Source organism: Sutterella sp. KLE1602, from assembly GCF_001578585.1.
Taxonomy (GTDB): domain Bacteria; phylum Pseudomonadota; class Gammaproteobacteria; order Burkholderiales; family Burkholderiaceae_F; genus Sutterella; species Sutterella wadsworthensis_A.
The window spans coordinates 1-41066 of record NZ_KQ968518.1 but is presented as its reverse complement, the minus strand read 5'-3'; the positions used below and the strand labels follow the sequence as shown (position 1 = coordinate 41066).

Genomic DNA, 41066 nt, shown 5'->3' with positions numbered 1-41066 from the left:
TGCCGATGTTCACACTTATCGGTTCGTTGAATTCAGATTTTTAAAGAACTGCCTTCGCGAAAAGCGAAGGATTTGAATTATGCAGAAGTCTTCGGCCGTTGTCAAGACCATCCTTCAAAAAAAACGCAGACGTATCCAACGCCTTCTTGAGAAAGCTCAGACGAAATGAGGTGGAGTGCTCATGTCTGGCTCGGCTGACATGTCTGCCCTACCCTACAATCAAGCGTAGACATTCGCATTAGACTTGCGCCTCAGGCTTTTGCAAAAGACTCACGCATCACACCTACGTCCCAAGCTCCAGCATTTGTAGAACCCATGACCGCATCCGCCATTCGCTCCGCCACAGGCTGTGCGACGCCCCTCACTAGGCTTCGCCGCGCCCTTCCGCCCGTGCTTCTTCCAATCCTCGCACTGGGCACGTTCGCCAGCATTGATGCGCTTCAGACGCAGATGCGCCTTCCCGAGCACGCCCTCTTCATGAGTACGGGAGACACCGTTGAACTGACAGGCGTCATTCGCGCACCACTCCCGTCCGCACCTCCCGCCCGGCGCCTGACTATCAGCCCCGACTCCGTGCCCGTCACACTCTCCGGCGTCACGACCAGTCAAAGAACGCTCTCAGACGACACCGTCTGGCGTGCCAAACTGACTCTTGGCGAGGTACCTGCACACCTTGCCTTCAAGGCAGGCATCAGTTTTCCTGACCTCCATCATGAGGCCTCCCAATCCTGGCAGATTGAAGCCTGGCCAGATCGCACATCGATGCAGGAGGCCAGTCCCTCTCTGCTCGTCTCCAAACTAGGCATTGATCCCCTGCCTGCGGCCTTCGCCTGCCTGATCTCTGCGCTCCTGCTGGCATTGCTCTACCCCGCACTCTACTTCATCGACAGGAGAACACTCGCCCGGAGCGGCTGTCTTCGCGTCTTTCACGCCCGCACGTCAGGGCCCGACACACTCCTCTACTGCGTTCAGCCTGTAAGAGATCCACCCGTTCGAGGCACTGCCTACCGGGTGCTTTCCGCCACCGGGCAGCTGCTCGGCATGGCGGTCCTAGCTGACTCAGGCCGACGACACTGCGTATTCAGACTGCATGCGACCCGAGCCCGCGCAGGCTGCATTGTCGCCGTGAAATGACAGGGATGAAAATCTCGCCCCATGAATTTAGGGCAACAAAAAGGCCTCGGTTCCTTCGAACCGAGGCCTTCATATTGGTTGCGGGGGGAGGATTTGAACCTCCGACCTTCGGGTTATGAGCCCGACGAGCTACCGGGCTGCTCCACCCCGCGGCAATTCTGTCGAAACGGACTGTTCCGTTGAGGATTTGAATATTACAGACTATTTTTTCGTTTGTCAAGAGTTCGGCAAAAATATTTTTTGACTGGGCTATGATGACAGCCTGACCTTCATCACGAACGCAAGTCCATGACAACAGATTCCGCCCAGGACGACATCCCCATCATCAGCGGCGACGCCGTCGGCTTCGACATGAGGCCCCGCATTCCCGAAGACGAGGAGCGCTTCACATTCTCCACCGTATGCCGCAGCAACGGCCTTTCTTCCCGTCTCATCATATCAGGTTACACGCAGGGTTCCTTCCCCTGGCCTGACGCAAAGGATGCGGACGCGGGACTCTATCCCTGGGGGCGACTCTTTCCGTGCACCATTCTTAAGACAGGACGCGTCAACCTCACTCATTCCATGAGAAGGCGCGTCCGTGACGCCGTCCATCGACACTATTCGGGACTTGAGCTTGAAATTCTCCTCGACTACGACTTTGACGAGGTGATTGAGGCCATTGCCGAATATCACAGGAAGCGCTCGAACGGCACCTGGATGACTCGGGACATGATTGACATGTGGAAGGCCCTCCACAGACAAAGGATCGCCCACTGCGTATCCGTCCACATCGACGGAGAGCTCGCAGGCGGCCTCTACTTCACATCCGTCGGACGGATGCTCTACGGCGAAAGCATGTTCTCCCTTCGTCCAGACGCATCCAAGCTTGCTCTCGCCGCACTGGCAGCCTTTGCAGGCATGGCGCACCTGCCCGTCATCGACTGCCAGATGCCCACCGAACACGTCATCCGCATGGGAGCCGCCGTCGTTGAAGGCAGGGCCTTTCTCAAACTCAACGAGTTTCTTGCGAGGCAATCCCATTTCCCCTGGAGTCGCTCGGAAAGCCTCAGCCTGCTTCCTTTTCTTGAGTCCGTCTATTCCGAATACGCCGAACGCACGCCGAACGATCTGACCATCGTCCATGAACAGCGCTTCGCACACGCGGGTGGAATGCTTTTCCATACGCTCGCCATCGACGGCACGTGCAACTACTATGAGGACGGTCGCAGATCCACGATGGAAGTCATTCCACTTGCTTCCACCGATCCCCGCGTCACGCCCATGTACAACCGTCTGATCGAGGCCGGCTTTCGACGCGACAGCACTTACCTGTACAGACTTGCCTGCAACGAATGCCGTCGGTGCATCCCGACTCGCATCGACGTTCACGCCTTCAGGCCTGACGACACAATGCGCCGCACGATGAAGCGCAATGCATCACTCGTCATGCGCGAGCTCAAGCTGGCCCCCATGACGGAGGAACAGTACGAACTCTACAAGCGCTACCAGGACTCGCGCCATCGCCGCAGCGTCATGGCGGACATGGACCGCAGCACGGTAAGCACGGTGCTCTTCTCCACGTGCTCGGACACCCGCCTCCTTGAGTTTCGGACTTCCCCTGATGCCCCTCGCCCCAACGAGCTTAAGATGGTTTGTATAATAGATTGTTTAGACAACGCACTCAGTGCCGTCTATACGTTCTTCGACCCCGATGTTCCCAAGCTGAGTCTCGGGACTTTCGGCATCCTCTCCGAAATCGAATATGCCCGTCGAAACGGCCTCAGTTACGTGTATCTGGGGTACTGGCTTCCCGGCTATCCAGGCATGGACTACAAGACGCGCTTCCAGCCAATGGACATATTCTGGGAGAACGGCTGGATGCCGGAACGAAAATTTACAGCCGACCCCAAGCTTCTCGACCCAACGTCCCTTTAGATCATCATGCTTTACTCGCTTTGCCGCCGCGTGCTGTTTTCGATGCAGCCGGAAACCGCTCACAACGTCACCATGGCCAACCTCGACTGGGCCACGCATCTCGGACTTCACAAGCTCCTGACGCACATGCCTGACGAGGATCCGGTTGAAGTGATGGGCCTGCGCTTCCCCAACACGATCGGTCTTGCCGCCGGCATGGACAAGGACGGCATCCGCGTGAACGCCTTCGGCGCCCTCGGCTTCGGCCACGTCGAAATCGGCACGATCACGCCGCTCGCCCAGCCCGGCAATCCGAAGCCCCGCTGCTTCCGCGTCATCCCGGCCAAGGGCATCATCAACCGCATGGGCTTCAACAACGAAGGCTGCGACAAGGTGATCGAAAACCTCCGCAGCGCCGACGCCTTCCGTCTGCGCGGCGGCATTCTCGGCATCAACATCGGCAAGAACGCCGTCACGCCGATCGAAAATGCGCTTTCCGACTATGAAAAGTGCCTCGACAAGGTCTACGACCACGCCGACTACATCGCCGTCAACATCTCCTCGCCCAACACGAAGAATCTTCGCCAGCTTCAGGGCGCCGACAAGTTCGACCATCTTGTTTCCGGCATCGTAACCCGCCGCCAGCAACTCAAGGACGCCCGCAACGGCAAGCACGTGCCCATCGCTGTCAAGCTTGCCCCCGATCTTGAAAACGAAGAGATCCTGCGTTGCGTCGACACGCTCATCGAGCGCGGCATCGACGCCGTGATCGCCACCAACACGACCATCACGCGCGACCGCATTCAGGGCATGCCCAACTGCACGGAAACGGGCGGCCTTTCCGGCGCTCCGCTCCGCGAACGCTCCACTGAAGTCGTCCGCCTCATCGCCGATCACGTTCAGGGTGCTCTTCCGATCATCGCCTCCGGCGGCGTCATGACGCCTCAGGATGCCGTTGAAAAGATGGAAGCGGGCGCCAAGCTCCTCCAGCTTTACACCGGCTTCATCTATTCCGGTCCGGCCCTCATCGCCGAATGTTCCGAAGCGGTCGCCCGTTGGCGAGCCGCTCAGAAGGCCTAATCAACAAGGTCTTCCTTGAGAACAAATGGGCGCTACGGCCTCGGACCGCAGCGCCCTTTTCTTTTTCCCTTCAATGACAGGATTTGCCATGCCCCGCGTTTTTGCCGCGCTTCTGCTGCCTCACGACGTGTGCGACGCTCTTGCCCGCGACGCCAAGGCTTTCGCCAGAATCGATCCTCTGGCCCGCTTCACCCGAAGCACCAACCTTCACCTGACGCTTGCCTTTGTGGGCGAGATTTCGACGATCGACGCCCGTAGACTCTCCGCCGCCCTCCGTCCGCTCTGTGCGCTTACGCCGCGCGACATCACGATCGGACGCATCGGTACGTTCGATCGACAGCGCATTCTCTACGCGGGCCTCTCCCCCGCCGAGAGCCTCGATCCCGTCGTCAACGAAGTCAGGAGTACCATCACCCGACTCGGCCTTCCGCTCGACGACAAGCCCTTCAGAGCCCACATCACGCTTGCCCGCGACTGGCGCCGCAGCCATCCGCCCATGACGCTTCCCGCCCGCACAGTCCCGCTCTCAGGCCCCGTTCTGATGGAAACCGTCAAGGATCCACGCACGGGCATGATCCGCTACCGTCAGGTCCTCTGAGAAACAGCCATCGAAGGGAGACTTTCCGCATTGCGGAAAGTCTCCCTTCTTTTTTAGTACAATGACGCCCTCATTCATCAACCCCGTACCACAGTCTCCCATGACAGACCATCCCATTCGCCCCGCCTTCTGGAACGTGCCCCTTTGGGGCGAAATCGGCGTCTATGTGCTCGGCTTCACCGCCGTCGCGCTCCTCATCGCAGGCATCCTACGCAATCGCCGCCTGTGGCTTCGAGGCGCAGAGGATCCACACCCCGTCAAGGATAGAAGAGCCCGTCTTTTCTCCGTCATCGCCGACGTCTTCACTCAGAAGAAGATCCGCGAGACGAGCGCAGGGCGCCTACACGCAGTGCTTGCCTGGGGCTTCTTCCTGCTCTTTTGCGGCACGGCGCTCGCCACGCTCGACTGGGACGTAGGCCACTACGTCTTTGATGCTCAGTTCCTTCAGGGAGGCTTCTACCTCGCCTACAAGTTCGTGCTCGACTGCGCAGGCATCGCCGTTCTGATCGCACTCGCGCTCGGAGCCGCCCGCCGCTGGTCCAAGGAGTCGGGCCTGCCCGGTGACGCACGATTTGTCTGCGCCTATCTCTCGCTCGCATTCATCGTGCTCACAGGCTTCCTTGTTGAAGGCATCCGTCTGGCGGCCACCCTGCCCGCCTGGTCCGTGTATTCGCCCATCGGGCATCTCGTTGCCAAGATGCTCCTCGCCTGCGGTCTGTCGGAGGCGGAACTACGTCTGCTTCACACCTGGATCTGGACGATTCACGGCATCTCATCCCTTGCCTTCATTGCAGCCGTTCCGCTTACTTATTACGCGCACGTCTACCGCACACCTGCAGGGCTCTTCACCCGTGAGGAAAAGCCCGCAGGCCTCCTTCGCAAGATCGACGACATTGAGGAGCAGGAAACGTTCGGCGTCTCCAGCTTCAGTCAGTTCACGACCCGCGAGCGAACGGCCTTCGACGCCTGCACGGAATGCGGCCGTTGCACGGCCGCCTGTCCTGCGGTCCGCGCAGGAACGCCGCTTGATCCTCGAGCCCTGATCGTTTCACTGCGTGACCGCATGCACATGGAGGAGAAGACCGAAGAAGCAGCCGCGCTTCCGTCTCTCGAGGAAACCGTCTCCCGCGACGCCCTCTGGTCCTGCACAACCTGCGGCGCCTGCTCACGCGCCTGCCCTGCCGGCATCAGTCTCCCCGAAATCATCGTCAACATGCGCCGCCATCTGGCGCTCGAAGCAGGCGACTTCCCTGAAGGCGTCGCCAATGCGCTCGAAAACACCGCCTCCGTCGGCAATCCCTGGGGACTTGATCCCTACGAACGCCTCGATTGGGCCAAGGATCTTGATGTTCCGGTCGCAGAAAGCGGTGTTCACTACGACGTCCTCTACTGGGTTGGCTGCGCCGCCAGCTACGACCGCCGCGCTCGCAAGATCGCACGCAGCATGGTGAGGATTCTCAAGGCCACAGGGGTCAACTTCGCCGTCATGGCCGAAGAGCGCTGCCACGGCGAGTTCGCCCGCAGACTCGGCGAGGAATACCTCTACCAGACCGCTGCTCAGGAAAACATCGGAAACTTCGCCCAATATGACTTCGACCGCATCCTGACGGCCTGCCCCCACTGCTTCAATACGCTCAAGAATGAATATCCGTCCTTCGAGGACTTCCGCTGGCCCGTGGTCAGTCACGCTGTTTTCATTGACGAACTCATGAAGGCAGGCAGTCTTCCGTACGTCAAGTCCGAAGGGCTCAGTGCGGTCTACCACGATCCCTGCTACCTCGCGCGCATCAACGGCATCGTCGCAGAGCCCCGCAGCGTGCTCAACTCCGTCTGTACCGTCCTCAAGTCCCCCGCCGAATCCGGCGAGCGCACGCTCTGCTGCGGTGCGGGCGGTGGGCAGATGTGGATCGACAGGCACGGCTCCAACTCCGTCAACGTCATCCGCCTGAAGGACCTCCGCGCCTCGGGAGCAGACACCATCGCCGTATCCTGCCCGCACTGTCTCACGATGCTCGAGAGCGCCCGAGCCGTTACCCGGGATGCTGAGTCGGTCAGCATCTCCGACATCGCCGAACTCGTCGCCGCCGCGCTTCCTGAAGAGGACGCCTCCAAATGACGGAGAGCTCCGAATCCAGACACGGCATTCAGGTGCTTGACCGAGCGAACCGTCTGCTTGCCAGACTGGAGGCCTCGTCCGAACCGCTCGCCCTGACAACGCTCGCCCGGGAAACGGGACTTTCAGCCTCGACGGCCCACCGAATTCTGGGGTCTCTCTCGGCCATGGGATTCGTCAAGCAGAATCCCGCCGGACAGTGGAGTCTTGGACTCAGGCTGTTGGAACTCGGCAACCTTGTCTACGAGCGCTTCACGGTGCGCCAGCGCGCTCTTCCGTTCATGCAGCAGCTTCACGCCGCAACAGGCATGACGGTGAATCTGGCCATTCGCGACAACGACAGGCTGCTCTACATCGAACATGTGCTTGCGCCTGAATACAAGGCCAACCAACTTCGCCGCATCGGGTCTTGGGCACCTCTGCACATCACGTCAGGCGGCAAGCTCTTTCTGGCACGCATGTCACCTGACGAAGTTCGCGGCTACACGGAAAGAACAGGCCTGAAGGCAGGGACGCAGAACTCCATTCAGTCCCTCGACCACCTGCTCGTGACCCTTGCGCACGCCCGTGAAACCGGCTGGGCTTATGACCGCGAGGAGTACGAGTCAAACGTGCACTGCGTTGCCGCACCGATCTTCGGTGCCGGCGGCAGGCTGATCGCCACGATCTCGCTCGCCGCCCATCGTTCCAACGAGTTCACCCCCGAGCGGATCGCCAAGCTCTGCGGCATCGCCCAGTCGATATCCTCCGCCATGGGCGCAGGGATCGGAGAGCGCACCAAGGGAAAGGGGTACGGTGACGGCTAACCCCAATGCAATGAAAAGCCCGCCTGTCAGGGGAAGCCTGACGGCGGGCAAATTCGTTTCAGCCAAGATGAAGGCTGTCAGAACACCTCGTAGGGATGCAACGAATCGAACTGCTCGTTGATGCGATCCTCATTTTCCACAAAGGTTCGCATGGTCTGCATGTCGGCCGCACGCTGCGCGCTGTTCGGACTGTCAAGGAGCACCATGACGACGCGTCGATCGGCAAACTCACTCTGCACGACCATGCAGCGGCCGGCCGCCGTCGTAAAGCCCGTCTTCTGCACGCCGATGTTCCAGTCGGGATTGCCGATCAGGCGATTGGTCGTCACAAGCTTCAGTTGCCGGCGCCCCGCAGGAACGCTCGCGAACTGCAACGTAGACGACTCGCGAATCACCTCATGCTTGTGCGCCTCTGCGACAAGCTTCGCAAGATCACGCGCCGTGGAGTGATTTCGATTGTCCAACCCCGACGGATCCGCAAAAACGGAATCCGTCATGCCGAGACGTTCCGCCGTTTCATTCATCTTCATGACAAAGGCCTTGCGCCCGCCCGGATAGGTGCGCGCAAGCGCAGTCGCGGCCCTGTTGTCGCTCGACATCAGGGCGGCCTTGAGAACGGCTCCGCGCGTCATGCGCATGCCGCTCCTCAGCTTTGAGCGGGCGCGGCTTCGCACATAGTCCTCTCGGGAGATGCGGAGCCTTTCATTCATCTGCAGGCCGCTCTCCGCAATGACGAGCGCCGTCATGAGCTTCGTGACCGATGCGATCGGCAGCTCAACGCCGGCATTCTTGCTGAAGAGCTCCTCGCCTGTATCCTGATCGACGGCAAGCGCCACGCTGCTGCCAAGACTCAGCAGGTCGGGCGTCTGCCTGAGACCGGCGAGCGTCGCCTGAGAGGGTGCCGTCACGCGCCTGCGCGCCTGTCTGCGCGGCTTCTTGCTCGACTTCTTGACCGCATGTTTGGCCCTGCCCAGCGTCTTGCGGCTGTTCGTACGCTTGACGGAGGTGGTCTTCTTGACGGTCTTTCTGACCGACGTCTTCTTTACACCCGCCTTCACTGCCTTCTGAGTCGTCGCCGCCTGCACGGGCGTCACAACAACCGACGGGCCTGCCGCCACGAATGCGCCTAGCCCAAGTGCCAACACGATTTTCTTCAAGCTGAATTTCACGACCACCGCCCACGACCTACAGAAGGTCCGTCAAATCCCAAACAAGCCGCTGCGCCGGATGCGCCGGCGCAGTACATTTTGTTAATTTTAAAAGTTACTGTCGGATTGCGGAACCGACGGCATCAAGAAACCCGACACCGTACGCGAGAGAAAATCGTTAGCACTTGTTTCTGCAAGACGTCGTCAAGTGTCATAGTCTCGTGATCGACATCCACACGCGCTCGAGACGCTTGACACTCACTGGCATCGGCGTTCGCAGCTGCTGGGCGAAAAGCGAGACGCGGAGCTCCTGCAACATCCATCCGAATTCATCAAGACGAGAGTCGGGCTGTCCGCGACGCGCCGCACGAGCCCTCATGAGCGGTACGGAAAGCCTCTCGATGTCCGCACGGCGGGATTCGTCGCGTACGGGATCGTCACGATAGCGGTCAAGCCTGTAGTGCACCGCCCTCAGATAGCGGGGATAGTGCGCGAGCTGAGAAAGCGGCACCGTCGTCAGAAAATCCTTTCTGAACAGATCGTTGAGCTGAGCCTCAATGTCATCCGTCAGAGCCTTCTCGCCGCTCAGACGGCGAAGCTTCAGGGGAATGCCTGCGGCCTCCGTCACAATCTCGGTGAGAAGACGCGAGATTTCACCGGCCACCAGCGTGAGGCGCCCCTTCACGTCCTCGCGTCGCTCCCTGAAGCTTGCCTCATCGTGAGGCCAGGGTTCGGCAAGCGCCGTTGCCTCGAGCGCGCAGTCGACGACGGAAGTCGACAGCGTGTCCGCGCTCTCGAAGAGTCTGGACAGTCCTGGCACCGTCTGAGCCTGCATCTGCACGCGGCCAAGATCTCGAAGCGTTCTTTCAACGAACTTCACCTGCTCGCGAAGAGCGAGCCTGAAGAGACGCAGAAGCCCCTTTCTGTGCTCTCGACGGGCCTCCAGCGGATCATCGTAGACCTCGATTGCACAGTCGGTTCCGCGATCCGTAAGCGCAGGATGACCGATCAGGGTCTGCCCCCTGCGGGAAATCTCCATGAGCTCAGGAAGCTCGCCGAAGGTCCAGTCGGTGATGCCGTCCTCAAGATCCTTTGCTACAGCCGCATCCTCCTGAGCGACGTGGCGAAAAGTCTCCTGTGCCGCCTCGCCGAACTCGGCGCGCAACTGTGCAAGATTGCGCCCCATGCCGATCTGGCGACCATGCTCGTCCAACACCTTGAAGTTCATGATGAGATGCGGCGGCAGCTGCTCGAGCTTGAAGTCTCCGACAGTGCAGGGAACGCCAGTCTGGGACCGCACGTCGTCGGCAAGCGCTTCAAGGAAGCCCTTCGCCTGCGGCTCTCCCTCCTTCGTTCGCGTGAAGAAGCCGCCCGCAAAATCGGCAATCGGCACGCAGTGGCGCCTGATCTTCTGCGGGAGCGACTTGAGCAGCGTCTGAGCCTTCTCCTTCACCATGCCCGGCACGAGCCATTCGGCGCGTACGGCGTCGAGCTGGTTGAGGGCGTAGAGCGGCACCGCAAGCGTCAGACCGTCCCGGGGACTGCCGGGCTCGAAGTGGTAGTTGAGTGCCATCGAAATACCCGCCATCTCCATCGTCTTCGGGAAATAGTGGTTGGTGACGCCTGATGCGTCATGACGCATCAGCTCGTCACGGGACATGAAGAGCGCCTTCGGATCGTCGCGGGAGGTTGCCTTGAGCCACTTCAACAGCGTCGACGTGGAGACGACATCTGCCGGAATCCTCTCATCGTAGAAGGCGAACATCAGCTCGTCGTCCACAAGCACGTCGGGGCGGCGAGTCTTGTGCTCGAGATCCTGAATCTCCCTGACCAGCCTGGCATTGTGTGCATAGAACTCCGCACGGCCATCCCAATCGCCCTCAACGAGCGCTTGACGGATGAAGAGTTCGCGTGCGAGCTTCGGATCGTGCGGCGCAAAGCTCACCCTACGCTGCTGGTAGATCGTGAGACCGTAGAGCGTGCCGCGCTCGAATGCAACAACCTCCCCTCGGCTCTTCTCCCAATGGGGCTCGGTCCAATTCCTGCGAAGCAGATCGCCTGCAGCCGCCTCGATCCATTCGGGCTCGATGTCCGCCACGCAGCGCGCGAACATGCGGGACGTTTCGACGATTTCGGCAGCCAGAATCCAGCGACCCGCCTTCTTGGCGCGCGCCGATCCAGGCCAGATCCAGAACTTGATGCCGCGAGCGCCAAGGTAGGGAGGCGCACGAAAGTCGCTTTCGACGGCCTTAGAGCCGATGTTGCCCAGAAGACCTGTCAGCAGGGCGCGGTGCACCTGCTCGAAGGTGGCGGGCGACGTGTTCCTGCGCCAGCCGAGCTCGTCGGTGAGCTGCACGAGCTGACGGCGAACATCGCGCCATTCGCGCAGGCGCCTCACCGAAAGGTAGCGCCTGTGAAGCTCGGCCTCAAGCTTGCGGTTGCTTTCCTTCTCGGCATTGGCCTTTTCATACCAGTTCCAGAGCTTGACGTAGGAAAGGAAGTCAGACTTTTCGTCCGCAAGCTTCCTGTGCGCCTCATCCGCCGCCTGCTGTGCATCGGCGGGACGCTCTCTCGGATCCTGAATGGAGAGCCCTGCGCAGATCGTCAGCAGCTCTTCAAGGCTGCCCTGTTCGGAGCCTGCAAGCAGCATGCGGCCGAGACGCGGGTCGACGGGAAGCCTAGCGAGCTCCCTGCCCACGCGCGTGAGTTCGCCTTCCTCGGTGACGGCGTTGAGCTCCTGCAGAATGGCAAAACCGTCCGCAATCGCGCGGGGCGGCGGCGTCTGAACGAACGGAAATTCGCGCACGTCGCCCAGCTTGAGCGAAATGGCGCGCAGGATGACGGCGGCAAGGTTCGAGCGCAGAATTTCGGGATCCGTAAAGGCGGGGCGGCGTGCAAAGTCATCCTCGCTGTACAGTCGGATGCAGATGCCGTCGGCCACGCGGCCGCATCGGCCGGCGCGTTGATTGGCGGAGGCCTGACTCACGGGTTCGATCTGAAGCTGCTCGACCTTGTTGCGATAGGAGTAGCGCTTGACGCGGGCAAGCCCCGTGTCCACGACGAACCTGATGCCAGGCACCGTGATGGAGGTTTCCGCCACATTGGTGGAGAGCACGATTCGCCTCGCTCCGGAGGGGCGGAACACGCGCTCCTGCTCTGCAGCCGTCAGGCGCGCAAAAAGCGGAAGAATCTCCGTTGTCGAGGGACGCGACTTGCGAAGAACGTCCGCGGCCTCGCGGATTTCGCGCTCGCCCGGCAGGAACACCAGAATGTCCCCGCGTCCCGAAGCCTCGAGTTCGCCCACCGCATCGTCAATCGCGCCGACGAGGGTCTTGTCGTCGGCCTCATCCATGTCCTCGATCGGACGATAGCGAACCTCGACGGGATAGGTGCGACCCGAGATCGTCAGAATCGGAGCGGGACGCCCGTCGATCTCAAAATGTCGGGCAAATCGCTCGGCGTCGATCGTGGCCGAAGTGACGATCACCTTGAGGTCGCGCCGCTTCGAAAGCAGGCGCTTCAGATAGCCGAGCAGGAAGTCGATGTTGATCGATCTCTCGTGCGCTTCGTCGATGATCACCGTGTCATAGGCGCGAAGCATCGGATCATTCTGAGTCTCGGCAAGCAGAATGCCGTCCGTCATCAGCTTGATGGTGGCGCCCGGCGACATCGTGTCGGTGAAGCGCACCTTGTAGCCCACGACTTCGCCGGGCTCGGTCTTGAGCTCCTCGGCGATGCGCTTGGCGATCGAGCTCGCCGCGATGCGGCGGGGCTGAGTGTGCGCGATCATCCCGTGAACGCCGCGCCCCGCCATCATGGCGATTTTCGGCAACTGCGTCGTCTTGCCCGAGCCGGTTTCGCCGCAGACGATCACAACCCTGTTCTCGCGGATGGCCTTCGCAACCTCCTCGCCACGCTCGGAAACGGGAAGCCCCGGCATGAGCGTAAAGGGCGGGACGGGATTGCGGCGCTCTTCATAGGAAAGACGGCGCTTCGGGGCCTCGGAGGACACCGTCTTCTGACGATCAGCTCCCTCGCGCGAATGCGTGCGCCCGCTTTGCCTTGCGGTGCCTTCGGAACGCTCGTTCCTGATGCCTGCCTGCTCACCGGAGGGCCTGCGGCCTGCTCGATCCGCTTTGGCATCGTGTCGTTTTCCCTGCGCCTCCTTCGCCTTCGTGGAAGGGGACATCTGCGCATGCTTTCGCACTGCCGACGGCTCCGCCTTCGGCGCCGTCACGGGCTGTCCGCCCCGCGACTTTGCGGGGGCCGCCATGCGGAAGGATGCACCCGACGACTTCGCCGCGTCTGCAAGCGCCGCGCCGAAGCCCCCCGTTGCGCTGAAGGCCGAAGCGCTGATGCTCGCGGTGCCCGCCTCAGCCCTCCTTGTCTCGGCCGCCTTCACGACGCGAGTCTTTTTGGCCGCACGCGCCTTCTCCTCTTCAGCTCTGGCTCTGGCCTCCCTTTCACGGGTGAGGGACACGGCATCATCAACCTGGGCCTTCACCTTCTGGAAAGCCGCAAACAGCGCACGATCGGACATAGAAAATCTTCGAATAAATGGATGGAGCCTCAGAAAGAGCTCCACGTAGAATTTGACGGACTCGCGCTACAATGTACGAACGCTTCGGGCGGCTTCATGCCGTCCGCCACACATCAATCAAGGAGCAAACAGATGGCCCGCATGGTTAACTGCGTAAAACTCAAGAAGGAAGCCGAAGGGCTCGACTACCCGCCTTTTCCCGGCGCTCTCGGCGCCCGCATCTGGCGTGAGGTGAGCAAGGAGGCATGGGCCGAATGGACGCGCCTTCAGACCATGATGGTCAACGAATACGGCCTCAACCTCGCCGACCTGTCCGCCCGCCAGCATCTGATGCAGCAGTGCGAACGCTACTTCTTCGGTGATGCCGAAGGCGTTCAGGTGCCTGAGAACTTCGTGCCGCCGAAGCCCTGATCCGCGACTGCGGACAGGTCCTCGCCGAAACACGGCCCGAAAAGCCCGCACTTCCCAAGGAAGTGCGGGCTTTTTCCTTGCAGTCGAACGGTCTGTCAGCCTCGTTCGAACGTCTGCACGCCTTCCTGCGTGCCCAGAAGCAGCACGTCGGCGCCGCGGGCGGCGAAAAGGCCCACCGTGACGACGCCGGGCCAGGCATTGATCTCGGCCTCGAGCGCCTTCGGATCCTCGATGCGAAGGCCCGAGGCATCAAGAATGTGGCAACCGTTGTCGGTGACGAAGTTACGGAGCTTCACGGTCGCGCCGAGCGCCTCGAGCTTCGCCTTCACGGCACGGGCCGCCATCGGAATGACTTCGACGGGGAGCGGGAAGGAACCGAGCACGGGCACCTTCTTCGAGGCGTCCGCAATGCAGACGAAGCGGCCGGAAATGGACGCGACGATCTTTTCGCGCGTAAGCGCGCCCCCGCCTCCCTTGATCATGGAGAAGCCCGGATCTATTTCGTCGGCACCGTCGACGTAGACGCCGATTTCGTCAACCTCGTTCATGTCGAGCACCTTGAAGCCGAGCGCTTCAAGACGCTTCGTGGAGCGCTCGCTCGAGGAGACGCAGGCGGGGATCTTTTCACGAATGCCGGGCAGCTGATCGATGAACTGATCGACGGTGGAGCCGGTTCCGACGCCGAGGATTCGGCCTTCTTCGACATAGGCGAGCGCCGCACGGGCGACCTCGCGCTTGAGTTCCTGCTGGGTAAGAGCCATGGGGGACAATTCCGGTTGGTGGTGAACGGCTCCTATTTTACCGTCCTCGCCGGCCTTTCGACGCCGGTAGCGTACTCCCTTGACCGGTTCCCGCGCCTTTTGCGCCCCTCTCTGCACTACAATGCACCCACAGCACCTTCCCAGACGAAAAACATGGCCATTGACTTCACCGACGAACAAGTCGCGTCGACCTTCCGCAAGCTGAGCGTCTCGCATGACTCGAGCGCCAACTCCCGCGTCGGCATCTACGCCTCGTGGGCCGCGCTCGTGCTCCTCGCCGCCTGCTTCTTTGTTGTCGCGGTCTTCATGATCGACGCCGACCGCCGCGCCGAAAGCGTCCGCCTCCAGCAGTCCACCGACCTCATCGTGCAGGCCGTCGAGTCCCGCCTCATGGGCACGACCGAGCTTCTGCAGAAGTCGAGCATGCGCCTCATCCACATTCCGGGCACTCCCTCACGCACGGCTGGCGCCGAACTCGCCGCCATGGCCTTCATGCAGGACCGCCGAGAGGTGGTCGACATGGCGCTCGTGGACCGCGACCGCAAGGTGCTTCGCCACTGGGCCTCGACCTCGCAGAGCGCGCTGATGCCCGACTCGCCCGAGCGCCGCATCGACGCCTCGGCCATGTACGAACCCGTACGCTCCGTACTCACGCGCGAGGCGCCCGTCGTCACCTCTCCCTATTCCGTCAAGGATACGCGCCAGGTCTTCTTCGACCTCTTCGTGCCGACTCCTGCTGACGACCAGGTCCTCATGGCGCGCATCAACCTCTCGCGCCTCATCGCCGACGCAGCCAACAGCGTGATCGGCACGACGCCCTACATCTTCTATCTTGAGGCGGACGGCAAGCCCGTCATCGACCGCAAGCAGTTCCGCACATCCGCCCGCTCGCTCACATATTCGACGAACATTCCGCTCCTCAACGATCCGTCGCTCAGGCTCGTGAGCCTCAGCAACGAGCATTCGCTCTTCACGACGGACAACCTGAAGTTCTGGGCCATCATCGCGCTCGCAGGCCTTCTTGCCGTCGCGCTCGGACTTCTCGTGAGCAACCAGCGCCAGCAGCACAAGGCCCACCAGAAGCTCTTTGCCGAGAACTCGCTTCGCGTGGCCATGAGCGACTCGTCCGTGGCAGGCATCCGCGTTACGGACCGCGAGGGCAGAATCCTCTTCGTCAACGAAACCTTTCAGAAGCTCGTCGGCTACCGCACGCAGGAGCTCATCGGCGTCATGCCTCCCTATCCATACTGGGAGGACGACATCTCCGCAACGCTTCAGGACATTCTTGCGCACCCCGAGGACCGTCAGGTGCGCTCGATCGAATTCCGCGTCCGCCGCAAGGACGGCCTGCTCTTTGACGGACAGCTCAACGTTTCTCCGCTGCTCAACGAAAACCGCCGTGTGATCGGCTGGATCGGCGAGCTTTACGACATCACCGAACAAAAGCGCGCCCGCGAGCGAATGAAGGCCGCGCACGAGCGCTTCACGCGCGTCGTGCAGTCGATGAATTCGGCGATCTGCGTGCTGGGCGGCGATCCCGATCGCCCCCGCCTTCTCTTTCGCAACACCCCCTACGAGAAGTTCTTCGGCGGCTCGCCCGACGGCGCGATCCGCCTCGTGAAGCTCATCTCCGAAAAGCACTCGCTGATCGCCCGCGAAGGCGTCTACGACGCCGAGACCAACCGCTGGTTCGACGCCCGCATGCAGTGGCTCACCTGGACGGATGACACGCCCGCACGCATGATCATCGCGACCGACATCACCAACCAGCGAGAGACCGAGCTTGCGCTCGAGGCCCAGATGAAGCGCGCCGAAACAACGCAGCGACTCGTCACGATGGGCGAGATGGCCAGCTCCCTCGCGCACGAGCTCAACCAGCCTCTCGCCGCCATCTCGAACTACGCCTCCGGCGCCAGCATGATGTTGCAGGCAGGCAAGCTCACGCGCGAGGACACGATCGGAGCGCTCGACAAGGTGAATCGTCAGGCCCAGCGCGCAGCGGCCATCATCAAGCGCATCCGCGGCTTCGCCGCCACCAAGAAGACCGAGCCTCAGTTCACGTCACTCACGCCCGAAAGCGTCGTCAATGAGACGATGGAGCTTGCACTCATTCAGGCGGAGAAGCTCAACGCACGCATCAACACGACCATCGAGCCGAACCTTCCCGCCATGACCGGCGACTCCGTCATGCTTGAGCAATTGCTTCTCAACCTGCTCAAGAACGCCATGGAGGCCGTGCAGCCCTGTCCCAACCACACGATCGATCTGGACGTGAGGCTCCACGAGAGCGGCAGCTTCATCCAGTTCAGGGTGGCCGACCACGGCACGGGCATTCCAGACGACGCCAAGACGATGCTCTTCGACGCCTTCTACTCGACGAAGGATGAGGGCATGGGCATGGGCCTCAACATCTGCCGCTCAATCGTCGAAGTCCACCACGGCCGAATCGTCATCTCCGACACGCCGGGTGGCGGCGCCACCTTTACGTTCACCGTACCCGTGGCTCGTGAACATCCTGATCTGATGTAGAATCAGGATACTTTTTCTGAGGAGAGATTTCTTTCATGTTTCCCTATGACTACGGTTCCGAAGCCCCTGAAACACTGGGCACGGTCTATGTCGTCGACGATGACGACGCCGTCCGCGACTCCCTGAAGTGGCTCCTCGAGGCGAGCGACTACCGCGTCGAGCTCTACGACAGCGGCGAGAGCTTCATCGCCAAGTACGACCCGAAGGCCATTGCGGTTCTCGTGCTTGACGTGCGCATGCCGGGCATGAGTGGTCTTGAAGTGCAGGAACACCTTCTGGCCCGCAAGGCCGAGCTGCCCATCATCTTCATCACGGGCCACGGAGACGTGTCCATGGCCGTGAACGCCCTCAAGCGCGGCGCCGTCGACTTCATCGAAAAACCCTTCGAGCAGGCCGCCCTCAAGCAGCTCGTCGAGCGCATGCTCCGCGAAGCCCGTGAACGCCACATGGAGAAGGAACGCCGCAGTCTCAATGAAGCCCTGCTCGCCAAGCTCACGCCGCGCGAGCAGCAGGTTCTCGAGCGCATCATCCACGGCCGTCTCAACAAGCAGATCGCCGACGACCTCGGCATCTCCATCAAGACCGTCGAAGCCCACCGAGCCTCCATCATGGACAAGACCAACTCGGGCACGGTCGCCGACCTCATGCGCGTCGTCATGGGCACGAAGCTGCTCCACTGAGCATCAATTGCCGATACACTGTGGGATGTGCGCCCGAGGATCAGCCGGAAACGGCTCCCGCGGGCGGCCTTCCCGCCATCAAGGCCTCTCCGCCTCAACGGCGCGGGAGGCCCTTTTGTTTTTTGAATTCGACAGAACATTGTCAGCTGTGGACCGGAGGTTTCTTAATGACAGCCAAGATCATTGACGGCAAGGCACTTGCCGCACGCATCCAGGACGAACTCAAGACCCGCGTCGAGGCATGCACCGAACACGGGCACCGTCCCGGACTCGCCGTCGTCCTCGTGGGCGAGGATCCCGCCAGCCAGGTCTACGTCCGCAACAAGGTCCGCGCCTGCGAGCGCACGGGCATCCGCTCTGATGAAATCCGCATGCCCGCCGAAACGACCGAAGCCGAACTCCTCGCCGTCATCGACAGACTGAACCATGACGACGCCGTGGACGGCATCCTCGTGCAGCTTCCGCTTCCGAAGCACCTCTCCTCCGAACTCGTCATCGCCGCCATCTCTCCCGAAAAGGACGTCGACGGCTTCCATGTCGTCTCCGCCGGCTCTCTCCTCACGGGTCGCACTGGTTTTCGTCCGTGTACGCCCTACGGCGTCATGAAGCTTCTTGAAGAAGCGGGGTGCGATCCCGCCGGCAAGCATGCCGTCGTGATCGGCCGCTCCAACATCGTGGGCAAGCCCCAGGCGCTGATGCTTCTCGAAAAGAACGCCTCCGTCACGATCGTGCACAGCCGCACGACAGATCTGGCCGAGCACACCCGCCGCGCCGACATTCTCGTCGCCGCCGTCGGCCGCGCCAAGATGGTCAAGGCTGACATGGTGAAGCCCGGCGCCGTCGTGATCGACGTCGGCATGAACAGGGATGAAAACGGCAAGCTCTGCGGCGACGTCGACTACGAAAACGTCCGCGAAGTCGCATCCGCCATCACTCCCGTCCCGGGCGGCGTGGGCCCCATGACGATCGCCATGCTGATGACCAACACCGTCGAGGCGGTCGAACGCCGCCTCGGTCTCTGATGACAGGGAGACGCACCGCCATGACCGAATCCGTCAATCCCCTGCTCAATGCGTCGGGCCTGATCGACTACGCCTCCGTCCGTCCCGAGCACGTGGCCCCCGCCGTCGAGACGCTATCGAAGAATCTTGAGGAGACGCTCGCACGCGTCACGGCACCCGAAACGCCCGCCACGTGGGAGGCCGTCGCCGAACCGCTCGAAAAGGCGACACTCGCCTTCACGCGCGGCTGGGGCGTCGTCGGCCACCTGCAGAGCGTCGTCGACACGCCTGCGTTGCGAGACGCCTACAATGCCGCGCTTCCCGCCGTCACGCAGCTCTTCATCGATCTGTCTCAGAACGAGGCGCTCTTCGCCAAGTACAAGGCAATGAAGGCCTCCGACGGCTTCGCCTCTCTCCCGCCCGTCCGACGCCGCATCATCGAGCGTGAACTCCGCGACTTCCGCCTCTCGGGCGCCGAGCTGCCCGAAGCCGAGCGCGCACGCGTCAAAGTCGTCGGCGAAAGGCTCTCCATGCTGAGCCAGAAGTTCAGCGAAAACCTGCTCGACGCCACCAATGCCTGGGAGCTTGTCGTCACGGACGAGACGCGCCTTGCCGGCATTCCCGAGGATGCCAGGGCGCTCTTCGCCGCCAACGCGAAGTCCGCAGGAAAGGAAGGCTGGCGCATTACGCTTCACTTCCCGTCCTACCTGCCCGTCATGCAGTACGCGGATGACCGCTCGCTTCGCGAGACCCTCTACCGAGCCTTCTCGACCCGAGCCTCCGAATTCGACGGCGGCAAGTACGACAACACCCCGCTCATCAGTGAAATCCTCAGGCTTCGCCGTGAAGAGGCGGCTCTTCTGGGCTTTGCCGACTATGCGGAGTCGTCGCTTGCCACCAAGATGGCCGATACCCCTGCCGAAGTCATCGCCTTTCTTCGTGATCTCGCCTCCCGCGCCAAGCCCTTTGCCGAAAAGGACATGGCGGCCCTTCGTGCCTTTGCTGCTGATGAGCTCGACATCGCCGACATGCAGCCGTGGGATCAGGCCTATGCTTCCGAAAAGCTGCGTCAGGCCCGCTACAGCTACTCCGATCAGGAGGTAAAGCAGTACCTCACCGAACCGACGGTCTTCTCAGGACTCTTCAAGCTTGCGGAAACGCTCTACGGCATCCGCATCCGTCCCGCCACGGCCAGCGTCTGGCACTCCGACGTCAAGTACTTTGAAGTCTGTCGCGACGACGAGGTCATCGCATCCTTCTACGCCGACCTCTATGCGCGAGAAGGCAAGCGCTCCGGCGCCTGGATGGACGCCGACCGCACGCGCTGCGTCATGGACGGCGTCCTGCAGACGCCGGTCGCCTATCTCGTCTGCAACTTTGCCCAGGGCGTCAACGGCCGCCCCGCCACGCTCACGCATGACGACGTGACGACGCTCTTCCACGAATTCGGCCACTGCCTCCACCATCTCCTCACGGATCAGACAGAGGTCGCCGTCTCGGGCATCAGCGGCGTTGAATGGGACGCCGTCGAACTTCCGAGCCAGTTCATGGAGAACTTTGCCTGGGAGTGGGACGTTGTCAAGGGACTTGCGAAGCATGTCGAGACGGGCGAGTCCATTCCCGAGTCACTTTTTGAAAAGATGCTCGCCGCCAAGAACTTCCAGTCCGGCATAGCATGCGTGCGACAGGTCGAGTTTGCACTCTTCGACATGCTCCTGCACACGAGCTTCAATCCCGACACGGATGACGTTCAGGACCTTCTGCAAGACGTGCGCCGAGAGGTTGCCGTGAGCTTCCCGCCCGACTACAACCGCTTCCCGCAGAGCTTCTCCCACATCTTTGCCGGCGGCTATGCCGCAGGCTACTACAGCTACAAGTGGGCCGAAGTCCTCTCCGCCGACGCGTTCTCCGCCTTTGAGGAGACGGGCGTGCTCAATCCCGAGACCGGCGCACGCTTCCGAAGGGAAATCCTCGGACGCGGCTCCAGCCGCGATGCGATGGAAAACTTCATCGCCTTCCGTGGCCGCCGTCCGGAAATCGACGCCCTGCTGCGCCACAGCGGCATGACCGTCAACTGACCGACGCCGAAACGGCCCCTTCTTCCAAACGGCGGAGGGGCCGCCGTTTTTTCCCATCTTCATCCAGAAAAGGTGCCCCTTGTCCAACATCACGCTAGCCAGCTGGAACGTCAACTCCCTGAAGGTCCGCCTTCCCCAGTTGCTCGACTGGCTGAAGACCTCAGGCGTCGACGCGGTCGTCCTGCAGGAGACGAAGCTCACCGACGACCTATTCCCCGCCGAATCCATCAGAGAGGCGGGCTATGACGTCGTCTTCACAGGCCAGAAAACCTACAACGGAGTTGCGCTCCTTTCGAAACGCGATGTTTTCCTGCCTCCCGAGGATGTGCTTCTCGGACTTCCCGACTTTCCCGACGACCACAAGCGCTTCGTGGCCGCCACACTTGTAACGCGACTCGAGGAGAAAGCGATCAGGTTCATCGGCGGCTACTTCCCGAACGGCATGACGCCCGGAAGCTGGAAGTACCTCTACAAGCTCGACTGGATCGCCGCCTTGACGAGGCATCTCAAGGACACGCTGACGCAATGCCCCGACCTCGTCCTTGGCGGCGACTTCAACATCGCCCCTGAAGACGCCGACGTATGGAACCCTGCCGAGCGCAAGGACGACATTCTCGTGAGCGCTCCCGAGCGCGCCGCATTCAGGGAACTGTTGAAGCTGGGGCTTTCCGACAGCTTCAGGCTCGTCTCTCAGGAATCCGCCCGCTATTCATGGTGGGATTACCGCATGAAAGGCTTTGAAAACAACCACGGACTTCGCATCGACCATCTTCTGGTCTCCGAAGCCCTGAAGGAGCGCGTCAAAGCCGCAGACATCGATACGGGGCCGCGTGGCAACCTGCAACCCTCCGACCATGCTCCCGCAACTGTGACGCTCGAGCTTTGATCAGCCGCTCAGCGGCGTGCCGCATTGTCGGCATGCCGCAGAGTGTCGGTCCAGCGTGCGAATTCGGCCAGCGCTCCCTCGCCGTCAGGATGCACCTCCAGCCATGCCACACCCCAGGCGGCGAGGTCCGCGGCATCGTACGTTTCAAAGGGAATCCCCGCCGCTTCGTCAGGCTTCCTTGTCGGAATTCCCGTCAGGGCATCCGAAAGTCCTTCAACGCCATTCACCTCATCCACCGCCACGCGCACGCCGTCTCTGCCGAAGAGCACCTCAAGCCCGAAGGGCTCGGAACTTTCGGGATCATGCACCAACAGCTCCACCTTCTCCGTCCAAAGCTGACGGTCTCGAACACGTCGCCATATCCAGAAGAGAGGCCAGAGCACAAACGCCAGCCAGAAGGGAGCAGTCAGCAGAGCAGCCATGCCCAGCCCTCCAAGCCCCTCGGTTCCTGTCGTCCCCTCCATCGTGAATGCAGTGCCGAGCATGCCCCATATTGCCCACACCATCCAGGCGCGCCCTGCCCTTGTTCCTGACATTCGGCAGCGAAGCACCTTCCTCCAATCGTTCATGATCCTCCTCGACAGTTGACCAACCCGGCCCTCCCCTGCTTTCGTGCATGCCGGCCGTCCTGCGCATCATACCGACACGCGTGCAGACCGTTCATCGCAACACGCGCACACCAGCCTCACTCCTCGATTCCCAGTTCCTGAATCTTTCGGGTGATGGTGTTGCGACCAAGCCCCAGACGCTGTGCGGCTTCGATCCTGCGACCGTTCAGCACGTTGAGCGCCGTTCGGATGACCGTTCTCTCGAAGTCGGGGAAGAGTTCGGCCCATATGCCGCTCTCCCCTGCCGCAAGCTTCGCCGACACGAGTTCCTCCAGAAGAGCCGTCCAATCGCCATAGGCCGCTTCCGAAGAAGCCCCGGCCGTCCTTGCAGGTGCATTCTCGGACGCTTCCCTGATTTCCTCGGGAAGGTCCTCGACACGTACCTCGACGGCGGGCGCCATCACGAGAAGCCATCGGCAGAGATTCTCAAGCTGTCGAACATTGCCGGGAAAGCGAAACGCCTCCAGACGCGCAAGTGCCTCCGGCGTCAGGCGCTTCGCCTCCACGCCAAGCGCCCGCGCCTCAGTGCGCAGGAAGTGTTCGGCCAGAGGCGCAATGTCTTCCAGACGTTCACGCAGGGGCGGCAGACGCAGCCGAATCACGTTCAGACGATGGTAGAGATCCTCTCGAAAAAGGCCGTCCTTTACACGTTGTTCCAGATTCTGATTGGTGGCGGCGATGATGCGGACATCCGCCTTGATCGGCTGATGACCACCCACGCGATAGAAGAAGCCGTTGCTCAGAACGCGCAGAAGCCTGGTCTGCAGTTCCATCGGCATGTCGCCGATTTCATCGAGAAAGAGCGTGCCGCCCCTCGCCTGCTCAAAACGACCAAGGCGCTGTGCGGTAGCCCCCGTGAATGCTCCCTTTTCATGGCCGAAAAGCTCGCTCTCCAACAGATCACGCGGGATGGCCGCCATATTGATGGCGATGTAGGGCTTCGCCGCCCTCTGGCTGTGGCGCCAGATGGCCCTGGCCACGACCTCCTTGCCCGCCCCGGACTCACCTGTCAAAAGCACCGTCACAAGGCTGTGGGAAAGACGCCCGATCGCCCGAAAGACCTCCTGCATCGCAGGCGCCTGACCGATGAGGTCGGGAACGGACTGCGACTCAGACTCTTCCGATGCAGGCTGCTCCGCCTCCGCTTCTACGGCTGGCGTCATGTTCTGAGCCTCCTTCATGGCGCGCTCGATGAGCTCGACCGCCTTCGTGATGTCGAAGGGCTTTGCCAGATACTCGAAGGCCCCGCCCTGAAAGGCCGAGACGGCGCTCTCAAGATCCGAATAGGCCGTCATGATGATGACGGGGAGGTTAGGCATTCTGGCCTTGACACGAGCCAGCAGATCCACCCCCGACACTCCCGGCATGCGGATGTCGCTCACGAGCACCATGGGCGCAGAGTCTTCAAGCGCCTTCAGTACGGACTCCGCCTCCTCGAAAAGCCTGCATTCGATGCCCGCCTTGGAAAGCGCCCGTGAAAGCACCCACCGGATGGCATGATCGTCATCAACAACCCAGACAGGGGCGCTCTGTACATTCTGTTCCTTGTCACCCATAGGACTTCTCTCGCTCACTACTTGAATTCTTTCTCAGATCAGGAACCGTCAAGACTGCGAAAACGGCAGCAGCACTCGGAAGACGGTCCGCCCGGGAACGCTCTCGAGCGTGATCGTACCACCCGCCTGCCTCACGAAGGTCTGGGCCAGACTGAGTCCCAGCCCCGATCCCTCGGCCCTCCCCGTCACCAGCGGGTAGAAGATCTTCTCCTGCATGTCGACGGGAACGCCGGGGCCGTTGTCAATGATGTCGACGGCAAGCGCCATTCGGACACGCTCCGTTCCCGCCATCACGTCCCGCACGATGCGGGTCCTCAGTACAATGGCCGCCCGCCCCTCCGCACGCTCCCCGTCCATGACTTCCGCCGCGTTGCGGACGATGTTGAGAAACACCTGCGTGAGTCTGGCCCGGTCGCCTCTCACATTCGGCGCCGAAATGTCATAGTCGCGCACAAAGGAGAGTCCATCGGGGAACTCCATCGCAACCAGGCTTCTTACGTGCTCCAGCACCTCATGAACGTTGACCTCCTCGCACTGCGCCTTCTGGCGATAGGGCGCAAGGAAGCGGTCTACCAAAGCCTGCAGACGATCGGCCTCTCCAATGATGACGCTCGTGCATTCCCGATCCTCCTCACGAACGAGGTCGGACTCAAGGAGCTGCGCCGCACCGCGGATGCCGCCCAGAGGATTCTTGATTTCGTGCGCAAGATTTCGAAGAAGCTGCCTGTTGGCGTCCATCAGCTCGCAGTTCATCCACTCCCTGTCCTGATGAAGCGTTTCCTCGACATCAACGATTTCAATCAGAACACCGGCGTCCCTGCAGGCGGGCCAGCCTTCGGGCAGGCGCGTCAGCACGGCCTGAACGCGGACGTCGTCAGGCTGAGCGCCGGGATGCGCCCTGAGCAGACGCCCAAACACGCGGGCGGACTCCACGGCCGCCCCCGACGCCAGATGCGCATACCACTCGTCACACTCCGCGAGACGGTCGCGAAAGTCCGTACCGACAAACGTTCGCCTCGAACATCCCAGCAGCACTTCGGACGCACTGTTGCCCCAGAGCACCCTTCCCAAAGTATCGGTCAGCAGCACCGTGGCGGACATCATGTCGAGAATGGCAAACGGGGCGTCCGCCCCTGCTGCGCTTTTGGACTCAACCATGGACGGTTCTCCCAAACAAAAAGGCGGGCGACGGCTTGAAAATCGAGCCGCCACCCGCCTGTCAGGTCTGCGTCACTCCGACGGCTGAGGTCAGAGGCTGTAGTACATGTCGAATTCGATCGGCGTCACGGCGAGGCGCCAACGGTTGACCTCCTCCATCTTCACGGCGATGTAGGCATCGATGAAGTCGTTGGAGAAGACGCCGCCGCGGGTCAGGAACTCGCGGTCACGGTCAAGATTTTCGAGCGCCTGATCAAGCGAAGAACAGACGGTCGGAATCTTGGCGTTTTCCTCAGGCGGCAGATCGTAGAGGTTCTTGTCGGCCGCTTCGCCCGGATGGATCTTGTTCTGGATGCCGTCGAGACCTGCCATCAACAGCGCGGAGAAGGCGAGGTAGGGATTGGCCGTCGGATCCGGGAAGCGAACCTCAACGCGGCGGGCCTTCGGGCTGTTGACGTGCGGAATGCGGATGGAAGCCGAACGGTTGCAGGACGAGTAGGCGAGCTTCACGGGTGCTTCAAAGCCGGGCACGAGACGACGATACGAATTGATCGACGGGTTCGTGATGGCATTGAGGGCGCGGGCGTGCTTGATGACGCCGCCGATGTAGTAGAGCGCAAGCTCGGAGAGACCGGCGTAACCGTTGCCCGCAAAGAGGTTCTGGCCGTCCTTCCAGATGGACTGATGGACGTGCATGCCGGAACCGTTGTCGCCCTCGATGGGCTTGGGCATGAACGTAGCCGTCTTGCCGTAGGCGGCGGCGACGTTGTGAACCGTGTACTTGAGAATCTGCGTCCAGTCGGCGCGCTTGACGAGCGTATTGAAGCGGGTGCCGATTTCGCACTGGCCTGCGCCGCCCACTTCATGGTGATGGATTTCAACGCCAACGCCCTGCTGTTCAAGCAGCGTGCACATTTCAGAGCGCATGTCGGCAAAGGAATCGACGGGAGAGACGGGGAAGTAGCCGCCCTTGACGCGGTTGTGGTAGCCGAGGTTGCCGCCTTCCGTCTTGAGACCGGTCGCCCAGGGGCCTTCTTCGCTGTCGATTTCGAAGAAGCTCTTGCCCATGCAGTGTTCCCAGCGGACGCTGTCGAAGATGAAGAACTCGGGTTCGGGACCGAAGTAGGCCGTGTCACCAATGCCCGTCGACTTCAGATAGGCTTCGGCGCGCAGGCCGAGGGAACGCGGATCACGGTCATAGTCCTTGCCGGTCTTGGGTTCGTGCACGTTGCACTGGAGAATGAGGGTGTTGACCTCGCGGAACGGGTCCATGCGGGCGCTGTCGGGATCCGGCATCAGAAGCATGTCGGAGGCTTCAATACCGCGCCAGCCGATAAAGGACGAGCCGTCAAAGGGCTGTCCAAGCTCGAACACGTCCTCGTCAATGCAGTCGGCGGGAACCGTCACGTGCATTTCCTTGCCGAGCGTGTCCGTGAGGCGAAGGTCCACGAACTTGACATCGTTGTCCTTGATCATCTGCAGAACATCAGAAGCGGACGTCATTTGATTTTTCTCCTAGAGATTAGCCGGTAAGGCGATCCATGCGCCTGACCTGTGAGGAATTGTCTGCCGACGGGGGCGCCCCCCGACGGTCGTACTCCAATATAAGCAAAAGGCGTGCCAAAACCCGAAGACTGCACTCTCACGCGCGTTTTCCCGATTCTGACGCCTGTGCCGATACCTGCGCCCAGAAGGCTTCACCCCTGCACTGCGCTGAACGCACCGACTTGGTTGCGAACGCTTTATTATCGCACCAAATCAGTGCATTTCAACACCTCAGGAGCGCCTTCTTCGAGTGCGTGCGGGTTGCGCCATCCGTCAGAGAAAGGCTTCCTGCAGATCCGAAAGAAAGGCCCGCCCTCTGGCTGTCGGACGAATCACCAACTCATCCGCCGCCAGCAGTCCCTGCACACGCAAATCGGAAAGTATCGGCTCAACGACCTTGAGCGAAAGCCCAGTGCGAGCCTCAAAAAGTTCCGCAGGCACGCCTTCCGTGAGCCTCAGGGCGTTGAGCATGAATTCGAAGGGAAGGTCCCCAGACTCGACGGCCCTGCGTTCGGCAATGCCGCTTCCCGTTTCAGAAACCGAAGCCATGTACTTGCGGGGGGATGCGTGCCGCACCTCGCGAACAACTCCGTCCTGTGTCGTAACCTTTCCATGCGCGCCCGCTCCCGCAGCGAGATAGTCGCCAAAGGTCCAGTAATTGAGGTTGTGGCGGCAACGGCACCCGGGTCCGGCATAGCCCGACACCTCGTAGTGCTCGAAGCCCGCTTCTTCGAGCGAGCGAATCACCAGATCAGACATGTCCGCACAGAGGTCATCGTCAGGAAGGCCCTCCGGGACGCGCTTGGCGAACGCGGTACCGGGTTCAATCGTGAGCTGGTAGAACGAAAGGTGTGTGGCACCGGTAGCAACCGCCGTCTCCACCTCCCTCGCCACCTCCTCGAGTGTTTCACCAGGCAGCGCGAACATCAGATCAAGGTTGAAGTTTCCGAACACCTCACCCGCATGCGCGGCCGCGCGCAGGGCCTCTTCCGATACGTGAATCCTTCCGAGCTTCCGAAGCTTTTCGTTCATGAAGCTCTGCACGCCAACGGAAACTCGGTTGACGCCTGCATCGCGGAAAGCCCTGAAGCGGCCCTCGTCCACTGTGCCGGGGTTGGCCTCTAGCGTAATCTCACAGTCGGATGTGAACCCGAACAGTCCGTCGGCCCCTTCAAGGAGTCTGGCCACGGCATCACCACTCATCAAGCTCGGCGTGCCGCCGCCAATGAAGACCGTTTCGATTCGACGGCCGCCTGCGACGGAAAGCCAGCCCTCCAGATCCTTCAATACGATGTCGACATATTCCCTTTCTGCCAAATCGGCAGGCGCGGCATGGGAGTTGAAGTCACAGTAGGGACACTTGCGCACGCACCAGGGCCAGTGCAGATAAAGCGACAGCGGAATATTCGCAACCGCTTCAGCCGTCCACGAAGATTGAGCGCTCATCACCAGCCCCAGGCCTCGCGAAGCAGCTTGTGCATCTGCACAAGGGCCTTGCCGCGATGGCTCACGCGGTTCTTTTCCTCTGCGGTGAGCTCTGCGGCCGTTCGACCGTACTCAGGTACAAAAAAGTGAGGATCGTAGCCGAAGCCGCCCTCACCCGCAGGCTCGTCGCAGATTTCGCCGTACCAGCGGCCGACGGCCACGAGCGGCTCGGGATCGTCGGGCGTGCGCACGGCCGTCAGCACGCAGGTGTAGTGCGCCCTCCTGTCGTCCTTGCCCTGCAGTCTCTCGACCAGAAGACGGTTGTTGGCCTCATCATTGCTCGGCTCTCCCGCAAAGCGGGCCGACAAAACGCCGGGCATGCCGTTCAAGGCATTGACGCAAACGCCCGAATCGTCCGCCATGGCGGGGCGTCCCGTCATCTTCGACGCATGACGAGCCTTGGCGAGACAATTCTCAATGAAGGTGCCGAAGGGCTCCGGACAGGCTTCGACACCAAGCGCGCCCTGATTGATCACATCGACGCCGAGCTCGGCGAACATCGCCTGAAACTCACGAAGTTTTCCCTTGTTGTTGGAAGCAAGCACCAGAGACTTTTCCATCCCCATCTCCCCTTACTCAACCTTACTCAAACGCAGCACGCTGCAGCGCCATGATTTCCAGATTGCCCTTTTCGGCAAGACGCAGCAGTTCGTCAAGCTCTGCACGACTGAAGACCGCGCCTTCCGCCGTCCCCTGAATTTCGACGAAGCGCCCCTCGCCCGTCATCACGACGTTCATGTCGGTGTCGCTGCCGCTGTCCTCAACATAGTTGAGATCGAGGACGGGACGACCGTCAACAATGCCCGCCGACACGGCGCTCACCTGAGTGAGGATCGGGTCCTCCGTGATCTGCCCCTTTTCAAGCATGCCGTTGACGGCATCCCTCAACGCAACCCAAGCGCCTGAAATCGAGGCGCAACGCGTGCCGCCGTCGGCCTGCAGAACGTCGCAGTCGATCTGGATCGTAAATTCACCGAGCTTCCTTCGGTCGACCGCAGCGCGAAGGCTTCGTCCGATCAGACGCTGGATTTCCTGCGTGCGGCCTGACTGCTTGCCCTTGACGGCCTCGCGATCGCAACGCGTGCCCGTGGACCTCGGAAGCAGACCGTACTCGGCCGTCACCCAGCCCTCACCCTTGCCCGTCAGGAAGCGGGGCACGCCCGGCGTCACGGTCGCCGTGCAAAGCACGCGGGTGTCACCTGCCGAAACAAGCACGCTGCCTTCCGCATATTTCGTAAACCCACGGCTGAAACCAAGCGGGCGAAGCTCGTCGGGACGACGCCCGTCGCAACGGGCAGAATCTTGAACTTGAGTCATGTCAAAGCACTCCGAATTCCGAAAACAACTGTCCCTTATGCTACCTCAACGAACGCTTCTCAAACCAACTCCCGACAAAAGGAACTTCAGGCAAAAGGAGTTACAATGACGGCGCCTGCCGCAGCCTGACTCATGGCCTGCGGTGCACTGTGATTTACTGCTCATTCACCTGGAGTTCTTCCCATGACTGTTGCCAGCATGACCGGCTATGCCGTCGCGTCGGGCGCTACGCCGCTCGGAACCGTGACCCTCGAGTGCCGTTCCGTCAACTCCCGATTCCTTGACCTGACGCTCCGACTCAACGAGGACCTTCGCTTTGCCGATTCTCTGATCCGTGAAACCATCCAGAAGCGCATCGCCCGCGGCAAGGTGGAAATCCGCGGCTACATCACTCCGGATGAAAACGCCGCCCCCGCCCGCATCAACACCGCCGTCCTGAACCGCATTGTCGAACTGCAGCAAACTGTTCGCGATGTCGTACCCAACGCCCGTGAACTCTCCGTTTCGGATCTTCTCGCGATGCCCGGCGTCATGGTGAACGACCGCATCGATCAGGACGCCGTCTCAAGCGCCGTGCTTGCCGTGCTCAACAACGCGCTCGACGCCTTCACCGCCTCCCGAGCCCGCGAAGGCGAGGCGCTCGCCAGCGTGCTCCTCAACAACTGCCAGCAGATTGAAGAAGTCGTAACCGAAGTCAAGGGCCGCATGCCCGAAATCCTCGCCCACATCGAGGGCAAGCTCAAGGAACGCCTTGAAAACGCCCTCTGCACAGCACTTACCGAAACGAGCACGCTCACCCGCGAGGAAGTGAGCGACCGCATCCGTCAGGAAGTGACGCTCTACGCCATGCGCATGGACGTCGAGGAGGAAATCAACCGACTCTACACGCACGTGACCGAAGTCCGACGCATTCTGAATAAGGGCGGCGCCGTCGGCCGCCGACTTGACTTCGTCGTGCAGGAAATGAACCGCGAGGCCAACACCCTCGGCTCCAAGGCCGCCGCCATTGAAATGACGAACGCCTCTCTGACGCTGAAGGTCGTCATCGAGCAGATGCGCGAGCAGATCCAGAACCTCGAATAACCGTTCAGTTGCGAGACAGCTTAAAAAAATCACGGGGAGACGGCGCCACAGAGGGCGCCGTCTCCCTTAAAATATTGACCTTTCATTTTTTCCGACCTGCCTTCGGGCGGGTCTCCGACGGCGCGCGCCGCATCACACGCGCCGTCAGCCATTGATGGAGAACACGAATGTCCAGTGAATCCGCTGCCCGTCCGCTGCACGCAGGCAGGCTGTTTCTCGTGACGGCGCCCTCCGGCGCCGGCAAGTCGTCGCTCGTCAACGCACTTCTCAAGCTTGAGCCGACGCTCAAGCTCTCCATCTCGCACACGACCCGCCAGCCCCGTCCGGGCGAAGTCAACGGCCGCGAATACCACTTCGTGAGCGAACACGAGTTCCTCGCCATGCGCGACCGCGGCGAATTCCTCGAGTCCGCCCTTGTCCACGGCAACTACTACGGCACGAGCCGCATCTGGATCGAAGGCCAGATGGCCCAGGGCAACGACGTTCTTCTCGAGATCGACTGGCAGGGCGCCCGTCAGGTCCGTGAACGCTTCGACGGCACGGTCGGCATCTTCATCCTGCCGCCCTCCATCGAGGCTCTCGAATGGCGCCTTCACCACCGCGGCACGGATTCCGAACAGACGATCACGCGCCGTCTGCTCGGCGCTGGTGCCGAAATGTCGCATGCGCCCGAATTCGAGTACGTTATAATCAATGAAGATTTTGAAACGGCGCTTTCCCAGATGCAGGCCGTGGTTGTTGCAAGCCGCCTCGCCTTCGGTCAGCAGGCCGTCCGCCACCGCGAACAGTTCGCCTCGCTCGGCATTCCGCTCTGACCCTCACGTCAAACCGCCGATTTTTCGTTTTTCCCATCTATCCAGCAAACAAAATGGCCCGTATTACTGTTGAAGACTGCCTGAAGAAGATCCCGAACCGCTTCCAGATGGTTCTCGTGGCTGCCTACCGCGCCCGTCATCTGACGCAGGGCTACGCCCCGAAGGTTGAAGCCAAGGACAAGCCCGCCGTCGTTGCCCTGCGCGAGATTGCCAAGGGCGAGGTCGGACTCGAAATGTTGAAGCGCGTGCCGTAAACTGTCAGTTACGCACCAAGCTTTCATCAGGTCAGGCACGTTTTGCCGCGAAAGCGGGCGAAACGCCTGGCCTTTTTGCATTCAGGGCGGTCGATAGTGCGAAGCGACGGGAGGCGAAAGAAACTCCCGCAGCGACTGAAGCCCTCCTCATCAATACGGAATCCCTGCCGTTATGACAGCCGAGCAAATTCAATATCCTGACGACCTCTACGCTACGAGCGAGGACGGCAAAACGCAGGCCCCTCAGCCCATTCCTTCAACGCGCAAAGCAGCCTCCGTCAAGTCTGCCGTCAAGGCTCCCGTGACCGCCGTGGCGCCTGCCGCCATGCCTGAGGCCGACCTGCCGCTCTTCACGCCCAAGGCGCCTGCGGCCACCGCCACCGCCTCCGCGCTCGTCGAGCTCTGCCGACAGTACCTCGCCACGCCTGACGTCGAAAAGATCCGCGAGGCCTACCGCTACGCCGACGCCGCCCATCTCGGACAGTTCCGAAAGTCCGGCGAACCCTACATCACCCACCCGATCGCCGTCGCCTCCATTCTCGCTTCCTGGCGCATGGACGCCCCGACCATTCAGGCGGGCCTCATGCACGACGTCCTTGAGGACACGGGCACGAGCAAGCAGGAGATGGCGGAAAAATTCGGCATCGAGGTCGCCGAACTCGTCGACGGCGTGAGCAAGCTCGACAAGCTCCGCTTCTCCTCCGCTGCCGCGGCACAGGCCGAAAGCTTCCGCAAGATGCTCCTCGCGATGTCCCGCGACCTTCGCGTCGTCATCGTCAAGCTCGCCGACCGCGTGCACAACATGCGCACGCTCGGCGTCATGCGCCCCGAAAAGTGCGCCCGCATCGCCAACGAGACGCTCGACATCTACGTGCCGATCGCCCACCAGCTCGGCATGAACAACGTCTTCCGCGAGCTGCAGGAGCTGAGCTTCGCAAACCGATATCCGCTTCGCTACAAGGTGCTCTACGAGAACGTGCTTTTAATGCGCAACAACCGCCGCGCCGTTCTCGAACGCATTCTCAACGAAACCAAGGCCTTCCTGCCCAAGCAGGGCATCCGCGCACGCATCATCGGGCGCGACAAGACGATCTACGGCATCTACAACAAGATGCGCGAGAACCACCAATCGTTCTCGGACGCCCTCGACATCTACGGCTTCCGCGTCATCGTGCGCTCGGTCGACGACTGCTACCTTGCGCTCGGCGCCCTGCACCGACTCTACAAGCCCATCCACCGCCGCTTCAAGGACTTCATCGCCATTCCGAAGCTCAACGGTTACCAGAGCCTGCACACGACCGTGATCGGCCCCTACGGTACTCCCGTCGAATTCCAGATCCGCACCGAGCAGATGCATCAGGTCGCCGAAAACGGCATCCTCACGCAGTGGATGTTCAAGAACGACTTTGACTCGAGCGACATCCAGTCCCGCACCGCCGCCTGGCTCCAGAGCCTGATGGAAATTCAGCGCACAAGTCAGGACAGCAGCGAGTTCATCGAGAACATCAAGGTCGACCTCTTCCCCAACAGACTCTACGCCTTCACGCCGAAGGGCCAGATCATCTCCCTGCCCAGAGGCAGCACCCCCGTCGACTTCGCGTACCAGATCCACACGGACGTGGGCAACCACACGAACGGCTGTCGCATCAACGGCGAGGACCGTCCGCTCTCCGCTCAGCTTCACAACGGCGACATGGTGGAGATCATCACGTCTCCCGACGCCAGCCCGAGCCCCGAATGGCTTGACTTCATCCACTCCGGTCGCGCCCGAGCCGAAATTCGCCAGTATTTGCGCAACTGCCGCTTTGACGAGGCCGCAAGCCTCGGCCGCGACGTACTCGAACGTCTGGCTCAGGGCAACCACCTGTCTCTCGACGCCATTCCCGACACCGTCTGGCAGAAGGTCCAGAACGAACTGAGCGTCGAAAGCAGGGAGGCCCTTTATGCCTCCATCGGCCTCGGCAAGGACCTGCCCGCCACCGTCATTCACCGCCTCGTTCGCCTGATGCACGACACGGAAAAAGAGGCCTTCGCCACCACTGCACTGCCTGAGATCGTCATCCGTGGCAATGAAGGCGTCGCCGTCGAGCTCTCGAAGTGCTGTCACCCGATCCCCGGCGACAAGATCGTGGGCTTCAGCCGCGCCGGTCACGGCCTCGTCATCCACCGCGCGGACTGCCCGCACGTCGAGCGCGGCCGCAAGGCCGAACCGTCACGCTGGGTAGACGTCCAGTGGGCGCCCGATCAGCGCAACGCCAACTTCGCCGTACCGCTCGAAATCCGCGTCGAAGATCCTCACGCTTCGATCGCTCAGGTTGCGACGAGCGTCGCTGAAGCCAACTCCAGCATCGTCGGCATGATGATCGACGACGAGGACGCTCAGAAGTTCATCCGCATCACCATTCAGGTCCGCGACCGCGGTCATCTGATGCACGTGATGCGCACGATCCGCCAGAACGCCAACGTCGAGCAGGTCAAGCGCGTCTTCGAGGCGGGCATTCCATCGGACCGCCGCCGTCAGGCACGACGCTGACCTCCCGCGCCTCCCCATGAACCAGAAGGCCAGAGCATTGCTGCTCCGGCCTTCTGGTTCATCACCAACACGCCTCAGCGAGGCTGCCTGCTCGTATACGTCACCTCAAGAATCTCCAGCGTCTCCACGCCTGCAGGGTGCGTCACGGTTGCCGGCGTCGGCAACTTCACTTCGTCGCCCTCGCGAGCCTTGAGGAAAACGCGGGCGATCGGACTGATCCAGCTCACGTCACCGTGATTGGCATCGGCCTCATCGATACCGACGATTCGGATCTTGTGCTCCTCGCCCTTCTGATCGCAGTAGAGCACTGTCGCCCCGAAGAAAATCTTGTCCGTAGGGGGACGGGAGTCGGGATCCACGACCTCGGCCGACTCGATGCGCTTGTTGAGGAAGCGAATGCGCCTGTCGATTTCACGCAGACGGCGCTTGCCGTACAGATAGTCACCGTTTTCACTTCTGTCGCCGTTGCTCGCCGCCCAGGACACGACATTGACGACCTCGGGACGCTCGACATTGACCAGATGCTCACGCTCGTCGAGAAGTCTCCTGTAGCAGGCGGGCGTCATGTAGTTCTTCGTGTTGGGCGGCAGTCCGGGAAGCCTGACCTCGTCGTCATCGTTTTCATCAGCCATGTCATCTCTCCGAAAAAGCTCCGCTCCCGAATTCCCAGCGTCACTACGCAGGCTCGAAAAGGCGGAGTGCAATCCATGCGCGAAAAAAAATCCCGCTACGGCAAAACCGTACGGGACTTCTTGAAAGGTCTTTGGTGGAGAGGAGGAGGATCGAACTCCCGACCTCTGCATTGCGAACGCAGCGCTCTCCCAGCTGAGCTACCCCCCCTTGGAACCTTTTGGATACCTATGCTTCGACGTGCGATGCACAGGCATTGCATTATGCACCGTTTCCGTCCGGCTTGGTATACCGCGAATACGGTACCCTTATTTTTTCCATCGGCCGCAACGGAGTACCACTCGATAGCCGTCAGGGTCCTCGTAAGTGGCTGTGCCTTCGTCGGCATAGAGCTGGGGAGGCGTCACCTGCTGGAAGCCCGCCTCAAAGAGCGCCTTGAGACGCTTCTGCCAATATTCGCCCTCGGGAATGCAGAAGACCAGGAAGTGCTCGGGCGTCGGTGCAGGCGGCACCACGGACTCGTCGCGACGGGCCGTGAATTCGAACTGGTAGGGCCAGTCTCGGTGACCGAGAATCACGCCGTCCCATCCCTGCTGATTGTCAAAGCGGTCGAGAACTTCAAAGCCGAGCCCGTCGACGTAGAACGACAGAATGGCTTCAAGATGGTTGGTCGGACGGGAAAGTCTGAGTTTCGGCTGTGCATCCATGAGAAGACTCCTAAAAGCTGAATTTCTTCATTATCGGACATGGCGGATTGAAATGCCATTGACCCTAGGGATAGTTAGAATGGAATATTGTCGGCCTTACGGCCATCCCGCAGTCTTCAGGAAACACGCATGACTCCCGCTCTTCGATTTCTTTCCACCGCCATCACGACGGCCTCGCCCGATGAAGCCTCGAGCTCCCTCTTCATCGCCGGCGTCTTTCTGAACGGCGGCAAGCCTCGTCTGACGCCTTCCGCCGCTGAATTTGATGAAGCACGCGGAGGCACTCTCACACGCATGATCGAATGCGGCGCCTTCGACGCCAAGGCTGGCAGCACGCTCTTCCTCGGCGAAACGGAAGCCTTCCCCAACGGCTTTGCCGTTCTCGGTCTTGGCGAGGAAAAGGACTTCTCCCGCAAAGTGTTTGCCGAATGCGCAGCCAAGGCCGCCCGCGCGTTCGCGTGGGCGGAATCTCAGGCCTACACCGTTCAGGAATGGCTTCCCCCGAAGACGAGCGGCAAATCTTCCGCACGTCTTTTCTCCACTGCCGTCCTCAATGCGCTCACGCCCCGTTGCACGCTCAAGACGGAACACGATGACGGCATCCGCACCAAGCGCATCTTCTGGATCGATGATTTGGTCACCGACAAGCTTCTTCAGGGGTTGGACGAAGGGGGTGTGACGGCAGAGGCCATGTCGATCTCCCGTGGTCTTGCGGATCTGCCGGGCAACGTCTGCACGCCCGCATATCTGGCCGAAGCCGTTCAAAACGCTGCCGCAGGCATGACGACCGTCGAAGTCGAGGTTCTTGACGATCATCAGATCGAGGAGCTCGGCATGGGAGCTTTCCTTTCCGTCGCCAAGGGAAGCACCGTTCCGCCCCGCTTCATTGCCATCCGCTACCGCGGCACCAACGCCGTCCTTCCGCCCGTCGCGCTCGTCGGCAAGGGCATCACGTTCGACGCGGGTGGCCTTTCGCTCAAGCCTGCAGCCAACATGGCCGACATGACCTATGACATGTCGGGGGCGGCCGTCGTGATCGGCACCGTGATGGCCGCCGCCCGTGCCAAGTTGCCCGTCAACCTTCTCGGCGTCGTGGCGGCCTGCGAGAACCTTCCTTCGGGCAGCGCCGCCAAACCGGGCGACGTCGTCACCTCCCTCTCGGGCAAGACGATCGAGATTCTCAACACCGACTGCGAGGGCCGCATGATTCTCGCAGACGCCCTGACGTGGACCGTGCGTCAGAAGCCCGAGCTCATCATCGATGCGGCCACCCTGACGGGAGCCTGCTGCGTTGCGCTCGGCGCCCCCTACAGCGGCCTCTTCACATCCGACGATGCGCTCGCGTACGACCTCATCAAGGCAGGCCGCGACTCGCTCGACGACGTCTGGCGCCTGCCCGTCGGAGCCGAGTATGCCAAGCTGATGAAGACGCCCGCCGCCGACATCGCCAATCAGGCGACGGTGCGCGACGGCGGCGCCTCCAGTGCTGCGGCCTTTCTCTCCGTCTTTGCGGAGGACGTCCGCTGGGCGCATCTCGACATCGCGGCGACGGCCAACACGTCGGGCCGAGACAGGCATTCGACGGGGCGCCCCGTGCCGATGCTCATGCGCTTCCTTCTCAAGAAGATGCGCTGATCATCGCACCTCGGGAGCTTCTCATCGGCCATAATGACAGACATGCAGAAGATCGACTTTCACTACAACGTCCCCGACCGGCTCCGCTACGCCTGTCTCGTCGCCCGCACCGTTTACCGGCGCGGGCTCACGCTTGCCGTCTGGACGGCGGACGAGCGCAGGCTCCGCGAGCTTGACTCGCTCCTCTGGCGCTTTGACGATCTGGCATTCCTGCCTCACGTGCGCGCAGGCAGTCCTCTCGCAGGCGAGACGCCCATCAGGCTTTCCAGCCGTCTTGAGGAACTTGAGGGCGACGTGCTTCTGCTTCTGGACGATCAGCTTCCTCCCGAGTGGCAGGAGCGCCTCGACCGCTTCAGCCGCATCATCGACGTGGTAAGCACGAAACCCGAGGAACTTCAGGCCTCCCGCAGCCGCTTCCGCGCGTACAAGGCCGCAGGCGTCGAGCTTGCAGCATACGACCGCCGAAGCTGAGACGACTTTTTCATTGGAGACCCATGCCCATGGAACGCAAGGAACCCGTCATCGACTCCCGTGCCGTCGACCTCACGGACCGCGTGAAGCTCACCTGGCGCGACGTCAGGACGCTGGCCGACGAAGCGGCCGCTTCCACGCAGCCTCAGATCAGGGCGGACGAACCGCCTGCGCCAGAAGTGCTCACCGCCGAGACCGCCACATCTTCCGCCCGGCTCACGCCGGATGAGCGAGCGGCCCTCGCCGCACAGCTCGCTCCTGCCATTGAAGCCGCCGTGAAGCATGCCCTGCGCGAAACGCTCGATCTGGCGCTTCAGAACGCACTCGCACGCGTCAGAGGGGATGTCGAGCGCTCCGTGAACGGACTGGTCGCCGAGGCCGTTTCCCAAGAACTCGAGCGACTTGACCTCGACAAGATCGCCCGCCGCTGATCCGGCGCACCACGGCCCGCCTGAAAAACTTCGGCGGGCTTTCTTTTCACCCCGCAATTCGTGCGACAATAACAGAATTTTCATACTGTCTGCCCAAGCGTCTCGGCTCAGGCCGAAGCTCGCCTCCTGCAGACTCCTCATCGTCCTTTTACTGGCTAACAATGACTGATACGAACACTCAGGAGCTCGCCAAGAGCTTTGATCCGGCCGCCATCGAAGCGCGTTGGTACCCGATCTGGGAGGAACGCGGCTACTTCAAGGCCGGTCTCGACCCGAAGAAGCCGAGCTTTTCCATTCAGCTTCCGCCGCCCAACATCACGGGCATTCTGCACATGGGACATGCCTTCAATCAGACGGTCATGGATACGCTTACGCGCTATCACCGCATGGCCGGCTACAACACCGTCTGGATTCCGGGCACGGACCATGCCGGCATCGCCACGCAGATCGTCGTCGAGCGCAAGCTTGAAAAGCAGGGCATTGACTACAAGTCCCTGACGCGCGAACAGTTCATTGAAAAAGTCTGGGAATGGCAGAAGTTCTCGGGCGGCACGATTCTCAACCAGATGCGCCGCATCGGCGACAGCGTCGATTGGGACCGCACCTACTTCACGATGGACGAAAAGCTCTCCAAGGTCGTGATTGAAACCTTCGTTCGTCTTTATGAGGAAGGCCTCATCTACCGCGGCAACCGCCTCGTCAACTGGGACCCGAAGCTTCAGTCCGCCGTCTCCGACCTTGAAGTCGAAAGCGCCGAAGAAAACGGCCACATGTGGGAGATCCGCTATCCTGCCGCCGACGGTACGGAAGGAGTCGTCGTTGCCACGACCCGTCCCGAAACGCTTTTCGGCGACCAGGCCGTCGCCGTCAATCCCGAGGACGAGCGCTACACTGCGCTGGTCGGCAAGGAACTCGTCCTGCCGCTCACCGGCCGCACGATCCCCGTCATCGCCGACAGCTACGTGGACCGCGAATTCGGCTCGGGCTGCGTGAAGATCACGCCCGCCCACGACTTCAACGACTTTGAAGTCGGCCGCCGTCACAACCTCGCGATGCTCAACGTGCTGACGAAGACCGCCCGCATGAACGACAACGTGCCCGAAAAGTACCGCGGCATGGACCGCTACGAGTGCCGCAAGGCCGTGGTCGAGGACCTCAAGGCCGCAGGCCTTCTCGTCGGCATCAAGGAACACCGCCACATGGTTCCTCGCGTCACCCGCACGGGCGAGATCGTCGAGCCGATGCTCTCCGACCAGTGGTACATGGCCATGAGCAAGCCCGCTCCCGAAGGCACCCTCTATCCGGGCAAGTCCATCGGCGAAGTCGGCCTGGAAGCCGTCGAATCCGGTGAAGTCAACATCTTCCCGAAGGAATGGCGCGGCGTCTACCGCCAGTGGCTCGAGAACATTCAGGACTGGTGCATTTCCCGCCAGCTTCTCTGGGGCCATCAGATTCCCGCCTGGTACGACGAAGCCGGCAACGTCTATGTCGCCCGTAGCGAGGAAGAGGCTCAGAAGCAGGCAGGCGAAGGCGTGAAGCTCACACGCGACGCCGACGTGCTCGACACTTGGTTCTCCTCCGCCCTCGTCCCCTTCTCCACGCTCGGCTGGCCCGAGCCGCAGGGCGACGACCGCACGGCCTACGACCTCTACCTGCCGAGTACCGTGCTCGTCACCGGCTACGACATCATCTTCTTCTGGGTCGCTCGCATGGTCATGATGACCAAGCACTTCACGGGCCGCGTGCCGTTCCACAACGTGTACATCCACGGTCTCGTGCGCGATGCCGAAGGCAAGAAGATGTCCAAGTCCGAAGGCAACACGCTCGACCCGCTCGACATCATTCAGGGCATCGGTCTTGAAGACCTCGTGAAGAAGAACACGATGGGCCTGCGCCAGCCCGAAAAGGCCCCGCAGGTTGAAAAGAAGCTTCGCAAGAGCTATCCGGAAGGCATCGCCGCCCACGGCGCGGACGCCCTCCGCTTCACGATGGCCGCCTATGCTACGCTCGGCCGCAACGTCAACTTCGACCTCAAGCGCGCCGAAGGCTACCGCAACTTCTGCACGAAGCTCTGGAACGCCACCCGCTTCGTGCTGATGAACGTCGAAGGTCAGGACTGTGGCATCGGCGCCACTGCGAATGAACCGATGACGTTCTCCTTCGTCGACCGCTGGATCCTGAGCGAGCTCGAAAAGACCGTCCGTGACGTTCGTCAGGCCTATGCCGACTATCGTCTCGACGTTGCCGCCAACGCCATCTACTCCTTCGTCTGGAACGAGTACTGCGACTGGTACCTTGAGCTCACCAAAGTCCAGCTCAAGGGCGACGAAGCGACCTGCCGCGCCACGCGTCACACGCTCGTGACGGTGCTCGAAACGGTTCTGCGCCTCGCTCATCCGATCATTCCGTTCATCACGGAGGAACTCTGGCAGAAGGTCTCCGTCATCGCAGGCACCCGCGCCGAAGATGAGGAAACCTCCGTCATGGTGCAGGCCTACCCCGCCTTTGACGAAGTCCGCCTTGATGCTGAAGCCGAAGCCCGCATGAACGCGGTCAAGGCCATGATCGATGCCGTGCGCAACTTGCGCAGCGAAATGCAGCTTCCGCCCGCCAAGCGCATCCCACTCGTCATCGCAGGTCCCGAAACGCAGTGCCTCGAAGCCTCCCCGTACATTCATTCCCTCGCCCGCCTTGAGGCCGTCGAGCACGTTGAGGACATGAACGGTGCGAACGAAGGCTCGATCGCTCCCGTGGCCATCGTCGGCGACTTCAAGCTGATGCTCAAGGTTGAAATCGACCTCGCCGCCGAACGCGACCGTCTCACGAAGGAAGTCACCCGCCTCGAAGGCGAAGTCGCCAAGTGCGAAGCCAAACTTGGCAACGAACGCTTTGTTGCCCGCGCCCCAGCTCAGGTGGTCGAAACGGAAAAGAAGCGTCTTGCCGACTTCACCGCTCTGCTTGTCAAGGTTCGCGAACAGCTTGAACGCCTGCCGCAATCCTGAGTAACTGGAAAATTTTGCGATAATTAAAGGATCTTTCTGCAACACCATCACAGAAAGATCCTTTTTTCATTTGAAGTCCTCCTCCACCATGCCTGAACTACGGGATACCTGCTCCATAAAAACCTAAAAGTCGTCGAAAGCCCCCACGAAACCCTGTTGGGAGTAGGTCTTTCAA

32 protein-coding genes and 2 tRNA genes are annotated in these 41066 nt (G+C 61.4%); 20 read left to right on the top strand and 14 right to left on the bottom strand.

Annotated features, from left to right (window positions below; all coding sequences use genetic code 11):
- Positions 1–315: 315 nt before the first annotated feature.
- Positions 316–1134: a hypothetical protein gene (locus HMPREF3036_RS03960; protein WP_062331780.1), complete on the top strand. Its 819-nt coding sequence runs from the start codon at positions 316–318 to the stop codon at positions 1132–1134.
- 75 nt (positions 1135–1209) lie between these two features.
- On the opposite strand, the gene HMPREF3036_RS03955 is transcribed toward HMPREF3036_RS03960, so the two are convergent.
- Positions 1210–1286 (bottom strand) — tRNA-Met (locus HMPREF3036_RS03955).
- A 136-nt stretch (positions 1287–1422) separates the two neighbouring features.
- Between HMPREF3036_RS03955 and HMPREF3036_RS03950 the strand changes: the two genes are divergently transcribed.
- The 5 genes from HMPREF3036_RS03950 (at position 1423) to HMPREF3036_RS03930 (ending at position 7627) form a co-directional block, all read left to right on the top strand.
- Positions 1423–3051, top strand: a complete 1629-nt coding sequence (locus tag HMPREF3036_RS03950) for an arginyltransferase (protein WP_062331779.1) — start codon at positions 1423–1425, stop codon at positions 3049–3051.
- A gap of 6 nt (positions 3052–3057) precedes the next feature.
- Entirely contained in the window at positions 3058–4110 is a 1053-nt protein-coding gene (locus HMPREF3036_RS03945) for a quinone-dependent dihydroorotate dehydrogenase (protein WP_005436259.1), read from the top strand.
- 88 nt (positions 4111–4198) lie between these two features.
- Positions 4199–4708 (top strand): RNA 2',3'-cyclic phosphodiesterase, encoded by a 510-nt coding sequence (gene thpR, locus HMPREF3036_RS03940; protein WP_062331776.1) that lies wholly within the window; start codon positions 4199–4201, stop codon positions 4706–4708.
- Between the two features lie 100 nt (positions 4709–4808).
- A complete protein-coding gene (locus tag HMPREF3036_RS03935) occupies positions 4809–6824 on the top strand; it encodes a (Fe-S)-binding protein (protein ID WP_062331773.1) in 2016 nt (671 codons plus the stop codon).
- Positions 6821–7627 carry an IclR family transcriptional regulator gene (locus tag HMPREF3036_RS03930; protein WP_062331771.1) on the top strand — a complete coding sequence of 269 codons (807 nt, stop codon included), beginning with the start codon at positions 6821–6823 and terminating at the stop codon, positions 7625–7627. The genes HMPREF3036_RS03935 and HMPREF3036_RS03930 overlap by 4 nt, the downstream gene beginning before the upstream one ends.
- Positions 7628–7704: 77 nt before the next feature.
- Here HMPREF3036_RS03930 and HMPREF3036_RS03925 read toward each other — a convergent pair whose 3' ends face one another.
- Positions 7705–8772, bottom strand: a complete 1068-nt coding sequence (locus HMPREF3036_RS03925; RefSeq protein ID WP_231853566.1) for a serine hydrolase — start codon at positions 8770–8772, stop codon at positions 7705–7707.
- A gap of 214 nt (positions 8773–8986) precedes the next feature.
- Entirely contained in the window at positions 8987–13315 is a 4329-nt protein-coding gene (gene hrpA, locus HMPREF3036_RS03920) for an ATP-dependent RNA helicase HrpA (RefSeq protein ID WP_062331765.1), read from the bottom strand.
- Between the two features lie 132 nt (positions 13316–13447).
- On the opposite strand from hrpA, the gene HMPREF3036_RS03915 reads away from it, so the two are divergent.
- On the top strand, positions 13448–13726 hold the full coding sequence (locus tag HMPREF3036_RS03915; RefSeq protein WP_005436245.1) for an oxidative damage protection protein: 279 nt from the start codon (positions 13448–13450) through the stop codon (positions 13724–13726).
- Positions 13727–13821: 95 nt separating this feature from the next.
- On the opposite strand, the gene rpiA is transcribed toward HMPREF3036_RS03915, so the two are convergent.
- On the bottom strand, positions 13822–14487 hold the full coding sequence (gene rpiA / locus HMPREF3036_RS03910) for a ribose-5-phosphate isomerase RpiA (RefSeq protein ID WP_005436244.1): 666 nt from the start codon (positions 14485–14487) through the stop codon (positions 13822–13824).
- Between the two features lie 153 nt (positions 14488–14640).
- On the opposite strand from rpiA, the gene HMPREF3036_RS03905 reads away from it, so the two are divergent.
- The 5 genes from HMPREF3036_RS03905 to xth all read left to right on the top strand — a co-directional run bounded on the left by HMPREF3036_RS03905 (position 14641) and on the right by xth (position 21661).
- Positions 14641–17016 carry a PAS domain-containing sensor histidine kinase gene (locus HMPREF3036_RS03905; protein WP_062331762.1) on the top strand — a complete coding sequence of 792 codons (2376 nt, stop codon included), beginning with the start codon at positions 14641–14643 and terminating at the stop codon, positions 17014–17016.
- Between the two features lie 35 nt (positions 17017–17051).
- Positions 17052–17696: a response regulator transcription factor gene (locus tag HMPREF3036_RS03900; protein WP_062331759.1), complete on the top strand. Its 645-nt coding sequence runs from the start codon at positions 17052–17054 to the stop codon at positions 17694–17696.
- Between the two features lie 167 nt (positions 17697–17863).
- Positions 17864–18718 carry a bifunctional methylenetetrahydrofolate dehydrogenase/methenyltetrahydrofolate cyclohydrolase FolD gene (gene folD / locus HMPREF3036_RS03895; RefSeq protein WP_005436241.1) on the top strand — a complete coding sequence of 285 codons (855 nt, stop codon included), beginning with the start codon at positions 17864–17866 and terminating at the stop codon, positions 18716–18718.
- Positions 18719–18738: 20 nt separating this feature from the next.
- A complete protein-coding gene (locus tag HMPREF3036_RS03890) occupies positions 18739–20775 on the top strand; it encodes a M3 family metallopeptidase (RefSeq protein WP_062331755.1) in 2037 nt (678 codons plus the stop codon).
- 79 nt (positions 20776–20854) lie between these two features.
- Positions 20855–21661, top strand: a complete 807-nt coding sequence (gene xth / locus HMPREF3036_RS03885) for an exodeoxyribonuclease III (RefSeq protein WP_082897341.1) — start codon at positions 20855–20857, stop codon at positions 21659–21661.
- A gap of 8 nt (positions 21662–21669) precedes the next feature.
- On the opposite strand, the gene HMPREF3036_RS03880 is transcribed toward xth, so the two are convergent.
- The 7 genes from HMPREF3036_RS03880 to rph form a co-directional block, all read right to left on the bottom strand.
- Entirely contained in the window at positions 21670–22083 is a 414-nt protein-coding gene (locus HMPREF3036_RS03880) for a hypothetical protein (protein ID WP_147645311.1), read from the bottom strand.
- A 263-nt stretch (positions 22084–22346) separates the two neighbouring features.
- Entirely contained in the window at positions 22347–23825 is a 1479-nt protein-coding gene (gene ntrC / locus HMPREF3036_RS03875) for a nitrogen regulation protein NR(I) (RefSeq protein ID WP_062331751.1), read from the bottom strand.
- 48 nt (positions 23826–23873) lie between these two features.
- A complete protein-coding gene (gene glnL, locus HMPREF3036_RS03870; protein WP_062331748.1) occupies positions 23874–24983 on the bottom strand; it encodes a nitrogen regulation protein NR(II) in 1110 nt (369 codons plus the stop codon).
- Positions 24984–25073: 90 nt separating this feature from the next.
- On the bottom strand, positions 25074–26486 hold the full coding sequence (gene glnA / locus HMPREF3036_RS03865) for a type I glutamate--ammonia ligase (RefSeq protein ID WP_062331745.1): 1413 nt from the start codon (positions 26484–26486) through the stop codon (positions 25074–25076).
- 315 nt (positions 26487–26801) lie between these two features.
- The gene (gene hemW, locus HMPREF3036_RS03860) at positions 26802–27974 is read right to left on the bottom strand and encodes a radical SAM family heme chaperone HemW (RefSeq protein WP_062331742.1); all 1173 of its coding nucleotides are present in this window, start codon (positions 27972–27974) and stop codon (positions 26802–26804) included.
- Entirely contained in the window at positions 27974–28573 is a 600-nt protein-coding gene (gene rdgB / locus HMPREF3036_RS03855; RefSeq protein WP_062331739.1) for an RdgB/HAM1 family non-canonical purine NTP pyrophosphatase, read from the bottom strand. Before rdgB ends, hemW begins: the two co-directional genes overlap by 1 nt.
- 22 nt (positions 28574–28595) lie before the next feature.
- The gene (gene rph / locus HMPREF3036_RS03850; protein WP_062331736.1) at positions 28596–29330 is read right to left on the bottom strand and encodes a ribonuclease PH; all 735 of its coding nucleotides are present in this window, start codon (positions 29328–29330) and stop codon (positions 28596–28598) included.
- Positions 29331–29513: 183 nt separating this feature from the next.
- On the opposite strand from rph, the gene HMPREF3036_RS03845 reads away from it, so the two are divergent.
- The 4 genes from HMPREF3036_RS03845 to HMPREF3036_RS03830 all read left to right on the top strand — a co-directional run bounded on the left by HMPREF3036_RS03845 (position 29514) and on the right by HMPREF3036_RS03830 (position 34015).
- Positions 29514–30413 carry a YicC/YloC family endoribonuclease gene (locus HMPREF3036_RS03845; RefSeq protein ID WP_062331734.1) on the top strand — a complete coding sequence of 300 codons (900 nt, stop codon included), beginning with the start codon at positions 29514–29516 and terminating at the stop codon, positions 30411–30413.
- A gap of 167 nt (positions 30414–30580) precedes the next feature.
- Positions 30581–31228, top strand: a complete 648-nt coding sequence (gene gmk, locus HMPREF3036_RS03840) for a guanylate kinase (RefSeq protein WP_005436213.1) — start codon at positions 30581–30583, stop codon at positions 31226–31228.
- A 53-nt stretch (positions 31229–31281) separates the two neighbouring features.
- Positions 31282–31482: a DNA-directed RNA polymerase subunit omega gene (gene rpoZ, locus HMPREF3036_RS03835; protein ID WP_005436211.1), complete on the top strand. Its 201-nt coding sequence runs from the start codon at positions 31282–31284 to the stop codon at positions 31480–31482.
- Positions 31483–31654: 172 nt separating this feature from the next.
- On the top strand, positions 31655–34015 hold the full coding sequence (locus HMPREF3036_RS03830) for a RelA/SpoT family protein (protein WP_005436209.1): 2361 nt from the start codon (positions 31655–31657) through the stop codon (positions 34013–34015).
- A 74-nt stretch (positions 34016–34089) separates the two neighbouring features.
- On the opposite strand, the gene greB is transcribed toward HMPREF3036_RS03830, so the two are convergent.
- The 3 genes from greB to HMPREF3036_RS03815 form a co-directional block, all read right to left on the bottom strand.
- Positions 34090–34647: a transcription elongation factor GreB gene (gene greB / locus HMPREF3036_RS03825; RefSeq protein WP_062331731.1), complete on the bottom strand. Its 558-nt coding sequence runs from the start codon at positions 34645–34647 to the stop codon at positions 34090–34092.
- Between the two features lie 132 nt (positions 34648–34779).
- Positions 34780–34855, bottom strand: a tRNA-Ala gene (locus HMPREF3036_RS03820).
- A 98-nt stretch (positions 34856–34953) separates the two neighbouring features.
- Complete coding sequence (locus HMPREF3036_RS03815) at positions 34954–35352, bottom strand: VOC family protein (RefSeq protein ID WP_062331729.1); 399 nt, start codon at positions 35350–35352, stop codon at positions 34954–34956.
- 129 nt (positions 35353–35481) lie between these two features.
- Here HMPREF3036_RS03815 and HMPREF3036_RS03810 point away from each other — a divergent pair, with 129 nt between their 5' ends.
- The 4 genes from HMPREF3036_RS03810 (at position 35482) to HMPREF3036_RS03795 (ending at position 40891) form a co-directional block, all read left to right on the top strand.
- Positions 35482–36987, top strand: a complete 1506-nt coding sequence (locus HMPREF3036_RS03810; protein ID WP_062331725.1) for a leucyl aminopeptidase — start codon at positions 35482–35484, stop codon at positions 36985–36987.
- Between the two features lie 42 nt (positions 36988–37029).
- A complete protein-coding gene (locus HMPREF3036_RS03805; RefSeq protein ID WP_231853565.1) occupies positions 37030–37458 on the top strand; it encodes a DNA polymerase III subunit chi in 429 nt (142 codons plus the stop codon).
- Positions 37459–37487: 29 nt separating this feature from the next.
- The gene (locus HMPREF3036_RS03800; protein ID WP_062331720.1) at positions 37488–37889 is read left to right on the top strand and encodes a hypothetical protein; all 402 of its coding nucleotides are present in this window, start codon (positions 37488–37490) and stop codon (positions 37887–37889) included.
- A gap of 161 nt (positions 37890–38050) precedes the next feature.
- Entirely contained in the window at positions 38051–40891 is a 2841-nt protein-coding gene (locus HMPREF3036_RS03795; RefSeq protein WP_062331719.1) for a valine--tRNA ligase, read from the top strand.
- Positions 40892–41066 lie beyond the last annotated feature (175 nt).

Coding starts and splice junctions, on each gene's coding strand:
- HMPREF3036_RS03960 (WP_062331780.1), top strand. CDS start 316: ATGACCGCATCCGCCATTCGCTCCGCCACAGGCTGTGCGACGCCCCTC.
- HMPREF3036_RS03950 (WP_062331779.1), top strand. CDS start 1,423: ATGACAACAGATTCCGCCCAGGACGACATCCCCATCATCAGCGGCGAC.
- HMPREF3036_RS03945 (WP_005436259.1), top strand. CDS start 3,058: ATGCTTTACTCGCTTTGCCGCCGCGTGCTGTTTTCGATGCAGCCGGAA.
- thpR (WP_062331776.1), top strand. CDS start 4,199: ATGCCCCGCGTTTTTGCCGCGCTTCTGCTGCCTCACGACGTGTGCGAC.
- HMPREF3036_RS03935 (WP_062331773.1), top strand. CDS start 4,809: ATGACAGACCATCCCATTCGCCCCGCCTTCTGGAACGTGCCCCTTTGG.
- HMPREF3036_RS03930 (WP_062331771.1), top strand. CDS start 6,821: ATGACGGAGAGCTCCGAATCCAGACACGGCATTCAGGTGCTTGACCGA.
- hrpA (WP_062331765.1), bottom strand. CDS start 13,315: ATGTCCGATCGTGCGCTGTTTGCGGCTTTCCAGAAGGTGAAGGCCCAG.
- HMPREF3036_RS03915 (WP_005436245.1), top strand. CDS start 13,448: ATGGCCCGCATGGTTAACTGCGTAAAACTCAAGAAGGAAGCCGAAGGG.
- rpiA (WP_005436244.1), bottom strand. CDS start 14,487: ATGGCTCTTACCCAGCAGGAACTCAAGCGCGAGGTCGCCCGTGCGGCG.
- HMPREF3036_RS03905 (WP_062331762.1), top strand. CDS start 14,641: ATGGCCATTGACTTCACCGACGAACAAGTCGCGTCGACCTTCCGCAAG.
- HMPREF3036_RS03900 (WP_062331759.1), top strand. CDS start 17,052: ATGTTTCCCTATGACTACGGTTCCGAAGCCCCTGAAACACTGGGCACG.
- folD (WP_005436241.1), top strand. CDS start 17,864: ATGACAGCCAAGATCATTGACGGCAAGGCACTTGCCGCACGCATCCAG.
- HMPREF3036_RS03890 (WP_062331755.1), top strand. CDS start 18,739: ATGACCGAATCCGTCAATCCCCTGCTCAATGCGTCGGGCCTGATCGAC.
- HMPREF3036_RS03880 (WP_147645311.1), bottom strand. CDS start 22,083: ATGGCTGCTCTGCTGACTGCTCCCTTCTGGCTGGCGTTTGTGCTCTGG.
- ntrC (WP_062331751.1), bottom strand. CDS start 23,825: ATGGGTGACAAGGAACAGAATGTACAGAGCGCCCCTGTCTGGGTTGTT.
- glnL (WP_062331748.1), bottom strand. CDS start 24,983: ATGGTTGAGTCCAAAAGCGCAGCAGGGGCGGACGCCCCGTTTGCCATT.
- glnA (WP_062331745.1), bottom strand. CDS start 26,486: ATGACGTCCGCTTCTGATGTTCTGCAGATGATCAAGGACAACGATGTC.
- hemW (WP_062331742.1), bottom strand. CDS start 27,974: ATGAGCGCTCAATCTTCGTGGACGGCTGAAGCGGTTGCGAATATTCCG.
- rdgB (WP_062331739.1), bottom strand. CDS start 28,573: ATGGAAAAGTCTCTGGTGCTTGCTTCCAACAACAAGGGAAAACTTCGT.
- rph (WP_062331736.1), bottom strand. CDS start 29,330: ATGACTCAAGTTCAAGATTCTGCCCGTTGCGACGGGCGTCGTCCCGAC.
- HMPREF3036_RS03845 (WP_062331734.1), top strand. CDS start 29,514: ATGACTGTTGCCAGCATGACCGGCTATGCCGTCGCGTCGGGCGCTACG.
- gmk (WP_005436213.1), top strand. CDS start 30,581: ATGTCCAGTGAATCCGCTGCCCGTCCGCTGCACGCAGGCAGGCTGTTT.
- rpoZ (WP_005436211.1), top strand. CDS start 31,282: ATGGCCCGTATTACTGTTGAAGACTGCCTGAAGAAGATCCCGAACCGC.
- HMPREF3036_RS03830 (WP_005436209.1), top strand. CDS start 31,655: ATGACAGCCGAGCAAATTCAATATCCTGACGACCTCTACGCTACGAGC.
- greB (WP_062331731.1), bottom strand. CDS start 34,647: ATGGCTGATGAAAACGATGACGACGAGGTCAGGCTTCCCGGACTGCCG.
- HMPREF3036_RS03815 (WP_062331729.1), bottom strand. CDS start 35,352: ATGGATGCACAGCCGAAACTCAGACTTTCCCGTCCGACCAACCATCTT.
- HMPREF3036_RS03810 (WP_062331725.1), top strand. CDS start 35,482: ATGACTCCCGCTCTTCGATTTCTTTCCACCGCCATCACGACGGCCTCG.
- HMPREF3036_RS03805 (WP_231853565.1), top strand. CDS start 37,030: ATGCAGAAGATCGACTTTCACTACAACGTCCCCGACCGGCTCCGCTAC.
- HMPREF3036_RS03800 (WP_062331720.1), top strand. CDS start 37,488: ATGGAACGCAAGGAACCCGTCATCGACTCCCGTGCCGTCGACCTCACG.
- HMPREF3036_RS03795 (WP_062331719.1), top strand. CDS start 38,051: ATGACTGATACGAACACTCAGGAGCTCGCCAAGAGCTTTGATCCGGCC.